The organism is Chryseosolibacter histidinae (assembly GCF_018598225.1).
Lineage (GTDB): Bacteria > Bacteroidota > Bacteroidia > Cytophagales > Cyclobacteriaceae > Chryseosolibacter > Chryseosolibacter histidini.
The window spans coordinates 1-57,671 of the sequence record NZ_JAHESF010000039.1 but is presented as its reverse complement, the minus strand read 5'-3'; the positions used below and the strand labels follow the sequence as shown (position 1 = coordinate 57,671).

Here is a 57,671-nt window from a genome sequence, read left to right as displayed (position 1 = left end):
CTTTCAAGATTGCCTTGCGGTTTTTTACAAAATCCAATGGTGTGTAGTCTAAAGAAGCGGGGGGCTCGGATACTTTTTTGCCAATAAGAAATTTAATTTTTTCAGCAAAGTTCATCGATGCAGGTATAGTTTATAGTCGCTTCATGCTTGTAAAAAATTATGCCAGCATCACGCTGATAACAGGACGTTTTGGAATAGTGTTTTAAAGACCATACTTTACAAAAAAGTCCTTGCGTGATGATGTTCCACTATTCTGATCTGCATGACAATCGAAAAAGTCGATCTTCTACCGCTGACTTTAATTGACGATGATGAATTGTCTCATGTCATTTTTAAAGCGATCATGAGAAACCATTATCGGCATATTCCCGTGAATACCTACTTAAGACCCCTGGAGGTTGTCGATATGATCACCAGCAACACGTTTCGCGCTTCCGTTATTATTCTTGACATCAATATGCCTGTTATGACTGGGTGGGATTTTTTACGCCAGCTCCAAGCCCTGAATGTTCAGCTGCCAGTCTTTATGCTCTCGAGCAGTGACGATCCGAGGGATATAAAACGCGCGTCAGAATTCAGCAATGTAGTGAGGTATTTCGTCAAGCCACTTCGAATACAGGATCTGGATGTGATCGTCAAAACGGCGCGCAATTCGCCATAGGAGCACGGTGCCTGATTCTTTCGCCAACAAATATCATTCATGAAGCGGTCACCCGTGGGGTAGAATTCAGGCGTGTGATAAATTGATCGAATAATGGAAATGTGGGTGATATTGTTGAAAAGAATGCTCCAGCTCAAACTGCATAACATTTTTAAGGTCCTGGATGAAGATCAATTTATTGGACTTTTCGTCGTTTAGCACTACGCCTTTTTCCGTGACATTGATAATGCGGAAATAGGCACTTTGCCACATCTCCCCCATCAGCCTGAACCTGATGCAGATATCAGGGCGCAGGTCTTTCAGAGAATGCAATAACTTTCTCAGCTCCAGGACAGACAATTGATTGTCAGTGATAGGTTGCACAATTCGTTTCTTTCTAAACTAATGCCACAATAAAAATTGCATGCCAACATAATAGCCAGTTTTTTTATTGAACGCGCGGCGTAAAAAAATCCTTCAGGAAATGCCTCAGCTCGGAATATTCATAATCTTTTTTGAAAAACGCTATCCCGGTAGGGTCATCGATCCTGAAAAACTCCACCTCCTCACCATAGACAATTATTTTGGCTGCATGGTATTGGAGATCGTCCTTTAAACTTTTCAGGAACATATTGATACGAATGCCCTGCATCGACAGATCCAAAAAGATCAAATCAAACCTATGGGAAGTGGTCTTTAAAAATTGCAAAGCTTTTTGACTGTCGAGTATGGTGAGTACGATGGCGTCTTCGGCAACTTCAGACGATGCTTCTGAAAACCCCTGGTGATCATCGGGGTCATCGGAAACAAGCAAACACGTTATTACAGGCATTAACGAAAATAGTTATCTGATCAAAATTCTGAGAGATCGCGTGCAAAACCCGTAATTATCCTAAATGATAATTCAGGCTAGCCGTTGGTACCAGAAAAAGTTATGCCATGATGCCAGGAAATCGGGCATATTATTTTCCCTGAGACTGGTAATACATAAATTTTGTATGAAGTCAACTAAATCACTAAAAAAAGTTTTGATCATTCTCGGCGAAAGGCTCGCGGAACTCAGGATAAAAAAGGGGTATGAAACGCAAAAGGAATTCACCTCAAAGTATGATTTACCGCAGATTCAATACTGGAGGATTGAAAAGGGAAAAGCAAACATCACGATCAAAACCCTTGTTAAAATCCTGGCCATTCATAACATGACCCTCAACGAGTTCTTTTGTCTGGTAGCGGAAGATGAGCACATACGCTAACTTAGGTAAAATCATTTTTACCAGGTGAAATTATCTTTTACGATAGTTGTGGAGAGGATTCAACAATTATCTTCTGTGATAATTTATTGTGGAATAATTCCCTCATTTGAATTGAAGAAACCACCGTGCTCCTGAGGGGGCAAACGCCATCCAGGCAGATAATTTTTCAAACCTTCCGCAAGTAAGGGCACCATCATCATACTGTGCTCTCTTACCCAAAGGCTCACAATCACGAAATTTAAGGAATTTAAGGTAAATACGGAATTCAGTCGCTATTTTGCGGCCTGGATTATTTGAACCCCCTCCATGCAGCTTTTTGCATCCCTGCGGAAAGAGTTTTCTAAGACAGTCATTGTGCTAGCCATGACCCTGCAGGTTATTAACATCAGCATCGATCCTGCCGACCAGTTCACCGGGGCGGAAGACATGGCCATCAACGAGATCGAAAGCTGCGTAGAGCTGGTTCTGGAAGTAGTGCTCGATTACCATGGCGCCATTGACGAAACCGACGAGGCTGACGATTCCACACAGCGCCATGCCAGCAACATCATTCTTTTTACCTTAAAAACCTGCAGCCTGATCAGCGAGAAACCTTACAGGATCGTTTCAGTAAAAAATGCATACGGATATTTTTCGCAGTTCACATCGCTGAGCCTGCCCATCGTATCGCCACCACCGAAGCACCCCTCATCAGCAACATTGGCTTAACACTTTGTTAAAAATTCCGGCTGATCTGAAATGACCGCAAGGCTGTTCAGAAGCCCTCGTTTCATTTTTCATTGCAATCAATTCAAATTGATATAAAATCATTACCAAACATGACCTTGTTATCACAGACCAATCGTGCCATAGAAAAGATAATCGAATATTTGGTCTTCGCTGCGCGCTGGCTCCAGGCGCCTGTCTATCTCGGCCTCATTATCGGTGCAGGCCTGTACGTTTACAAATTCGTAGAAGAGCTGGTATTCCTGGCACAGAACGTTGTTGTTCTTACGGAAGTCGAGGTGATGCTGGGGATCCTGGGGCTGATCGACATTTCAATGGTCATGAACCTGCTCGTGATCGTCGTGATCGGCGGGTATTCCATTTTCACCTCGCGCATCGACTTCGACGAGAAAGAAGACCGCCCCCAGTGGATCGACCACCTGGATGCTGACCGTTTGAAAGTTAAACTGTCTACATCGCTGGCATCCATTTCAGGTGTGCACCTGCTCAAAACTTTTATCGATATTCACTCCGAGGCAAAAACCGATGGCTTCGAGGCCATGAGATTCGAGATCGGCATTCACATGATCTTTATCATATCGGCGTTGATGCTCACGTGGATCGTGAAGATCCTGGGGAATAGTGCCGAGGTTAAGAGGGTGAAGGCTTAGCTGATGAAGGCGTGGTGGGTTGGGTTGTTGGTGAAGAACATGAACAACGGCACACCAACAACGGCGGCCAGGGCGTGTGTTGGGCGGTATCCGGGAAAATGATAAATTAATTGCCGAACAACAGGTGTCATTGCACCTAGAAGCCCCATGGATCAATCCAATGGTTACGAACAAATAGCGACAGCATTTATAACCTACCGGGGACAAAATGCCTATGGGATCGGCGCGTCGTCCGTTCGTAAGTGGGCGCAGGGGTTGCTACCGGGTGCTACTGTCTTAGACCTTGGATGCGGAACCGGTATCCCTGTTTCTAAAGTGCTGATCGACGAAGGCATGACTGTTTATGGGGTCGACGCCTCTCCCTCGCTGGTGAATGCCTTCAAACAGAATTTTACCGATGCTCCTGTGGCCTGTGAGCCAGTGGAACATTCTCTTTTCTTTAATCGCAAGTTCGATGCTATTATCGCCTGGGGATTGTTATTTCTGCTGCCGGAAAAAACGCAGGCAAGCATCATCCTGAAAGCTGCCAAAGCCTTACGCACCGGTGGAAAATTTTTGTTCACAGCCCCGGACGTAGAGGCTGCATGGAACGATGTCATGACGGGGCAACGTTCAGTGTCGCTGGGATCTGACAGGTATAAAGCGCTGCTGGCAGAAGCTGGGTTATCTTTGGTGAACGAATTTGAAGACGAGGGTGAAAATCATTACTATGATGCTGTCAGGGTTTGAGAGAGGTGCCCTCTATTCTATCTCTTCTTTTCAGTATCTCCCTTACAAAAAATTCGCGCTGTTCCCTGGGCAGTTTATATATTGCATGCTCGTCCTTATCATACACATATTCCTTATATACCTCGAGAAATTTATAGGCAAAGGTGAGCTTATCTGGTGAACCAAAGACATCCTTAATAATCTTTTGCAGGTAAATGATCCTGGCAAGCTCTACATCATCTTCCTTTAAATAAGAAGTCACAATCTCACTAATTGCGTCATAAGCGCTAGCGCCGGAAAGCGCTGCATGTTGAGAATATAATGCCTTCATAAAAGGGAGATCTTCATCAAGAAAAATTAAAATCCCCTGCATAGCATCCTTGATATTTGTCGGTATCAGGCCGGTGAAAATTGATCGGGCTGCTTCCAGATTGTTAGTCAATGCATAAATAAATCCTAAGTTGAAGAGAGCATCTGTATCATCTGGTTGTCTCTTCAACACCTCATTATAACAAGCTATGGCATCATCGTATTGCTCTAGATATTGATACATGCTCCCTAGATTCAGCCATGGATGCTTATCGCTAGAATTTATTTCAGCTGCCCTGTAAAAACACACCTTTGCATCATCATATTTTTCAAGTGACATATGAGATATCCCTAAATTAAGCACAGCCCAAAAATTTTCCGGCTCTATCTCCAACACTTTTAAATAATATTTTCTCGATTTCACATAATCGTTAAGTTCCGAATACAAGGCCCCAAGCAGTCTTAAAGCTTCCAAATTCTTGCGATCCTTTTTCAACGCGATTTGCGCATAGTCAATAGACACATTCAACTCCTTTAAATAATAGTAACTATGAGCAATATCCAGCAACACATCATTATCTTTTTTCCAATCCGACAATTTCATGTACATGGAAATTGAATTCTCATGCTGCTCATTTTCAAAATAGCTGAGTGCAAGACAATAAGTAACAAACTCATCATTAGGGTCGAGTTTATTTGCTTCTTGGAATGCCGCAACAGCATTTTCATTCTGGTCAGACAAAAGATAAGCTACACCCAACTCCGACCAAGACTTTATATTGGTTCGATCGAGTTCAATCGACCTTTGTAAGCATTGAATACTCTTTTCATACTCCTGAAGCTCGCTATATGAGATCCCTAAATGAATCCATGCCAAAGTGCTTCGGGGATTTTCAGTAACCGCTTTCTCGAGCCACTGAACCGCAAGCGAATGGTCTTTGACTTTGGCATAGCAAAACCCAATTGGAATTGACAGTGACTGATTAAAGTCTGGGGCTAATTTAAATGCTTCCGTCAGGCATGTCAAGGCAGTTTTGAAGTCATCAATCATTAGATAACTTTTCCCTAAGTTCACCAACACTTTGACATCCTTTCCCTTAACGTTCTCTAAGAGCGCAATAACGCCCATGAAGTCTTTTTTATCAAATAAAGTCTTCGCCTGCTCCAATGTCGGAGTATCAGTATCAGTAAAGTACTGCATTTTTATTCTGAGGGCTTTTTCCCTTGCCTCAATCTCAAATCTATATTTCTCCTTCAACAATGGCACTCTCTCCTGCATATATAAATTTTCGAATTTACCCCTCTGCTCATATAGCTCGTCATGCGAATAATAAAGCGCTAAAAAATCTATAAACAATGAAGTAATACCCTGCTTCTGTTCTCCCACCTCAATGGCAATGCGTAAAAGTGGCTCTGAAATATCGTAAAGTTTATCACGTTTGCTGGCTGGGTCAGGAATTCCCTCTATTAATCTTCTTCGTTGCAACTCACTCAATTGCTTGGAAATAGACTTATCAGATATAAAGCAGTTCTTTCCGATGTCGGTTCCACGCTTGGGCACTTTACATAAAGCCAGATAGTGAATAATCTTTTGTTGTTGCGGGGGCAGGTACCTTACAAAAGTTTCAAAATAGGGCTTAAGATCGTTCATTGTTTTAATGAAGATAGTCGATAGTTCGGCTAATGAATCAGCCTTCAGAAACTCGTAAAAGGTGACCAATAGCCTGTGATTGCCTTTTACTAGCTCATGAATAGCCCTTACCTGCGATCTGCCTTTGCTTTCCAAGTGCTTTAGCAAGTCTCGCCTGTCCTCCACACTGGCAAGCTGCTTCAGCAAAGCAACCGACTCTTTGTAGCTTAGTGTTTTTAATTCAATAGGCAAAAAGTAGTTGTAGAACGGTTTATCCTCAACCCGCAGATCAGGTATTAAAGATTGAGAGGTGGCTATAAAACTGATGCGGTTATGTCTGAACAGAAAGGCACGAAGCTTATCCTGTCCTGCTTTTTGAATGGCACTGAGCGTTGCATCAAAATTCTCTGTTAAAATCAACAGAGGCTTGTCTTTTATGTAATCGACAATCACAAGTTCTGCCAGGTCCTCTTGTCTGGATGCGGGTGTTTCCCTTATTTTTTCAAGCTCACCTTCCAGGAAAACTGCATCATCGTCATACCATCGCTTAAAGGCATTGATAATTCGAACAAGAAAATCCAGATAGCTGTCGATACCATACTCCTCTTCAGCAAAATAGGCAACTACTAATTCTCTATCTTGTACAAAGGGTTGAATTCTGTGAAAGAGCACTCTCAATATGTGTGTTTTTCCGGAACCTCGCTTACCAATCAAGATAATGTTTGTATTGCTCCCGCTCTCAACAATTTGATTGATATTATTGAATAGCAGGCCAACAACTTCCTTTCGCCCGATCAGCAATTGCTCGAGTATCTGAGGGTCAACGCTCTTAGCACCAAAAGTTAAAAAGGTACCAATACCGTTGTTCACGCCTTGTTCAGCTTCCACCATTTCCGGAATAATTTATATTTGAACTTATAGTGCCTCTTTTCGCCGACAAATGAGCGCATCAGGTAATGTTCCTTGGTCAATGTTGCAAGTGCCAATTTCACCGCAGGCTCTCCTCCAATGTGCTGGGTTATATCTTCTTCGGAAACCGCCTCTTCATGCTTGCACAGCATATCCAGAAGGCCTGTCATAATCCAGGCGTCTTCCTTGCAATAATAGATCTGTATCCTGGTATACAATTGATTGAACGAATCAGAATGGATGGGCTCCTGAAGAAGAGCGTCATACGCTTGCTTAATGCTGGCCCTCGAAATTTCGGAACTGCTTTGCAGAGCCATTATGGCGAAGATCTTATTGATATAGAAGGGAAGGTTTTCAGTAAGCTCACATATTTCATCAAACAATGCGTGCTTACTTTCCAAGCAATCAAAACCGGAGAGTTGAATACATTCGCAAAGGAAAACAGCATCCTCCTTGCTCATGCCCTCGATTGAATAATTAGCTGTATCATTGAAGGCTTCACCTGTATAGTGGTGGTCCTTTCGCAGTCGGTCCAGCACTACGCTCATTCCTATGGACCCACAAATCAGGAACCTGATATTATTTTTCTCTTTTAAGGAATGCCTTATGTTTCGCAAGACATCTAACAATTCCATTGCTTCATTCGATTTACCTGCCTCCAGCCAATTCCATAACATCATGGGAAATTCATCAAGAATGAGCGTCAATATTTCCCCTGAATCGCTCTTGCGGTCTGCAATATCCTCAAGGCATGCCGTAAGTGCATCTTTCCATTTCGATTTAAACTCCGGCAACTTAAACGACACATCTTTTATATTTACCGTTTCAGGTTTAATTGCGTTGTAGAGCAATCTCATTTTATCAAATGAAGATTTTACTAATGCAAAGTTCCTTTGATCACGTAGTGTATTCAACAATGTGTCGGTAATCTCCGTTGGATCTCTAACGCCCTGAAGAATAAAGTAAATAGCTTTGTTGCTGTGATCCTCTTCACGGGTGAAATGTTCCAGCTTTTGAAGCAGTAAAGTCTTTCCCATTCTCCTAAACTGTTCGATCAATACACTTTGCGATTCGAGTATCTGCAAAAGGGTCTTAATTTCGAAAGCTCTGCCTACAATACGCGATGGCGGAATGGTGCCGGCAGTTGGGTTTAAGGCGTAAGGATTCATATATCTAATATAAGATAAAAATATCTTAAGATAAAAATATCGTATAATTTAAAATACTTAACTAACTAAAAGACAACAGCTTATCACTTTTATGCCGTTTATAAATGCGTATTTTCGCGCTTCCAGCTAAAATCAGGGTCTTAAAAAATAGCTTTGTCACGGGCAAGCGGCTTGCTTTCAGTTAAAGACTATTAAGCCAAGGGGTAAAAGTCATTCGATCGTTACGGACGAGATAAAAAAAACACGTCTGATCATAAAACAGCTTAAGCGCCCTGATATGTCATTATTGAAGAAATATGCAAGCCTGCTCCTGCTCACAATCGCTATCCATAGCTATGGCCAGCAACAAACCGCCAACAAACCTGACCGTGTTGCCTGGTTCCAGGACCTGGGGTTTGGCATGTTCATCCACTGGAACGTAGATGTATCGCTTGGGGTGGTGATCAGCCATTCCCTGGCAGGGGCGTCTGACGAGTACGTTGAAAAATACATCAGGGAGCTGCCGGCACTTTTCAATCCAAAAAAATTCAACCCTGAAGAGTGGGCGAAGATGGCCAGGATCGCCGGCATGAAATACATGGTGTTCACCACCAAGCACCATTCCGGCTTCTGCATGTTCGACACCAAAACCACCCCTTTCAACGTGATGAACACACCGTTCGGGCGCGATGTTACCAAAGAGATCATCAACGCTTTCAGAAAAGAAGGCATCGCCATCGGTGTCTACTTCTCACCCGAAGACTTTTACTACCTGTACAAACAAAAGGTACCCATCGGCAGGCGCCAGCATCCGCAGCACTTCCCGGTGAACAACCCGGGGCTCATGGAGTATGACAAAAAACAATTACAGGAGCTGTTCACCAATTACGGAAAGATAGACATCCTATTCATAGACGGCCCGGGAGAAGGCCTGCGCGAGCACGCCTGGAAGCTCAACCCCGACCTGGTGATCACCCGCGATGTAATGACCACACCGGAACAAAATACCCCAGACAAACCGTTGGCCCGGCCCTGGGAAGCCTGCTACACCATGGGCACAGACTGGCAGTACAAACCTACCAACGATCCGCATAAAACAGGAACGGAGATCATCAACGAGCTCATCGACATCCGCGCCAAGGGTGGAAACTTTCTACTCAACGTAGGGCCTAAAGCCGATGGTGAAATTCAAATAGAGCAGCAGGCCCTGCTCCAGGAAGTAGGCCTCTGGAATTTTGCGAATGGCGAGTCGATCTACAAAGTGAAACCGTTGCCGGTGATCGGTGAACACAACATCCTCTATACACAGTCGAACGACAACAAATACATCTACGCGCACGTGTTGCGCCAAAGTGCCGACGACTGGAAATTCGGTGAGCGCAAGGCCTTTGTCTTCACCCACCTGCAGGGCAATGACAAAACAAAGGTAAGCGTGCTCGGCTACAAGAGCGAGCTGGTGGAGTACCAGGAAAACTTCGACGCAAAAGTATACGTGGAATCAACGTCTATCGGCCTGGTTGTAAGCGTGGTGAATGGCCAGCGCTTTTACACCAACCGCCGCTGGCCCAATGCCGTGGTGCTGAAGATAGAAAATGCCACCTTCCGCGAGCAGACCAATGCGAAAACGCTGATCGACGTGGAAAAATAGTCCACAGTCCACCGTCGACAGTCCACGGCTGGGGCGTAGAAGTTTTCGTGGAACGGTTACTGGTGGCAGATCGTCAAAAAAATCCTACTTTCACATCTTATGGATTATAAACAGATCATGTGAAGGAGCTAAAAAAGCATGTCAGAACGTTGTTTGATCTTAGTGAAAAAGAAGCAGAGATCTTTCTTTCGCAATTCACCAGGGTATCTCTCAGCAAGAACGACGTCTTTATGCCAACGGGAAAAGTTTGTCATACCATTGGGCTCATAGAGAAGGGGCTGATGAAATGCGTGTATCACAGGAATGGCGAGGAGACGGTATTCGAGTTTGCGTATGAGAACAGCTTCATTTCTGACTATTACAGTTTTGTAACGCTCACGCCCTCTGAAAAGGAGATCCGCTGCCTGGAAGACACCATCGTACACACCATCTCTAGAGAGAGCCTGGAGAAGTTGGGAAAGGAACACGTTTTTATCGAAAGCATGAGCCGCAAGATCAATGAAAGATTGTTCCTGAGAATGCACGAACGGTTAAAATCCATGCTGCTCGATCCCGCTGCCGAGCGGTATCAAAAGCTGGTAGCCGAAAGACAGGATCTCACGCAGCGCATACCGCAATACCTCATCGCCTCCTACCTTAACGTAAAACCCGAAACCATCAGCAGGATCAGAAAGAAGATCAGCAACCGGCCCTAACCCTCAAAGGGTTTAAAACCCTTTGAGGGTTATTGATCAAGATCAACGAAAAGACGCTTCGCGGTTCCCTAGCTTGGCGCCATGAATGAAGTACAAATACTGACAAAGCAAACCGCGGATGCTTATGGCTGGGCGAACAAGCTGCTCGATACAATCCCTTACACGCAATGGGACGTTACCCCGGACGTGATTCAATCGAATATCACCTGGCAGGCGGGGCATCTGATTGTCAGCTTTTATTATCACTCCATCATGGTGATTACAGGCCATCAGATGGAGGTCCTTCAAAAGATCCCCATGAAAGGATACGGCGGGCTTTTTACCAACACCTCCCCTGCTGCCGCTGTTGGCAAAACAGATCCGGAAACGCTTCACAACCACCTGCGCTACCTGCAGCAGCAGTCCATGGAGACGATCGGATCTTTATCGCCGGCCGATCTTGACAACGACCTCGTTCCCACCCCGATGACACATCCCATCGCCAAAAAGAAAGGTGAAGCGCTGACCTGGAATATATACCACACGTTGTGGCATTGCGGACAGATCGCACTATTGAAAAGGGTGATTGATAGCCGGTTTGAATTTGGATTTAAATAATGTAGAGCGGCAGCTTACCTTGAGGAAGGAATTCCATCGAACAGTATACTTTTTCAGACGAACAAACATATTTCTACACAGGAACTCTTTTTGTTCGGTGAGTTGAAAATTAAAATCAACTCTCTATGAAAAAAACTTTCTCAAAATTCCTGCTACTGCTGGTAGCCGTGATCATGTTTTGCTGCTCCGATGAACCAATCGTTCCAGGCGACCCTGAGCTTACCGAAGACCTTGCAACCTCGGCCAGCGCGTATAGCCCTGACATCTTTGTTGCCGAGATCACCACCACGCAACCGGGCCCCAACTGGCCGGTCGTACCTGTCTCATTTCACATGATGGGCAGCGGTGGAAAAGTATCGATCAATTGGGGAGACGGAACCATTGAAAAAGTGACGATCACTTCGTACCTCGAGGAATACAGTCACCAGTACGACCGCGTTAAGAACTACACCATCAAGATCGATGGCGACATCAAGAACATTGAATACTACGGCATGTCTTACCAGGATGGCGTACGCGTGCGCAATCTTCACCTCTCCGGACTGACCGGGCTTAAGACCATCAACCTGGTCATTATGACCGAAGCCCCGGAAGTGATCAACCTTTCTCATAACAAGCTGCTCGAGGAAATTGATTTTGTCGACCTCACCACATTGAAACAAGTCATCGTGCCCACCACCAACAAGCTTACCGCCATCCGCCTTACGGGATGCACGCAGCTGAGCACGGCCGCCATGGACCACATCATAGGCCGCGTATACCAGTCCGTAGTATCAACCCCACGCACAGGTTCATTCAGCGCCAGCATGAGCTGGTACGACGAAGGGACTATGAACGAAATGATCGGCCCGCCTTCTTCATACTCTATCAACAAATTACGGAAGCTGAGAGATAGTTATGGCTGGAGTGTGTATCCTGGCGCCGACCTTTAAACAACTAAGTAGGTTTTTGCGTGTCCCATGCCTTAAGCGGTGTGGGACACCTGGCGTGTCACCGACGGCGGCACGCCAAAACGTTTTTTGAAGGAGCGGCTGAAATGTGATACGTTTTCGAAACCACTCTCGAAGGTAACTTCGCTGATGGTCTTGCGATGATCATTTAAAAGACGCCAGGCGTGGTTCAGCCGCTGCTCCAATAACCATTTACCGGGAACGGTCTTGAATACCTTTTGAAAATCTCTTTTAAAGGTAGAAAGGCTTCTGTTGCATAAGGTGGCGTATTGCTCGAGCGTGAGGTTGAAACAATAATTCTCTTCCATGATCCGCCGCAACGAGACATGCTGCGGCTCATTCATCAGCGAACCGAAATAAGACAAGAGGTCTGCGTTCTTCGGATTATCGGCGATGGTCAGGATCAGCTCCCGGAACTTCAGTTCCAGCAAAGAGCGGTCGGGCTCGTGCGCCTCACTGAAGTAAGATTCGATCGAATGAAAAAACGCCGACAGCGCATTGCTTTTATCCAGGATCATCACCGGCTCAAAATTGCCTGTCGTGCCCGGAAGTGGTCTTGACCGCGTCTTCAAAGTAGTGCGGATGAACTCATCCGGGATAAAGAACAGCACCACACAAAACCCGATATCCAGGAAGTTCTCAAAGATCCACGCCCCCTTCCGCACAAACACACAGGTCTCCTTGCCGATGTCGTAAGACTTATTCGCCGTGTGCCAGATCTTCCTTCCGTCAACAACATAGAACAGGTAGTTGTACTGGCTCCAGAGGTCGGCAAACCGCGACTTCATCAGCCGGGCCTCCAACGGGCAATTGAAGACAGTGATCAGCGACTCGCTGCAGTTGAACTGGCGATAGTAGTTCGGATGCTGAAGGACGCTGTCGTAAAGATTTACCATAAAAACGTCTGTCCCGATGAGGGCGTAAAATGCTCCCAGCTTTTGAAAGCAGGGCAAAGACACCTTAAAAGTAACACAAAATATAACAAATGGACCTATAAGGCATGGATCTGGACCTATAAGTAAAGCATGCCCCCCGCTAAGTACCTAGCTTTGCTTCATCATCAAGACCTGATATGTCAAAGCAAACAACCACACCTGTCAGCATGACGGCCGAAGAATTTAAGACCGCCGGCTATCACCTGATCGACAGGATCGCCTTTCTTCTGGATACGATCCAGGAAAGGCCCGTTACAACGACCAAAACAGCCGACCAGCTCCGGTCATTTCTCGGAACAGCACCGTTACCTGAAACCGGTATTTCAGCGGACGCGATCATCAAAAGGGCCACGAACCTGCTTTTCGATCATTCGCTTTTGAATGGGCACCCGAAGTTTCTCGGATACATCACCTCATCGGCCACGCCCATCGGCGCGCTGGCTGACCTGCTGGGTGCGGCGGTCAATCCCAATGTAGGTGCCAATATTCTCAGTCCCATGGCAACGGAGATCGAGCAGCAGACCATCCGGTGGCTGGGAGAATTCATTGGCGTTGGCCCTTCGTACGGAGGCATCCTGGTGAGTGGCGGCAACATGGCCAACTTCACCGCTTTTCTCGCGGCAAGAACGGCGAAGGCACCGAAGTCGATCAAAACAGAAGGCATCGCCAGCAGCAAACCTATGACCGTCTATTGTTCAAAAGCTACCCATGCGTGGATTGAAAAAGCTTCTTTTTTCTTCGGCATCGGCACCGGCGGCATCCGCTGGATCGAACAGGACGAGCATCACAGGATCCGGATCGACCTGCTGGAACAAGCGATCACCCGCGACCTGGAGAACGGCTGCAACCCCTTCATGGTGATCGGCAATGCCGGCGACGTGAGCACCGGAGCAGTGGACGACCTGCGATCGATCAGCGCCCTTTGCAAAACGTATGACCTTTGGTTTCACATCGATGGTGCCTATGGCGCGCCGGCAGCTGCGTTGCCCGAGCTCAAAAAGGTTTTCGAAGGAATTGCCGATGCCGATTCCATCGCGATCGATCCACACAAGTGGCTATACAGTCCGCTGGAAGCAGGATGTACGCTGGTAAAAGATCCCAATACGCTGATCGAAACTTACAGCACGCATCCTGTTTACTACAATTTCAACGACACCGAATCCAGGCCACACAACTACCATGAATATGGTTTTCAAAACTCCCGCGGATTCAGAGCGCTAAAGATCTGGGCAGCATTGCAACAGGCAGGCAGGAAAGGCTACATTCAAATGATCCGGCAGAACATCGAGCTGTCGCAACTCCTGTTTCATCTCGCCGACAAACATTCGGAGCTGGAAGCCGTCACACAGCATTTAAGCATCACAACGCTGCGCTATGTTCCACTTCTCGGATTGGACACGATGGATAACAGGGAAACATATTTGAATACGCTCAACGAAGCGCTACTCAATGTGCTTCAGCGAAGCGGAGAAGTGTTTCTATCCAACGCCATCGTTAATGGCAAATATTGCCTGAGAGGATGTATCGTCAATTTCAGGACTTCGGAAAAAGACATTGTGGAGATCGTCGAGACCATTGTGCACGAGGGGCGGAAGCTCCACCGGAAGCTGATGAACCATTCGGCGCCCGTTCAATTGATGAACCATAGACAATAGATTTGAGATATCAGACCTGAGACTTCAGAAAAACAGCTGCGCATTCGATCAAACATCTCATATCTCACATCTACCAATTAAACCTTCACCATAATTTAAAAAAGATGAATCCAAACAAACAACTCTGGGAAAAAGGTGACTTCACCCGCATCGCCGAAACCATGCGTGAAAGTGGTACAGCACTGGTTGCTAAATTGGGGGTCACCAAAGGCCTCAATGTTCTTGACCTTGGCTGTGGCGACGGTACTACGGCCATACCGGCAGCAAAGCTCGGCGCCAACGTAACAGGTGTCGATATAGCCAGCAACCTGGTCAAAGCCGGCACCCAACGTGCAAAAGCGGAAGGCCTTACAAACTGTACGTTCCAGGAAGGTGACGCCACGAACCTGCAGGACCTGAAAGATCACACGTTCGACCTCACCGTCAGTATCTTCGGTGCCATGTTCGCGCCCAAACCTTTTGACGTTGCCAAAGAAATGGTTCGTGTTACACGTCCCGGCGGACGGATCGTGATGGGCAACTGGATCCCGGGAGACCCCACGCTCGTTGCACAGATCCTGAAGATCAGCTCGGCTTATACACCTCCGCCCCCGGAAGGTTTTGTGAGCCCGATGTTGTGGGGTGTGGAAGACCAGGTAGTGGAGCGTTTCGGTGGCGCCGGTGTTCCGAAGCAAAAGATCTCCTTCACCCGTGACACCTACACTTTTAACGGATCTTTTACGCCTGCACAGTTCGTTGAGCGGTTCAAAAATTACTATGGCCCTACCATGAATGCTTTCGAAGCTGCGGAAAAGAACGGCAAGGCAGCCGACCTGCAACGCGAGCTGGAAACATTGTTCAATACCCAGAATAAGAATGGTACCGGAGGTACATCGATCCCCGCTACGTTTCTGAGGGTAACGGTTGAGGTTTAAATACCTTAACCGCAGAGGGCGCGGAGAGAACGCGGAGGGCCGCAGAGCCTACATTCCTCTGCGCTCTTTGCGCCTCCTTTGCGTTCTTTGCGTTTTGCATTTCTGCATTCTACCCGTTGAGCCTAGCCGCTCAAAGTTTCTCCAGTCTTTTCTTGTCCAGCAACATGATGCCGGAATCGATGATATCGATCAGGCCTTCGTCTTTGAAATCGGCGAGGGTACGGTTGAGTGATTCCACGGCAGTGCCAATGATGCCGGAGAGGTCTTTGCGCGATTCGGTGATCACATACGCTGTTGCCTCCCCAAGTCCATATCGCTCGTAGATCCACAACAACGTGCTGGCCACCCGTTGCCGTACGGTATGATAGGCTACCTCCAGCAAACGCCGCTGCGTTTCGATCAACGCCGATGAAAGCGCCTGCATCAGTTTTTTAGCGGCGTCCATGTTGGCAAAAAGCGCCCTGAAGAACTCTTCCTTCTGCAGCACATAGACCTCGGAATCTTCGAGCGCCATGGCGGTCTCCGAATTGATGGAGTTGTAAAAGAACGGGGCTACGCCAATAAAGGTACCGGTGCTGTGCAAGCCCGTGATCAGCTCTTTGCCCTCCTTGCTCGACTTGTAAGTTTTCATTTTACCCTTGTTGATAAAGAAGACCTCCGTGGCCTGCCTGCCTTCGATGAAGGCGATCTCCTTTTTCTTATAAACCCTCAGCGATACCGATTCGCCAAAGCCCTCCCACGTTGCCGGCCTGTGCACGTTGTTGAAAAGATCGTCCAGGTCGATCAGTCCTTCTTTTACAGCCTCTTCGATGTGCTGCTTTTTTTTGATGCGCATCTCGATGGCCTGAAGCAGCTCCAGGCCGTCGAAAGGTTTGATGATGTAATCGTCAGCACCGAGGCGCATGCCCCGCCTGAAATCACTTTTATCGCCCAGGGCTGTAAGAAAGATAAAGGGAATATTACGGGTAGAGCGGTCGTTGCTGAGAATGTGCAGCACGCCATAGCCGTCGAGCACGGGCATCATCACATCGCAAAGGATCAGGTCTGGCTTCAGGCGGGTAGCAATGTCAACGCCTGCTTTTCCGTTGGGAGCGGTGAGCACTTTATAATTTGCCAGCTCCAGGATGCCGGCCAGGTTATCGAGCATTTCAGCATTATCTTCTATGACAAGAATAGTTTTCATATCCTTCATCAAAAAGTGATGTTCATTCCACAGGGATCAACACCTTGAAGGTAGTGCCGTTCTCGTCGCTGGTAAAATCTATGGAGCCGTGCATCAGCTCAACATACTTTTTTACGATATGCAGGCCTAATCCCGTTCCATCGATGCTGGTTGCATTTCTCGACCGGAAAAATCGTTCAAAGATATGCGGCTGATCTTCTTCGAGGATTCCCAGGCCGTGATCGATGACATAAACCAGGAGGCAATCATCGGCAAGATCGCTGATCACCGATACGGTGCCGTTCACCGGTGAATACTTGATGGCGTTGGAGATCAGGTTCATCAGCGTATTGTGCAGCAGGTGGGAATCAACCATCACCGTGCGGCTTTGTCCCCTGGCCGTGTACTCGATGCGCTGGTCAGGTTTCTTTAACGACCGCATTTCTTTTACCACATCTTTGATCGCCTCAACGATGTTGGTCTGCCGGGGTATTGCCTGCACCTTGCCCTCTTCGAGCTTGCCGATGGAAAGAAAGTCGTTCAAAACTTCCGTGAGGTTATTCACCGTTTTTTTGATGCGGTTAATGTGGATGGCCCGCTTCTCTTCGTAACCCGAATCGTTGTATCGCTCCAGCAGGAAGACAGACGACAGGATGGTGCCCAGGGGCGTTCTGAACTCGTGCGACGCCATGGTCACAAACCGCGACTTGAGCTCAACAAGGTTCCTTTCTTTCGCGATAACCCGGTGCAGGTCTTCTTCAAGCCGCTTCCATTGGGTGATGTTGCTGATGATGACCAGGATCTCTTTGATCTCGTCGCGCTGCATGTCAGGCAAGGCAACTGCAATTATATTATAGATCGAGCCTGAAAGCTCCACATCGAACGAAACATGCTCGCCTGAGAACGCCTTTCTGAGCTTGGTCTCATAAACGTTGGCATCGGGATAGATCTCAAAGATCCTGCGGCCGATCAGGTCATCGGCCTTTACTTTCATACGCTCCAGCTCTTTGCCGTCGAGCATGACATACCGAAGGTCCTTGTTCAGAACACCGATGATCCCATTGGGGAAGTTATAAGCCAGGGTATTGTATAACCGCTGGCTGTTCAATAATTCATTCTCTATGTACTTGCGTTCCCTGATCTGGTTATGGAGGTCATGATGCAGGTCTTTAAGCTCCTTCGTACGCTGGGTGACTTTCACTTCCAGTTCTTCATTGGCGCCGATCACCTTTGTAAGCTCTTCATCGATGGCGTTTCGTTCGTTCCGGGCGGCGGTTACATCCTCGCCTGAAAACACATAGGTATGACCGATATTCTCAAGGTCTTTCATGCCAGCCCACCGCCACCGCACACAGTACCCCTCGGTGTTGCCTGCAATGATGGGACAGGTAAAGCTCACGGTGGCCGCCCGGGGGTTCAAAAAGAATTCCATAGCCTCCGATCGTATTTCAGGGGGAATGTGATCAAGCCAATTGCCATTCAGGCCACCTTCGGTTACACCGAGCAGCTTCTTTCCATGGTTGTTGATGTACAGTATTCTGCCGTCGCTTCCTATGGCGAGCAGAAAGACAGGCGCGAGATCCATCAGCACGTTGTGAAATTCCTGGTGCCACTCCAGGCCCTGCGACAACGGAGAGGGCAAGGGAGTATCTTCCACGAACAAAACCTCGTACTCTTCCGTCTCCCACGTAAAGGGATGTTTGCTCACCTTAAGCCCTTCCTTGCTGTTTTTATTCTCTTTTAAGACCATATCCTGCCGGGGGGTATCTTCACCTGGATGATCTGCGGTATCTGCTTGAACCAATTGCTGCAGCTTGTGATGCAGCTCGTCTCCTTTGTCACAATCGAACAGAAACATTGCTTTGGCGTTGGCAGCCACCACCTCCCCCACCTTGTTCATGATCACAATACCCTGGCTGCATCCTTCCACCAATGCATCAAAAAACTTTTTATACTTTGACCCTGCCGAGACCAGCGTGTGGCTGAATCGGATGTACAGGAAGATAACAAGCCAGATAGTGATCGCGTAAAGCAGCTCCACCGCCAGGAGGGTTTTCTTATCCAGTCCCCTGACGGAGATCATCACGCCTGCAAAGGAAAGCAGTACAGCGATGGTCATTACAAACATCACCTTGCGGTCTCTTGCAGACTCCGCCCTCATCCCGAACAGCATGAGGTACAAAATGCCGGTTAAAGCAAGCAAGATGGCAATGACGTTAAGGATAGTAATAAGCATTCTGCACTTTTTGTGATCACACCAATACCAGAAGGATATGGCACACTTCCTCTTATATTCTGTATTCCTTACTTTGGTTTATTATTCTGGTACCTATAAAATATATACCGCGAACGACCCCGATAACATGCTTCTTTTACGATAAAACAATGCAGGCACGGCAATGATTTTTTATTTGCGCTTCAGTAACAATTCAAAAAATTCGTGCAGGACTTTAATTTACCCCACAGCGCTATCACCAGCATGACGAACGGGGCGGGCAGCACTGTTTATAACCAAGAATTGACCGGAAGAACAACGGTGAGAAGTTTGGAAGTCGGAATATTTATCATTGCGCAAGAATGACAAATATCATCGTTGGCACTGGATTTTGATGACTACTTTCACTCCGCAAATACTTTACCCCAGAACAAGATTGTATGCCAATGCCGGTTAAACATGAGCATTTATTTACACAATCGACACCTGAAATCTGTCCCTTCGGCAACAGAAAGGAATCCCATAAAAATTCGATTTTCACAAATGAGGCTTTTGGTCAAAAGCCCTTCTTTTGTTTATCGCCAGAATCAACCCAACCCAAACAACGACCTTATGAAAATCACCATTTTAGTCATCGAAGACAATGCGGAAATGTCAGAGAACATTTGCAGCATTCTCGGCCTGGCTCATTACAACGTGCTCAGCGCCCCCAATGGCAAGGCAGGGATCGAACTCGCCCAGCAGCACCACCCCGACCTGATCCTATGTGACATCATGATGCCTGACCTGGACGGGTATGGTGTACTCCATATCCTGAACAGCGATCCCGATATGGCCAGCATTCCCTTTATCTTTCTCACAGCCAAAGCCGATAAGGCTGATATGCGTACAGGCATGAACCTGGGCGCCGATGACTACATCACCAAACCATTCTACGGACTTGACCTGCTGAAAGTGATCGAAGTGAGACTGCGGAAGAGCAATTACATCAAGGCGAATTACACCAACGACATGACGTCAGTGACTCACCTGAAGGACCGGGTCAACGAGCTGAAGAACCACAAGTTATTCGAGCACCAGCATACCCGCCTCTTCCGAAAAAAGGAGTTCATCTTTATGGAAGGCCAGTCTGCCTCCGATCTTTTCTACATCGTAAGAGGCAGGGTGAAAACGTACAAAGTAAACTACGAAGGAAAAGAGTTAATCACCGGTTTTCACAAAGGCGGAGATTACCTGGGCTACGTTTCGCTGGTGGAAGACCTGCCCCACATCGAAAGCGCCGAGGTAAGAGAAGACTCCGAGATCGCCATCATCCCCAAGCAGGACTTCCTGAACAAGATCTACTCCAGCAGAGACATCGCCAAGATGTTCATCAAAATGCTATCGTTCAACCTGATTGAAGCCGAAAGCCGTTTACTGGACATTGCCTACCAATCGGTTCGCCAACGCGTAGCCGGCGCATTGTTGAAGATCAACGACCTGTACATCCTCAACAAAAAATCGGTCATCACCATCACACGTAAAGATATTTCAAGCATGATCGGCACCGCCACCGAATCATTGAACAGGACCCTCGCCGATTTTAAGGAAGAAGGCCTTATTGACATTCAGGGTGAAGGCATCCGCATCCTCGACAAATCACGACTTGAACGGAATAACAAGAGACCGAGTCATGCACCACTTTTACGAGTATAAATACGAGTATGAAAAAGAGTGAGGAGTAAAAGCCCAGGAGTCAGAAGCCAGGAGTCAGGAGTCAGAATGGCACACCTAATTTCAACGACATACCGTTGACCGTGGGGACACTCTTCTGACTTCTGGCTCCTGACTCCTGGCTTCTTGTTTTTCACCATCTATCATCAGTACTGAGTACCTCATGCCCGTTCGAGCGCAGAATCCTATCCCGTTTGAATAATTTAAGGTCGGCTTCTACCATTTCTTTAACAAGCTCTTTAACCGTGATTCGCGGTTCCCAGTTCAGCACCTTGCGGGCTTTGGATGAATCACCGATGAGGATGTCTACTTCTGCAAGGCGGAAATAGCGCGGGTCTACGGCAACCACCACAGTACCCAGGGGGATATAATAATTGAGGTTCACGCTGTCGACCACCACACCGATCTCTTCTGCTCCTTCACCGACAAACTCGAGCGTAATACCCACTTCGGCAAACGCCATTTTGGTGAAGTCACGTACCGTTGTACTCTCTCCGGTGGCGATCACAAAGTCCTGCGGTTTATCCTGCTGCAGCATCAGCCACATGGCTTCCACGTAATCTTTGGCATGACCCCAGTCGCGTTTTGCGTTCAGGTTGCCAAGGTACAGCTTGTCCTGCATGCCGAGGGCGATGCGGGCCACGGCGCGGGTGATCTTGCGGGTAACGAAGGTCTCACCACGGATGGGTGACTCATGATTAAACAGGATGCCATTGCAGGCAAACATTCTATACGCTTCCCTGTAATTGACAACGATCCAGTATCCGTAAAGCTTGGCTGCTGCGTAGGGCGAGCGCGGGTAAAAAGGTGTACGCTCGCTTTGTGGGATCTCGTGCACCATTCCGTAAAGCTCGGAAGTAGATGCCTGGTAAAGTCTGGTCTTGTCAGTGAGGTTCAGGATCCTGATCGCCTCCAGGATGCGCAGTGTGCCCAGGGCGTCTGTGTTGGCTGTGTACTCGGGGATGTCATAGCTCACCTTCACATGCGACATTGCCGCCAGGTTGTAGATCTCGTCGGGTTGAACTTCCTGGATGATGCGGATAATATTTCCTGCGTCGGTCAGGTCACCATAGTGCAGCTTGAAATGAATATTGCCTTCATGGAGGTCCTGGTAGAGGTGGTCGATCCGCTCGGTATTGATCAGCGAGCTGCGCCTCTTGATGCCATGCACCATATACCCTTTTTGCAGGAGGAAGGCCGACAGGTAAGCACCATCCTGTCCTGTTACGCCGGTGATCAAAGCTGTTTTTCGTCCTTGCATGATGATAGTGTTTTGATTCAGGGCAATGTTACAGACCGCTACCTTTTCTGACCATGAGGAAAATTTTTGCCTGCGATGATTGTAGTCATTCTTGACCGCCGTGTTTGCAGTTTACTTTGAAGCTTAGTAAAAAACGCGTGAGCCCCTCACCACAAGCGAAAAACCAACAGCAACCCTGACCCTGAAATTGTATGGACGACAAGTACTACTCCCGCATCATCAAAGTGCTGATCTTCATTGTTGACTTTTACATCATCCAGGTGGTCTTCACCCTCGCCAAAGGGCTTCACTTCGCCGAAGGCATTTCGGACTTCCGGTATACGGCGCTCTTTCTCGTGTTCGCCCTGATCTGGATCGTGGCGGGTTTCATCAACGAGATCTACAGGATCAACAAGTTCAGCGTGCTCAAGAGCGTCGGCAAACAGCTGATCAGCACGCTCTTTGTGCACATCACGCTGCTGCTGGCCATCCTGTATTCCGTTCAGTCATTCCAGATCGGCGTCAGGTTCTTCGTGTTCACCTACGTATCCACCACGGTGCTGATCGTCGCCGCCCGGATCACTCTCAAGCTCATCGGCAAATATTTCGAGTTTTCGGGTTTTGACCAGCGCAACGTGATCATCATCGGCGCCACACGTTCAGGAAAAGAGCTCTACAATTTTTTCATTTCGCAGGATTATCCCCGTTACTGTTTCAAAGGTTTCTTCGACGACAGCCCCGACACGTCACTGGTAAACGCCAAGCTGGTGAAGGGCTCTATCAACAAGGTGCCCGAATACTGCCTGGCGGAGAACATAGAGGAAATATATTACGCTCTTCCCCTCTATAATCAGAGGCTGATCAAGAACCTGGCAAAATTCTCCGACGATCATTACATCTACCTGAGAATAGTGCCTGACTTCGGCACGGTGGTGACAGAAAATCACCACGTGTTCATTTACAATTCCACGCCGGTGCTCACCACACGCAACGAGCCATTGGGCATCAGCATCAACGCCGGATTGAAAAGGGTCTTCGATATCGTGTTCTCTTTGTTCATCATCTCCACCGTACTGCTGGTAGCCACGCCGGTGATCGCGCTGCTGATCAGGCTCGACTCCAAAGGCCCCATCGTTTTCAAACAGCTGCGCCGGGGAAAGAAGAACAAACTGTTCGAGTGTTACAAGTTCAGGACCATGTATGTGAACAATACACCGGATCAGCAGGCCACGCGGAACGACCCCCGCGTTACAAGGGTGGGCAAATACCTGCGCAAGTATAACCTCGACGAGCTGCCGCAGTTTATCAATGTGCTGCTGGGCAATATGTCTGTGGTGGGTCCGCGGCCGCACATCAGCAAGCAGGATGAATATTCACGCCTCATCAAAAAATACAAGGTACGACACTTTGTCACCCCCGGCATTACCGGCTACGCACAGGTAAACGGTTATCGCGGCGAAACGAAGGAAATATCGCAGATGGAGAAACGTGTTGAATACGACGTTATGTACATGGAGAACTGGAGCTTTGCGCTCGACCTGAAGATCATCTGCCTGACGGTCCTCAATATCTTCCGCGGCGAAAAGGCAGCCTACTAAACGGAGCGCAACATGACCAGGGCAACGCTGTTCAAAACACAGATCTCGTCGGGCTCCTATCGCGACTTTATCGGCAACATCATGGGGCTGTCGGAGACAAGGCCGTCTTCGTATGTGTGCTTTGCCAACGTTCACATGATCACCACCTGCTACCGCGATGAAAAGTTCAATCAGGTGGTGAACGGTGCCGACATCGTTGCCCCTGACGGGAAACCGATCGCCGTATGGCTCCGCCTTTTCAATCGCCTGAAGCAGCCGAAGATCAGCGGCCCGGATATCTTTCCCGACCTGTTGAAGGAAGCCGCACTGCGCCAGAAAAAAGTTTTCTTTTACGGATCCACTGAAGCTGTGCTGCAGAAGATCACCGCCAGGGCAGCGATGGAATTCCCCGCGCTAAAGATCGCCGGATATTATGCGCCTCCGTTCCACGACCCCACACCACGTGAAGAGATGGCCATCAACATTTTGATCAATGCGTTAAGCCCCGATCTCATGTTCGTCGCGCTCGGATGCCCCAAGCAGGAAAAGTACATGGCCTCGCATGTGGGGAAGATCAACACCTGCATGCTGGGGATGGGCCAGGCTTTCCGGATCTATGCAGGAGAAATTGAAAGGGCCCCGCGATGGATGCAACACGCCGGACTGGAGTGGGCGCATCGCCTGTGGACCGAGCCCGGCCGCCTCTGGAAACGTTATGCCTACACCAACACGCTGTTCCTGTTCATCACCCTCCGGCACATGATCCTGTCGCTGGTGCGGAAGCGTTCGTTTCAAAATACGCAGACATTATAACACCCAGAACTATGCTGTTCCATACGCTCGACTTCGCTATCTTCCTGCCCATTGTATTTGTCTTGTACTGGTTTGTCACCAACAGGAACCTGCGGCTGCAGAACCTGCTCATCGTGCTGGCCAGCTACCTGTTCTACGGATGGTGGGACTTCCGGTTCCTGGTACTTTTATTCTTCAGCAGCTTCGTCGACTTCTGCGTAGGCATTTACCTTGGAAAGGAGAACCATCCGCGGAACAGAAAAATGCTGCTGTGGATCAGCCTCATCGTAAACCTCGGCATGCTGGGCTTCTTCAAATACTATAATTTCTTTCTCCAGAATTTTGTCGATGCATTTTCATTCTTCGGAAAAAAAGTAGAACCAGATTCGTTGAAGATCATCCTGCCGGTGGGCATCAGCTTCTACAGCTTTCAAACCCTTGGCTACGTCATGGATCTGTACCGGCGGAAGCTGGAGCCCGCCAGGGACTTCATAACGTTCTCAGCATTTGTGAGCTTCTTTCCACAGCTGGTAGCCGGTCCTATCGAGCGCGCCACCCATATGCTCCCGCAATTTCATGTGAAAAGATATTTCAACCATGACCAGGCCGTCAATGGCTTGCGGCAAATGCTCTGGGGATTTTTCAAAAAGATGGTGATCGCCGATAACTGCGCCATTTACGCCAACATGATCTTCGACAATTCTTCCTCGTACGCCGGGCCAACCCTGGTGCTGGGCGCGTTATTCTTCGCCTTCCAGATCTATTGTGATTTCTCCGGATATTCAGACATTGCCCTGGGCACGGCGCGGCTGTTCGGGTTCGAGCTCATGCGCAACTTCGCCTATCCGTACTTCTCAAGGGACATCGGTGAGTTCTGGCGACGGTGGCACATCTCACTGTCGACCTGGTTTCGCGACTACGTTTACATTCCGCTGGGCGGCAGCCAGGGAAGCGCCGTGATCAAGATCCGGAACATCTTCATCATCTTCCTGGTAAGCGGCTTCTGGCATGGCGCCAACTGGACGTTCATTGCCTGGGGCGCGCTCAATGCATTATACTTTCTCCCGCTAATGCTGGCACACAAAAATCGCGACAACATCGCCATCGCTGCACAGGGGCACCTGCTGCCTTCCGCCAGGGAGCTGGCCGGCATGATCATCACTTTCAGCCTGACACTCATCGCCTGGATCTTCTTCCGCGCAGAAAATATGCAGCACGCCCTCTCCTACCTCGAGCGTATGTTCGGAGGCCTCACCGATCCCGCGGCTTACCGCGAAGCATGGACCTTTATCCATGTAAACACGGGCTTCGCCATTCACTTCCTCATTGCCGCGTTCATCGTGCTCGAGTGGATCGGAAGGGACAGCCAGTATGCCATACAACACTTCAGTCTCGGGTGGCGCAAACCGGTTCGCTGGGCGTTCTATTACTCCATCGCTGTGATCATCTTCCTTTACGCAGGCAAAGAGCAGCAATTCATTTATTTCCAATTCTAAGCAGCGAGTTATGAAAACATTCCTCCAGCAACTTCTTCTCTTCATTGCGGGCTTCGTGCTGCTGATGGCCATCGGTGTGCTGATACCTGCCTCGCGTACGGCACGGGAGTCGTTCCTTTTTTCCAAGATCGATAAAGACTCGCTTTTAAAGAATACGCCATCGCCCCGTATTGTGCTGGTGGGCGGCTCGAACACCAGCTTCAGCATCAACAGCCAGATCCTGAAAGACTCCCTGCACCTCAACCCTGTGAATACGGGCATCAGTGGTGCGCTGGGCCTGCTCTACATGCTCGACCATTCACTCGATGGCATCAGGCCTGGCGATGTGGTGATTGTTTGTCCCGAATACACACAGTTCTACGGTGATGCTGCCTATGGCGAAGATTATCTGATCCGCGTTATCATGGAAACCGCGCCAGGTGAAATGCTGAAGCTGCGCGGCAAGCAGCTCTCCACCCAGCTGGCATTCCTGCCACGGTATGCCTTCAGCAAGTTCAAGCTCACGCAATACCTTCCCCGCGAAGAATCGCCCGGGCAGGAAGCCACGCTCGATGAGATCGTATACAAACGTGTTGCCTTTAATCAATACGGCGATATGTCGCGGCACTGGACCATGGAAAAAATTGATGTAGCACCCTACGCCCGCATCGACCAGCGTTTCAATGAGCAGGCCATTGACGCACTCTACGAATACAGAAAGCAGGTGGAAGCACGGGGCGCCAAATTGTTCGTAACGTTTCCCGCTTTTCAGGATGAATCATTCGCCAACCAACGCAGCCAGATCAGCCGGATCGAGCACTCGCTCAAGTCAAAAGGTTTTACTTTACTGGGGAACCCGGAGCGTTATAAAATGCCTGACGAGCTGATCTTCGACACACCCTATCACCTCACAAAAGCCGGCGCACAGATCAGAACGCAGCTGCTGATAGAAGATCTTCGTAAAGCAAATAGTAGTGAAATAGCCCTCAAAGGGTTTTAAACCCTTTGAGGGTTAGGGTTAAGCTGCAGCTGATAATATTCATCCTGCTCACGCCGCAATTGGTCTGAAAAACGGCCGCGTGGCATGGTCACGTCGAGATAGGTGAGCACTTCGTCGCGGGCGATGTCGCGGTTCAGAACACATCCTTCGGCGAGGCCCATCGGCAGCAGGTGCTGCTCATAGGTGATCTCCGCGGTTTCGCACTGGCCGTAGGTCATATAACCGCCAATGCCATCGATCTTTTCTCCTGCTTTCAGATCGATCTTGGCCGTACACACAACGTCTACCCTGGGTGCTCCGGCGGGAGCGATGGCAGCGTCATGGAACAGCACAGCCCTTGCGCAGGTGAGCGGCGCTTCGAAGTGGCAGAGGTGATACGGAATGTAGAACAGATACAACGGGCCTTCTCCCAGCTTGTACAGGTTGAGAAAATGTTTGTGCACCGGATGATCATGCATGCCCACCACAAATACACCGGGGGCTGGCTCCGCACCCACTACATAGTCTACAATGCCCTGGCCATTTTCGAGCGCCGAGAAAGGAAATAGCTTCAACGCTTCCTTCAGCGGCGTTCCCGGTTCAACGGCCGGCCCGAACATTCCTCTTCGGCCAATAGACATGCCCGTTGCGTTGGCCACCAGCGCCTGCTCGAACGAGATCTTGGAACCATCGGCAAACGATGTGACCATCGAAGGGCGTTGCCCCCACTTTTTAGCAAACCCGATCTGCGTGGTTGGATTGCGGTAAGGATCGTGAAGCCCTTTGATATTGCCGCAGAGCACAGGCCTTACACCAATCGACCTGACAAACCGGTAAAGGTTCATCTGTACACCTGGCTGGTCGCCATCCACGTTTGTAAACACAACCCCTGCCCTGTCCGCATACATTTTCAGTATCGGGCCAACGGTAGCGTCAAGCTCGGCATTCATCATCACCACATGTTTCCGGTTCCTGATGGCCTCGTATACCACCCGCGCGCTGAACTCTACGGCGCCCGTAACTTCGATGACGGCATCGATATGGTCAGCGGTGCAGAGTATGGACGGATCTTCCACAATGGTGTATTTCCCCTGCAGGATCCGTTCCTCCAGCACGCTGCGGCTGCCGGTGATCACGTAATCGTCGATGCCCGCGTCATGGTACGCGCTGATGGCTCCTTCGAGGGTACGGTTAAAGATAGCCACGAGCATCATGCCGGGCACAGACTGGATGATCTGCAAGGCAATGCCTTTTCCCATAAACCCCGCGCCTATCAGGGCCACACGTACGGGATTCTTCTCTTCATGTCTTTTGGCGAGCGCAGTATCTACTATGATCATATCGGGTTGGTTATTTTTTCTTGTATTAACACAGGATGATAAGGTTGATGGCGCAGGTCGCGCTCAGAGATAACGGAGGGTGCAACGGGCCAATGAATGTTGAGGGCCGGATCGTCATAGCGGATGCCAGTTTCTGCGCCCGATGTATAATACTGGCCCGCCATGTATTGAATGGAGGTGTGGTCTTCCAACGTGATGAAGCCATGCGCGAATCCCTCGGGCACATACAACATCCGGGCGTTCTCGCCGCTCAGCTCCACGCTGATCCACTGCAGGTATGTTTCTGATTCCGGCCGCAGGTCCACGATCACGTCATAGATCATCCCGGAAGTACAGCGCACAATTTTGGTCTCCGCATAGGGAGGCATCTGAAAGTGCAGGCCACGCAGCGTTCCTTTTTGTTTGTTGTAAGACATACTCGCCTGAACAAGCTCGGCGTTCAGTCCCATTTGCTCGTATTCCCTGCGGCACCAGACGCGTGCAAAAAAGCCGCGCTCATCTTCAAGGCGTTTCACGTCGATAATAAAAGCGCCTTTTAACTTTGTTTCGGTGAAGATCATAAGTGCGATCAAACGTAAGCCAGCACTTTTTCAACCGCGTCTTTGCTGTGGGTGCCATTGACCCTTTTATCCCACACCTTCCAGGGTGCCTTGCCGGATTTCCACAGGTCTTCGAGATAGTATTTATCACGCAGGGTATCCATGGGCTGCCAGAAGCCTGCATGCCTGAAAGCCGAAAGATTGCCCGATCGCGCAAGTTTCTCGAGGGGATCGCGCTCCCAAACGGTAGCATCGTCTTCGATCAGGTCGATGACCGACGGCTCGCATACAAAAAAACCTCCGTTGATCCAGGGTGTTTCACCGTTGAGGGGTTTCTCCTGGAATTGGTGTACAAGCACCTCGTCCTGCGCCAGCGTAAATACACCGAAGCGTCCAGGCTGCCGCACCGCTGTTAATGTGGCCAGCGTGTGCTGACGCTGGTGAAAAGTGATCAGGGCACGGATGTCAAGGTTGCTGAGGCCGTCTCCGTACGTGAGGCAAAACGTCTCATCGCCGATATAATCTTTTACCCGCTTCAGCCTGCCGCCGGTCATGGTGTCTTCACCGGTCTCTACGAGCGTCACCTTCCATGGCTCGGAAGCATTGCTGTGGATCTCCATGTTGTTGAGGCCCATGTCGAACGTAACGTCAGCGCTATGCAAAAAATAATTGGCGAAGTAATCTTTGATCACATACGATTTGTAACCGCAGCATATGATAAAATCATTGATGCCAAAGTGAGAATAGATCTTGAGGATATGCCAGAGGATCGGCTTGTTGCCGACCTCCACCATGGGCTTGGGACGGATCCCACTTTCTTCACTGATCCTTGTACCGTAACCGCCTGCGAATATCACTGCTTTCATATAGAGAATTTTAAGTTTGATTGACAGGGTTGTTTGTTTTTGCCGATGAAGCGGCCTGCACCGGTTGGCGTGACCTGAATAATTTGCTGAAGCCCGCATAACACGCGCGCCCCAGCCGGAAGAGCGATCGTTTGATGATGCCGCCGATGGTGAACGGCAGGATGGTAAAGCCGTAATTGCAGAGGATACCCGCGGCGCCGCCCAACGCTGTGAACACACGCTCGGGAAACACCACCCGCCCGAATACAGGAGAGCGGAACATCACCTCGGCAAAGGCGTCGTAAGCCATTTTTGCATGCGGGAAATAGCCGGTGAACCACGATTCGCCATAGACCTTCACGTATTTCCTGTTATCGCGTGATGTGCCCCCAAGCCACTTGTTGTACCCGACGAAATCGAAGTTCTTCACCTTTCCCGCGAAAGCGAGGCTGGCCACAAAATGATAGTCGTTGCCAAACACATTTCTGCAGGGGATCGCTTCACCAATTTCTCTGCGCATCATGCCATGGAACATTCCGCCATAAACAACCTTGGCGTAAAATCCAATGCAACGGAGGCTCGCCCGCTGTTGCTCGAAAGTGAAGCCGTTCTCAACATGCGCTCGCTGGCTGCCTTTCCAGTATTGGATGGAGCCCGACACCAGTGAATACGCGCGTTGATTTTCGAGGAACCACACATACCGGAACAGCACCCCGGGTTCGATGGCGTCATCATCGGCCACCCACATGAAATATTTTCCCGACGCATGGCGAAGCACAAATTCGAAGTTGCCCACCAGCCCGATATTGCTGCTCTGCCGGTAGTACCTGAGCTCACGGTGTTCAGCCACCAGGCTGCCCAGTAGCTCGGCCGTACGATCTTGCGAACAATTGTCGGAGATGACGATCTCTATATTGGGATAATGCTGATCCCAGACCGATCGTAAAGCTTTGAGGATCCTTCCGCCACCGTTATACGTGGGGATGCCGATGGAAACCAGGGGATAAGCGTTTGACGCTGACGGAAAGAATACACTTTTATTGGGAGAGGCCATGGGTCAGGCAGGGGTAAGTACGGACGATTGACCGACAGCCTGGCGCTCCATTACATCGTGATAAATGCGCATGAGCATCTGGTAATTTTTTTCCGGCGTATAGTGCCACAGGTAGGTCTGCCGCGCATTATACCGCAGGAGCTCGCAAACGGCCGGCTGTGTCTCGAGCATCGACACCTTGCTGAACAGGTCGTCTTTGTCTCCTGCCGTAAAATGGAGGCCGTTAACATTATCGGCGACGATCTCCGCCAGGCTTCCCAGCCGCGACGCGATCACCGGCGTACCCGTGCTGAAGGCTTCGATCACGGCCAGCGGAAATCCTTCATAACAAACCGAAGGCACGATCAGCGCGCGGCATTGCTTGAGCAGGCTGATCACACAACCCTTGGGCTGAAAACCAAACCAGCGGATGTTGCTGTGCCGCGCCACGTAACGTTGCACTTCGCCCCGCAATGGGCCGTCGCCTACAATAACCAGGCTGAACCCGAACGCTGCCGCGGACTCCAATGCCAGGCCGATGCCTTTTTCGGAGGATAACCTGCCTGCATACAGATAAAAATTCTCCCGGGTAGCGCCACCTGTTCCATGATCTTCGGCGAAATTGGGCTTCACGGCAAATTGCCAGTCGTGAATGCCGACCTTCGACTCGCTGAATGTATTTTTGGCAAAACGGCTCAGCACAATGAACCGGTCTACTTTGCTCTTCCAGGTTCCGGCCAGGTTGTGAAAAGATGCCATGAGCGCAACCGCCGCGGTGTCAATGACCGAGTTCCGGTACACGCCTTTAACGATTGCATCGAGCGGAAACACGGAATGCAAACTGCGGTCATAAATCTTATCGTGGTAAAGGAAAACTCCGCTGGGGCAGATCAGCCTGAAATTGTGAAGGGTAACAACAACAGGAATGTTGAACCGCTTGGCCGCGAATAAAACAGAAGGAGAAGCCAGCGGGAAAAAGTTATGAACATGTATAACGTCAGGCTCAACTTCCCGTATCCTCTTCTCAAGTGCCTTGGCACTCTGACGGTTATAAATGATTCCAACGCCCGCTGTCAACTTCGAGAACCAATCGCGGATGTCATGGTTATCGAAGATGACCTTTTCCACCACATGTCCGTGGTCTTGTAAAAGACCGGACTCCATTTCAAAGACCAGGTCTTCTCCTCCCGCATGCTGATATTTATTATGGATCAATAAAACTTTCATGCTCCGCAGGTCATTTTTCAAATGCCCGGGCATAACTATTCAGTTATTCCCCGGCAAGAATTTATACTGTAAAGAACTTCCGTGAGCGCATGATCCTCAATGAGGAAGATTTCCATTGAGAATGATTGAAATCATCGTGATTCAGACACAAACCTTACATGCGTGCTAAATCCTTTTTTAGCCTGTGTCACTCATCTTCAAATCAGGCCGTTCATCGACACCCGTTTTAAGTCGGTGCCTTGCACGGTAGACTTGCACCATCATTTTAAAAGGCCAATTTTTTTACTCAGTACTGATCAGTGAGTGAGTAGTGACAAGCGTTAGGGGAAATATCAAAGTACTATTTTTTAATATTTCAACTGGCCATTAAACAAGTGTAGCACCCAAACCTTCACCCGTGTAAGCGCAATTACATGGGCAGGGAAAACTATTACCTAATCTATGAAAATGAATCGAGCCGGATTTGTATTAGTATGTTTACTATTCATCATGCAGTGCTCTTATGCTGCAACCTACTACGTCTCGCTTGCGGGGAATGACGCCACCGGAGACGGAAGTTCAGGCAAACCATGGCGCACGCTGCGTTACGCCGTCACCAGGGTTCCTGCCAACCAGGGACACATCATCAAACTCGCCGGTGGAACCTATGTAGAAGCCGGCCTTGTGGAAGTGCCCCTCGGCGTCAGCATCGAAGGCGCAGGCAAGGATGTTACCATCCTCAAGGCAGCCAGCGGATTTTACTATTATCCGGCCACCCCTGCTTTTGCCGTCGATAAATTCCTGATCAGCCTCAGCGCCGGATCGCCTCAAAACGGAAATCAAAGTCTGAAGGGCTTCACCGTTGATGGCGATGGCAAAAAGCTCCACGGCGGCATCTATGTACGCAACCGTAACAATGTGCTCATCGACGGTGTGAAGGTCACCAACACAAATTTTTCCGGCATCTGGTTATGGGACGTAAAAGACACCCGCCTTACCAATTCCAACCTGTTGAACTGCGCCTGGGGAAGTGCTGCGTGGGTGAGCGGCGCCCTGGACCTCGGTAATGCCGAACGCCTGGAGATCGACAACTGTGTGATCGATGAAGGAAAAGGTTACGGCATCAAATTGCTCGGCCCCGGTGTGGGCACGTTCAACAAACTGAAGATCCATGATTGTACCGTAACGGTTAACCCCATAGGACTGTGGAACAACGGCTCTGCGCCGAACATCTCCATCGAGCTGATGAATGCCTACATGACCGACTGTGAGATCTACAACTGTTATGTAGACAACCACATTTCGCTTGCCAACAACGAGACGATCCTGTCTAACGGCGTGAAGACCATGCGCGTTCACCACAACACCATCGACATGGCCAAACGCGCAGGCGGAAGAGGCTACGGCATCGAGCTCAGCATCCACGATGTGGAGGTCGACAACAACTATTTCATTAAAGGAAGCTATGGCATCGCCCACTGGGGGAAACAGAAAAAGAACTGGAACATCCACCACAATGTGTTCTACTGGATCGAGTCAGGCGGATATCCGGGAGACGTGCTCCGTTCACAGCAGAGTGGTCTGAACAACGTGAAGTTCTATAACAATACCATCGAGATGGTAGGCACAAGAACGACCAACCTCATAGGGATCTATGGCGGTACCAGCGCAAACGTGGAGATCAAGAACAACCTGGTGATCAACAACAACACAGCGTACAGCTATTACCCGAACAAGTTCATTCACCTCGAAGCCGGGTTATCCATCGCCAACCTCCAGGTAGCGAACAATTTGCTTGACAGGCTCGCGATGAGCACCACGGCCGGACAATATTCCGGAAACCTTTCAGGTGATCCGCAGGTATCCAGGTCAGGCAACAGGCCCTTCCCCTACTATACACCCGTTTCCGGAAGCAGGCTGATCGATGGCGGTATCAACGTGGGCCTTTCGTTCACAGGCTTACGCCCCGACATCGGCGCATCGGAGTCAAGCGGCACGGGCACTACACCATCCAATAGCAATCCTACCGTGAGCATCACCAGCCCGGCCAATAACGCAACCGTCAACCAGGGCACCTCTGTTACCATCGCCGCCAATGCATCAGACAGCGACGGAACGGTAAGCAAAGTAGAGTTTTACTACGGATCGACCCTGTTGGGCACGGATACGTCAAGTCCTTACAGCTTTGTATGGTCCAACGTCGGCGCCGGAAGTTATGCACTCAAGGCTATTGCCACAGACGATAAGGGTGCAAGCACAACCTCTTCCCCTGTGAGCATCACCGTGCTGGCACCTGTTGAGCCTGTCGCGCTTCCGGGTACCATCCAGGCAGAGAATTTCAGCGCCATGTCCGGCATCCAGCTTGAGAGCACCAGCGATACCGGTGGCGGACAAAATGTTGGCTTCATCGAGACCGGCGACTGGATGGACTACAAAGTGACTGTAGCCACTGCAGGAAACTATCAGGTGCAATACCGCGTGGCGAGCCCTGCCGCGGGTGGAAGCATTCAACTGAGATCGGGTGCAACCACGCTGGCAACCACAGCGGTGGCAGCAACCGGAGGCTGGCAGACCTACCAGACCATCAATGCAACGGTGAGCTTACCTGCAGGTTCGCAAACCTTAAGGGTATACGCTGCCGCAGGAGGATTCAACCTCAACTGGATCCAGGCCAGCGCTGCCAGCACTACACCTCCTGTTTCTTCGGGGCTTCCCATTCCCGGCATCGTACAGGCTGAAGGTTACACACAGCAGAGTGGTGTTCAGAAAGAGGCCACCAAAGACACCGGAGGCGGTGAGGATGTGGGTTGGATCGAGACCGGCGACTGGATGGACTACAACGTGACCGTGGCCGCTGCAGGAAGTTACCTGGTACAGTACCGTGTGGCGAGCCCTGCCGCAGGTGGAAGCATTCAACTGAGATCGGTCGCAACCACACTGGCAACCACAGCCGTGCCGTCAACCGGAGGATGGCAGACCTGGCAAACCATCAATGCAACGGTGAGCTTACCCGCGGGCGCGCAAACCCTGAGGATATACGCTGCTGCCGGTGGTTTCAACCTGAACTGGGCACAATTCAGCGCCGTTACAGCTTCCGGTATTACTATCCCGGGTGTTGTGCAGGCAGAAAGCTACACCCAGCAGAGTGGTGTGGTGAAAGAAACCACCAAAGACACCGGAGCCGGTCAGAATGTGGGCTGGATCGACACCGGCGACTGGATGGACTACGATGTAAATGTGATCACCGCCGGAAGCTATACCGTACAATACAGGGTATCAAGTCCTTCAACGGCTGGAAAGATCCAACTGAAAAAAGGCTCCACCATCCTGGCCACTACATCGGTTCCCGCTACGGGCGGATGGCAGACCTGGCAGACCATCACAGCCACGGTGAGCCTGAGCGCAGGACCGCAGACCCTCAGGCTGCAAGCTTCTACCGGTGGATTCAACCTGAACTGGATCCAATTCACCAATGGCCTGATCACAAGCGCCAGCGCACGCGTAGCGGATGACGGCGAGCTCGCCATAGAGGAAGGTTTTGTACCGGCGAGGATCTTCTCCCCCAATGGCGACGGCCTCAACGATACCTGGCAATGGTCCGATCCTGAGACCATGACCAACTGCAGCGTGGTGATCTACGACGGCGCCGGCAGACAGGTTTACCAATCGTCAGGGGAGCAGCTTAGCTGGGATGGAATGTCACAAGGCAAATCATCGCCTTCAGGCGCTTACTACTATGTGATCACCTGCGATGGCAAAAAATTAACCGGTTCACTTCAAATCGTCAGATAAGAAAAATCATCATGAAAAAAACAGCGATATTCCTATTCGTTCTCTCAACGCTACTGACCAGCGCATGGGCACAGGCACCGCGGCAGAATTACCGCCAGTTCTTCTTCAATCCTTATCTTTATAATTCGGCTTTCGCCGGATTGAGTGGTAACAAGGAGCTGAATGTTGTATACAAAAAACAGTTGATGGGTTTCAAGGATGCGCCGGCTTCGGTCGGCGCCAACCTTCAGCTGCCCACCAGCGGCAAAGTGGTGCTCGCCTTCAATTTCACCTCCAACACAGAGGCGCTCCTGCGCAATACGTCAATGACGGGAACGTTCGGATACGTTGTTCCTATTGATAAAAACCAATCCCTGCGTTTCGGACTCACGGGAGGGATCGGCCTGAAACGGCTGAACCTCACAGCGGAAGAGCTGAACACCGGCGACCCTGCCATGATCAACGCCGCTTCGGCAAACTATTATGCCGATGGCAGGTTCGGTGTGGCCTACACCAACGCAGGTCTCAGGATCGGCGTGGCGCTCACCGAGCTGTTTCAGTCAGATCCCTTCGCGGATGAGTTCAACAAGTTCTCCATCGCCAACCTGCAGAACAGGACCTATTCGGCGAGCTACCGGTTCAGGCTCGATCAGTTTGAACGGTTCGCCGTGGAGCCTTATGTGATCTATCACCAGGCCGCCGATAAAACGTACAACGCCTGGGAAGCGGCAGCACTGGCCCATTTCCACAACAAGGTCTGGACAGGCGTGAGCTACCATCAGCAAAAAGGCGCGGCGTTGTTCTTCGGACTGGATGTAATGGAAAAGCTACGGTTCAGCTACAGCTACGAGTTCCCTCCTTTCCGTTCAGATGTATCGACGTTCAGCTCGCATGAATTACAACTGACTATTCGCTTAGGTAAAAATAATGACGCTGCGAAACCTGCTTACCCGAGCAGGTCGATGTCAAGGTTTCGGAAGTAAGAATGGGTGTACTCCTGGCTCCTTACTTCTTTTCCTTTTACCCAAAACAATCATTACAAAAACAAACCACTGTTATCGCCGTGAAGAGAAAGTTGCGCTAGCTTACTGGTATTCTATACATTAATCGCGGGATTATGAAAATACTTCTGGTTTTAGCGCTCCTGGCAGCGATCGGGCTGCTGCCCTTTATTTACGGAAGACAACACAACTTCATCTATGTTTCAACATCGGGCAACGATGCTTCAGGAGACGGAACCCGGGAAGCTCCCTGGCGAACGATCCATTACGCCACGACCCAGGCGAAGGAAGGCCAGACACTCAAACTTTCTGATGGCATTTTTGCAGAAGAACCTTTTACTGTTCCACCCGGCGTAAACATAGAAGGTCAGGGCAAAACCAGAACCATCATCAAGCCCAATCCCTCGTTCTATTACAATCCGCCCAAGCCTGGCTTTACACCCGAAAAATACCTGATCCATTTCAGCTCTCCCGAACCTACGCCCGGCAACCAGTACATCAAAAAGCTGATGATCGACGGCGAGAATAAAAGGTTGCATGGTGGCATTTACATCAACCGGAGAAATGGATTGCATGTTGAAGATATCAGGATCCAGAACACCAACTTCAACGGTCTCTGGCTCTGGGACACCGACGATACCCGTGTTACCAACGTGGAGCTGAAAGACTGCAGCTGGGGAAGTGTTGACTGGTGCAACGGCGCGCTCGATATCGGCAACGTAAAAAATATCATCATTGAAAACTGCATCATCGATGAAGGTACCGGCTATGGCATCAAAAGCCTCGGACCTGATAACGCCCAGGCCGTTCAGCTGGTGATCCACCACAGTCACATCAGCGTCAATCCCAAAGGTCTCTGGAACAATGGCATGGCGCCCAATATCTCCATCGAGCTGTTCAACCTGAAGAACTCACAAATTCACGACTGCTATATCGACAATCACATTTCGGTGGCGGGCAATGACACGCTTTCGGCTGAGAAGTCCATACGGATCCATCATAATACGATAGACCTGGATAACCGTGCGGGTGGCCAGGGTTACGGCATCGAGCTAAACATCAACAATGTGGAGGTGGACAACAACTTTTTCATCAAGGGCTTCTACGGTATTGTGAACTGGGGCGCAGCCAAACAGCAATGGGATATTCACCATAATGTCTTTTACGGACTGCAGTCCATTTACCCAACGGAGGTGTTACGGTCGCAAACCACGGGTCTTCACAACGTCAGGCTTCATAACAACACCGTCGAGCTTACCGGTACAACGCCGGTCAACCTCGTTGGCGTGTATGGCGGCAACAGCAACGGCATCAGCATTATGAACAACCTGGTGATCGATGCCGGTGGAGACAAAACATCCCGTTTTAACGAAGTACTGTACACGGCCACCGGCACCACCCTGAATGGTGTGGTGATCAGCAGCAACTTCTTTGAAAGACTGTCGCCATCGGAGGCAAAAAAATATCTCAAGGAAAATTATACCGGCAAGCACGGCATCATGCGTTCGGGTAACAAGCCACTGCCCTACTACATGCTGAAGAAGGGAAGCAGCCTGATCGATGCCGGCCAGGAAGCTGGCTACGCTTACGAGGGAAAGATGCCGGATGTGGGCGCTTATGAATACAAAAACTAGCTCAATGGATCCCGGAGATCTCCAATAGTCCGGCCAGCGCACGAATGTCGATTTTCAGGTCTTCACTGTTCTCATAACGGTCTTCACGATCGGCAGGCACCGCTCCTTCCGCCAGCAGGTAATAATAGTCAAGGTCTATCTGGCTGCACAACGTCCAGTACATGATGTTGACGGCGCGCGGAGAAAGTATTTCAATGACCCGGGTACCGGGATTACAGAACACAATATTGGTGAGGCCTGCTCCGTGCGGCGCCACCACAACGGAAGCGCTATTGAGCATGGCTACCTGCTCGGCAAACGACAACGATTCCAGCAGTATGTTCCTGAACCCAAACCGGTGCAGCAGGTCGATCACCTCCTGCTCGTTGACTACCCTTCGGTGCGCCACCTGTCCGCGGCTCAGGTATAAGCGGAGCGCGCGCGTGGTGTGGTTGATGTTGTTGATCTTACCTGGTCGCTGCCGCAGAAAACTGTTTCTTAAAAAATCGCAGGTCCAGCGGGGAATGTGGCCGGTATTTCCTACCAGGGAAGGAACGATCAGCTCTTCAGCTTTCAGGTAGGGATGCCAGTGACTCGACCTGATCTTCCGCTTGACGAGGCCCAGCTGGTGCAACGTTTCGATGTGAAACCTGGTGATGTAGTCGTTGACGAGAAAACAGTCCACGTTGCTCCAATCCACACCCGCCCGGCGAATAAGGTCGAGCCGTGGAAGCACATCGAACATCCAGTGATAGTAGCCCCTTCCCGAAGGCGCGCTGAGCACGGCCGTTCGTCCTTTAAGCTTCTCGAGGGGCAAAAGGATCTTGCCCGTGTAAAGCGCATGTCCCATAGGCAGCTCGTGATATTCGCCGCGCACGATCTCTTTGGATACCTCTGTCAGCAACTGATTGTCTGTGGTGATCACCTTGCAGTCTTCCCAGATCCTGGCATCATGAAGGCAGGCCACAAAGGTTGAAGGCAGCACCTCCGACTGCCGTTCCATGAACTTCCAATGGACGGGCCCAATTGTTTTTGGAACAGGCCGCTGAACCGTTACGGCAGGATGGATCTCTTTGCACCAGTTACCCTGGCCACCGGAGCTGGTCACCCATGCCGCCACTGACTTGCATACAGTGATCGTCATATCAGCCCCCGGCGATTTTCTGACAGCAAAGAACCGGGCGCGTGCCGCCAGCGCCGAAGCAACGCGGTACAGTGGCAACACAAATGCTTTCAGGCGGGGATTGCGCTTGATCAGGGCATAACTCCGCATCGTGATTTCATGAATGAGATTCATATTTCCCCACGGGGGCTTGTGGTCCGTTGATGCCAGCAATGGTATTGTATAACCGTGAGATCTTTTTAACTTTTTCTGTCCAGGTTTGCGTTCTGGCAAAGTGATAGCCGTGCCTGCCGAATGCCAATCGTTTTTCGGGATTATGGTACATGAACGCAACGGCCCGGGCTACTGCACCAACGGTCTCGGCAGGCGTTGTTACCGGCACCTTGATACCACATTCGTCGGGAATATGATCGCCCGCCCCCTGGTGGTCGAGTGTAATGATGGGAAGACCGTAAGCCATTGCCTCCATAAACTGCGAGCCGAAAGAATCACGCAGGCTGCACAGCAGGAACACATCATGCTCCAGGTATGCCTGGCGCGCAGCTTCCCACGACACCTGGCCGAGCCAGCTAACCTTGCGCTCCAGCTGATATTGCCTGATCCAGCGCGGAACTTTGGAGCCCGACTTCCCATTACCCAATATGGTGAGGTGAAAAGGCACCTGCACAAGCGACAAAGCTTCCAGCACCAGTGGCAATCCCTTGCGGGCAAAAATTCTTCCCACCCAAAGGATCTTCAGCATTTTTCCGGATGGCCGTGGCTGAATGCTGCCGTTGAAGAAATCTTCTGATAGTCCGCTATCCAGAAAGATCCTGATATCGCCGGCGCTGTATCTTCTGGCCATGCGCAGGGTATCACGGTTGGCTACCAGGATCAGCCTGGCCTGCCTGCACACTTTTCTGATATCGGGATTGAAACGCAACAGCAGGTCGCTGGTCCGGCGGCGCAACACTTCCATGAGCCATGACGCACCGAAATATTTTTTAAAAGCGCGGGGTGCAAAGTTTCCACCACCTACCGGTCCGAAGATCATGGGTTTGTTCAAACGCCAGAACCCCGAACCCAATTGAAAGCTCGAGAGGGTGATGTGAAGCACCAGGTCAAAGTTCACCAGCTTGTCTGCCCGGCGTGCAACCTGTGCGGCATTGTACTGCCATAAGAGATAATGAAAGTAAACAAAGGGTTGAAAGCGGTAGAGCCAGTTAGCCCAGGCTGGCGACGGAACATAAATGAAATGCAGGTTCAACGTATGATGTTTTTTTAGCTCCTGCTCAATGGCCTCTCTGCCATCAGGCGTAGTAATGCACCATACCTCGTGCCCCAGCCTGGCATGCTCGAGAGTCCAGTTCCACCCTACCCCCGGCTCGGAGCCGCGGTGAGGAATGCATGCGTACGCAGAGATCAGCAATTTCATACAGAAAAAATCAAGCAAAATATCCGAAGATGCGCTGGAGATATCCCTTCAGCAAATGCAAGGGCACCAGGTGCGGCGCGGTGTTACGCAACGTATACACCGTGAAGTTCCGCAGGTTGCCACCACCCCTGATGCTGAACAGGTGGTTGTAATAATTTTTCAATGACCGGTGCTTCCTGATCTTGTGATCACCACATTCTTCCGGGTATGTGCACAACCTCGCATCGTAGTTACAATAGATCTCAAAACCTTTGCGACCAGCCTGGTAGGTGAAGTCGTAGTCGGCCATGTAGTGCGGCAGGGCTTTCTCAGCAAACAACCCCACGGTTTTAAAAACCTTTACAGGGATCAATAGGCCTCTTCCCGGAAAAAGTGAAACACGGTGCAGGCCGTGATGCTGATCTTTGGTGAGCCGCGGCAAAAGGTGTTTGTAGGTTCCCCAGGTTGCGTCGATGATCTCACCGCCGTAATTGGACTTACCGGTTTTTATGTCGATGTCAAGCGCGCCCAGCAATGCTTCCGGTTTCTCTGCCGACCAGCACATCATAGCGTTCATAAATTCAGGCGCCGCTACGGTATCGTTGTTCAGGGTTAAAATATGGGTGGCTCCCTGCGATATCGCGTAGTTGATGCAGAGGTTGATGGCCGGCGTCCAGAACAGGTCACCGGTGCCGGGCAGCACGATCACTGTGGGGAACTCGGTGCGCAGCATGTCTGCCGTGCCGTCTGTGGAACCATCGTCGACCACAATGACGCGGAATTTTTTCCAGGTCTGATTCTCCAGTGAGCGCAGGCAATCATGCGTCAATGCCTTTCTGTTGTGTACGGGTATGATGACAAAAACCATAGTCTATGTTCATTGATCGTTATGACTGCACAACCAAATTCAGCGCGGGCCGCTCATCCTGTTTCACGACGATGCGCGCCACCAGCAGCGAAAAAACAATACTCCCGAAATTGTCCATGTACTGGAGCATATCCACATGCAGGAGCAGCATCATGAACACCAGCACATAATAAAAGGCGCCGTCGCTGGCATGCTGATCATACAGTTTCTTAAAATACCGGCAGGTTTTGAAAAAGATCACCATTAGCAACAGGATGCCCACAATTCCCTGATTCACGATGATCTCGAGCACGGCGCTGTGCAGGTGCAGGCTGTCGAGATCCTTGATCCCGAACAGTTTCGCCACATCATACTCGATGCCCAGGAAATAATGTCCCTGAAACCCGTTCCCGAAGATGAAACCGCGCTGATCGAACATCATCCAGTCGAAGACGTTTTCCCACAACAGCGACCTGCCGTTAAAGGTGATGATATCAAACATATCGACCCGCTGGAGCAGCGAAACAAATACCGGAAGGCTCAGGATCTCGTAGATCAGTTTTCCTGTATTCAGCAACAATGGCAACGTAAAGAACGAGCAGAGAAACAGGTATGAGAACCTGTTGCCCAGCTTAAAAAAGTAGACGAGCATCACCACAATGAAGATGATGATGACGAGCCGTGAGTTGATATAAAAAAGAAAAAATACATTCACGAGCAGGTAAGCGAGCAAACCTGAGAATTTGAGCGGATAGTTCCAGGTAGAGCCGAGTCGATAGAGCACCATTAGGCTGATGATCACTACAAGGCCAGCCCCGCTATACAACGCTTCCAGGAAAGGAAAATTGATCCTTCCTTCGATGGCGTGCACCTGGTTACTCAATCCCAGCCCGTAAAAGCCAACCACGTTAATGAACAACAGCAAATTGAGTCCCATCAATGTCAGCCTGAACAGGTTGTCTTTACCCCGGTTGTACAACATCACAACCAAAAAAGCGTGGAACGGCACCAGCAGCACCACAGACCGGATCATGGTGAACTGAAAGTCGAGGTTGGGCAGGTTCTTCCTGAACGATACAAAAAGAGAAATGACGGTCGACAGCAGGAACGCCAGCATGAGCCAGTAGTTCCTGTTCAGCCTGATCTGAAATTCCCGCTTGTACAAAAGATTAACGCCATAAAAAAGCAGGATGAGCAAATACGGAGCGAGGCCGACAATATATCCCAGCGAAGGACTCATCGATCCTGAAACATACCTGCCCAGGCCAACAACGGAGAAGCTTGTGACAAAGAGAAAATTCACGATGTCGCGTTTATAGATCATCCGTATTTGTTTAAGGTCGATAACGACGACAAGCTTGTTACGGGCGGGGTGTGTCTCAGGAAAGCGGGTACCAGCCTTGCGAGGTTGAACCGCAGGCGCGATCGATGCGTTGAAAAAACAGTTTTAAAATAGTAATGGTCCCGGGTGCGGTTGGCCACGATCAGGGGCGGGTGTTTCAACGGGAACGATAGCCGGCCCCAGATCAGGTCAGTGCCGGGTCCGCCTGCATCCAGCGTATGCGTTGCATGCCTGCCCAGCCCGATGTTGGTGATGAGGTTTTTTGCCGGCGTCGCAGATAATCCTGAATTGATCCTCCTGGCAAATTCCCACTGGTAATCCCACCAGGTGATCCTGCTGTTGTGGCAGTAAGTGGTTTCCAGCAGGTTCCTGAAATGGGTATACGCATAGGCCGAGCCGAAAGCCGTTCTCAGGAAATACTGAACATCGGTAGCCCGGTAGTTCCTGATGGTGAAATCGAAATGTTTCCAGGCACGGCGCCAGGTAGCCCAGCCCCAGGTGTGGCCGTGGTCGGAGAAGTAATAGTCGTACGGATCTGCCTCACACGCCCGCGCGATCAGATTGACGCCGCCGATCTCCATCACCCGGGTGTCGTTCCGGTAACGCTCCAGCAGGGCCCGGCAGAACAGGAAGAAATCAGGAGACGGGTGAATGTCATCTTCGAGGATGATGCCCTCCGGTACGTGCTCGAAGAACCATGAGATACCCGCCGCGGGACCTCTTCCACAACCCAGGTTCGTGGCATGGAACAACTGATGAACCTGACACGGCCAGTCGATCTGCCGGGTGATGTTCCGGGCAAGGTTACACTTCTCAACATCGTCACCATGATCGCGGCGCGGCCCATCCGCCGCCACGAACAATACCGTGGGCCGCACTTCCCTGATGGCGTTGAACACCACCTGCGTGGTTTCGGGCCTGTTGAAGATGAGCAGCAATATCGGTGTATCGAAGGAGGCCATCGGCATGTATGCGTTAGATCCAGTTAAGGTTGGCGTCGACCTTGCCAAGTTGCAGGAGCTTGTTCAGCACATTGAGTCGCATCCACGCCGAGTTACGGAAATCCGGATCCGTGAACCTGATGTCCGACAGTCCGTTCCTGATCTCCTGGATGGTGCCGGTGAGCGTGCATACGGGGGAATGTCCGTTGGCGTAAGACCGGAACAGGTCGAAGTTGACCCGGTAAGAACGTTTGTCGGGAGGTGCCGCATGATTTACGTGAACCTGTACGTCAGGCACAACATCCCTCACATGGTCTGCCAGCGCTTTCACTGTGAAGTTCCATTGGTTGCAGCCGGTGTTGCAGATCAAAAAACGTCCACCTTTGTCAACTGACCGGTTCATGGCCCAGTCTATTGCGCGGGCCATGTCCTTGACGCTGATCAACGGCCGCCATGGTGTACCGTCGCTAAGGATGGTAATATTTCCGGAAGTGATGGCAGAGGCAACGAAGTCATTCAGCACCAGGTCCAGGCGCAGGCGGTCGCTCATGCCACAAGCGGTAGCAAAACGCAAACACGTAACGATCATCCTGTCGTCGTTCAGTTTCTGCAGGGCTTCTTCGGTCAACACTTTGGACCGGGCATAGGCGGTAAGGGGGTTCACGTCAGAACGTTCTGTTTTTGCTTCATCGCCCGCGGCACCATAAACGCTGCAGCTCGAGGCGAACACAAAACTTTTCACACCCTGGTTTGCAGCCTTCACTGCGATGTCCACAGATGCGCGGTAGTTGACCTCCAGGGTCACCTGCTCGAACCTGTTGCCGATGGGGTCGTTCGAGATGGCGGCCAAGTGCACAACATGATCAACACCCTTCAGGATCGATTCGTCAAAGTTCCTCACGTCTCCCTGGTACTGGATGTCCAGCGCGTCTTCCGGAGGCGACGACCGCGTGGTGAGGCAATCGCGAAAATAGCCGAGGTCATACCCGACGATCATCGCCTGGGGATACTGGCTCCTGAGATACTGACATAAGTAAGCGCCAACATAGCCGAGGTTTCCTGTAATGAGTATCTTCATAGGTTGATCTTGTTTTGACTTTCAGCTGAATGTTATTTTAGAGAGTAGTATCTCTTTCATCAGAACAGAGAAGTACCGTTTCTCGCACTCGAGGTTCCGCAATACAAAGGGTGGATGCCTGAGCGGGAAACCTATTTCGTGCGCACGCAGGTTGGCGTACCGGTTGTCTCTGCCCCGGGTGTGTGTAGCCCCTCCCCCGAAACCGATATTGGCCACCAGGTTTTTATTGGGAACGATGGCGAGCCCTGAGTTGATGTAACGCGCGAAGTCCCACTGATAGTCCCAGGTATCGATCTTCTTCGATGCCACCTGGTCGAGCTTCCGGAGACGATAAAACCGCTCCAGCGGATTCAGAAAAAAATCGTCAAAGTATCCGCTGGCCTTCACCTGTGCATACGTTGACATGCTGAGATCGTAGTGCTGCCAGGCCCGTCGCCAGGTGGCCCATCCCCAGATATGTCCGTTGCGGGCGAAGTAGTACGAGTAAGTCAGGTCATAAGGTGCCCGCAGAAAATTGTTGCCACCAATATGCATCACGCGAGTATCGTCTCGGTAAAGGGTAAGCAGCTCCTGGCAGTAATAAAAAAAACTGCTCACCGGGAGGCAGTCGTCTTCGAGGATGATGCCCTCTGTTTCGTACTGGAAAAACCAGGTGATGGCCGTCGAGATCGCCACGCCACAACCCAGGTTCTTCTCCCTGAACAATGTTGTAACCCGGCAGGGCCAGTCTACCCGGCTCACGATATCACGCACACGCCTGCAATTTTCCGCATCGGATTCTACATGAGTGCGGGGGCCGTCCGCTGCAATGTAAAGCACCAATGGTTTTACACTGCGCAGGGCTTCAAAGACCCTTGCCGTAGCTTCCGGCCGGTTGAATACCAGGAATAGAACAGGTGTATGCAATTCAGCGGGCGGGAACAAAGCCATGCGATCGATCATTTTACCCGCAAGATATTTTCTCAGTCTTCCGTTTTAAATGATCATGGTCATGGATCGATGCAATAGAAATCATTCCCAGAAAATGCAAAATGCAAAAATGCAGAACGCAAAGAACGCAAAGGAGGCGCAAAGACCGCAGAGGAATGTGGGTACTACTTCTACTGGCCCCGCGCAGATCTACCTGAATCGCTTATCAGATATTTGCTAAAGAGCGTGCAGTTGCTAAGGCGGGCAAAGGAAAGGTTTCGCTAACGCTCTTTCAAGACTACGCTAAATATCTCTGCGGTCCTCTGCGTTTTCTCAGCGTTCTCTGCGGTTAAAAAGAACTTTGCGCGCTTTGCGTCTTCTTCGCGCCCTTTGCGTGAACTGCATTTTTGCCTTCAGGCGCGCAACTTCCAGAATGAGGTGATGCCCGTCATGATCAGCCCCAGGTTCATGCGCATCCTGGTAAAAAAGACATCCATGAAGAAAGAGACGGTGAATGAGATGAGCATGGCTATGAAGGCACCGATGCTTCCGTAGCGCGGGATCAGCGCCATGTTGATGGCAATGTTCAGCGCAGCGCCCACAATGGCGGTGAGCAGCGAATACTTGAACAGTCCTTCATTCAAAATAAAAATCGACTTAGCCATGCCGAGGTGCATAAAGAACAACCGGACAGAAAACAGTGACAGCAGAAAGCCCGCGGTGCTGTAGGCAGGGCCGTAAAGAATTCTCACTACATCGTCGCCGATCAGGAATATAGGGATGGCAAAGAAGAGGAACGAAGCGAACATGAGCCTGTACAGGTTGATCAGGCGCTCGTGATAAAGGTTCTGGCTGATCGCTTTTGCTTTCGCGATCGGCGGTGTAAACGTGTTTGACAACACCATGGGAATAAATCCCAACACCTCCAGGAGCCTGACCGCTACCGAATACTGCCCCACTTCAGAGGCGGTCATCAGTTTTCCGAGCATCACCTGGTCGATGCGCGTTTGTGTGTTGAGCGCCAGCCCAAAGAGTGCAAGGGGCCATGCCTCCCGCAGGAACAGATACGCATCGGCCCTGCTGAACTTCCATGCGCTGATCAGGCTCCTTCCTTTCCGGTAGATGTAAACAAAACCCGCGGCATTGGCGGCGGCACCGATGGGAACGATCAGCGCAAACCACATCAGCGGCGCCTCGAGGTACACGAGGCCGATCTTGACAATGCTGACCATAAAATTGATAAAGATCTGTGCCTTCACCACCTGCCTCGACAGCACCTGCGCCTGATAATAACAACTGATCACCTCGAAGGCCTTGAACAGTTCCGCCGCGGCCACGATGAGGATCAGGCTGTTGGTGAGCCTGCTGTTGTCCATGAAGAAGAGAATGACGGCGATGACCACAAAGATCAGCAGCGATGAGGCGAGCTTGATGGTGAAGCTTGTGCCCAGCAGCACGTTCTTCTTCTCCGGGTACCGGGCCAGCTCTCGCACGATCACCTGGTCGGTGCTCACCGTTATCACGGAAAGGATGCCGGCAAAGCTGATGGCGTAGCTCAGCAATCCGAATTGTTCGGGTTGCAGGTAACGTGCCACATACACGCTCACCACCATGGCTATGAAAAACGTGAACACCTTTTCAAAAAGAAGCCACGAAACATTCTGAAGGTACCGCTGAATGCGCGGCGGCACAAATGAAAACGAAGACCAGGTGAGACCCAGCAATTTCCGAATGAGCTCCATAGGCGATCTTGGTTGAAATGGTCAGGCCTTGGCCTTCATCTTCTTCATGTAACCGTTGATGTACCCATTGAGCTTCGTGGGCTTTACGTCGTTGAGCAAAATGCTGATGTTGTTGATCTTTTTCTCTTCGTACAGTTTGTTGATCTTCACCAGGTGGAAACGGCTTGTATAATCAGAGCGCACCACATAGATGTTGACATCCGTGTATTTCATCAGGATGACATATTCGGAAACATAACCGATGGGCGGCGCATCCATCACAATGGTGTGATACGATTGCTTGAGTGTGTGGATCAGCGTTGCCATGCGGCTGTGGCTGATCAGGTCAAGCGGGTTGGGCGGAAGTGGTCCCGAAGTGATCACATCGAGATCTTTGATCTCTGTTTTGTTGATGATGTCATTGATAACAGCGCTGCCCACCAGGTAGGTTGACAAACCTTTCTCATTTTTCAGCTTGAAGTAACCGGCCACCGTAGGGCACCGCAGGTCGGTATCGATGAGAATGGTCCTTCTGCCGGACTGCGCCATCGACGCTGCCAGGTTCACCGCACAAAAGGTCTTTCCTTCACTTTCGCCGGAAGACGTGAAGCCGATCACCTGGATGTCTTTGCCAAAGGTCAGGTACTGGAGGTTTACCCGCAATGACCGGAACGATTCGCCCATGGGTGTGCGGGAATAAGCTACGATGCCGTTCTGCTCGCGTTTCTGTCCGCGGGAGATCGTTCCGATAAAAGGGATCTTGGTGCTGCGTTCGATGTCTTCGTGGCTGATGATATTATCGTTGAAGAAATCTTTGATCACGATCAGGCAGATGGGCAATATTAGGCTCGCAAAAAGCGCGATGGCAAAAACGATCTTTTTATTCGGCGAGATCGGTCCGTACCCTACTTGCTTGGCCCGGTCGATCACCGTGGTCTCGGGCGAATTGGAGGCGATGGCGATGCCGGCCTCGGCGCGTTTCTGCAACAGGTAATTGTACACGTTATCGTTGAACTTGAACCTCCGTTCCAGGTTCACCAGCTCCCGCTCGTTCTTCGGCAGGCGGTTGAGCCGGTTCTTTACCACCAGCAGCCTGGTGTTAATATCGTTGAGCGCCATGGTGGAGGCGTCTATAATGTTGTTGACATTTTCCAGGAGGTTCTTCTTCGTATTCCTGATCTTGAGATCGCTCACCTCAGACATCGGGTTATTTTCCTTGGTGCTGTAATTAAGTCCGGTGCGCTCCTGGCTCAGGCGCGACAGCTCTATGAGCAGGCTGCTCAGCAACGGATCGTCGAGCCCGAAAGTAGACGGCGCAACAATATCCTTTACATCGCCATTGCTATTCAGCGATGAGGCTACGTAAGTGTAATACTTCAGCTTCACTTCCACTTCGGCCTTCTCCGCTTCCAGCCGATCGAGGTTCACCGTGAGGTTTTGTGCCGTGGCGTTGATGTCGAGAATGTTGTTCCTGATCCTGAAAGTTTCGAGCGAGCCTTCAACTTGCTTCAGCGAATCGTATACACCGCCGATCTGCCTGTCGATGAACTGGATCGTTTTTAAGCCCAGCTGATTTTTTTTGTCGAGCTGATTCTTCAGGTATACGTTTACCAGCGCATCCAAAAAAACGATCTCCTTGGCCGGCACTTTACCTTTGGTATGCAATTGTAAAATATTCGATTCGCGCGAAAGCGGCTCTATCTTGAGATTGGCCTGGTACGCATCCACCAGCGATTTAAGATCGTTGATCACAAAATAATACTGTTTCTCATCGCTCTTGCTGAAGTCTGTGTTGAAGGTGATCTTGAGACCCAGGTACCGGTTCCTGAAAGTATCCGTCGCCAGCGCTACCTCGTCAAAGTCCACAACGGACACTTCACGTTCTATCTGGTCGAGCATGAGGTCGTACATCGAAACCTCCTGCGCTTCTGCCCTGATCCGGAAGGTATCGGGAGAGATGCGCTCCACGAAGATCGGCACATTGATCATCTGCACCTTCGACGAGTCGAGCGTAACCGTAAAGGGGATGTCTTCATACATTTCCACGTTTTTGAAACGCTGCTTCTCAAAGTAGGATACGCCAAAATCGAGCTGGCGGATCACATCCTTCACCATGGTATGAGACCCCAGCACCCCCACCTCGTCCTCGATCTCAGTGTAGGAGGTGAGCAGCTCCATACCTTTCATGAACTTCTCTGTGTTCGGCGCGGTCTGCTCCTGGTTGGCGATCAGCAGCGACGCCTTTACGCTGTAGATCTCGTCGGCAGTCTTGATATACAAATAAGCCAAAGGCACCAGCAGCGTCACAGCCACCAGAAAGTACCACCAATGATTCGTGATCTTCCGAACCAGATGTTTTATATCGATCTTCTCATCCATAGACAACTTTTCATCATTTACTCAATTCCTATCTCCCTCTTGTGTCAAGGTATCCGAGCACCAGGATGGCGGTGGTTGCCGCAGAGAATATCACACTCCAGACCTCCAGGTTAGTTCGCCCCGTGCGGGCGCGCAGCGGCTCTATATATAAAACGTCATTGGGCATCAGAAAGAAAAACGGAGAACCCAAAAGATGGGGATCCGTAAGATCCACCACCGTGACAGCCGTGCCTGTGGCGGTCGGCCGGATCAGCTTGATGTTGGTCCTGTTTCCAAACTGGGTCAGGTCTCCGGCGAGCCCCAGTGCTTCAAGGATAGAGATCTGGTTGTTGTACACATAATGATATCCCGGGTTCTTGACCTCACCCAGCACCGTGATCTTGAAGCTGACGAGCTTTACCAGCACGGTTGCCTTGTTCAGATATTTGTTAGCTTCCGCCTGAATGAGCTCCCTTGTCTCCTCCAGCGTCAGTCCCTGCACGGTCAGCTCTCCGATCACCGGAAGGATGATCTTGCCATAGCGGTCTATGGAATATCCCTCAACGTACAAGTTTCCGGGATTGGAGATCGTTGCCATGTATTCGCTGGTAACATTGAAGATGTCGGCACTCTCATTATCGGTAGCGCTCTTCACTTTTACGGAGAGTACATCGTTGACCTGAAGCCTGTAGATCTGGCTGGTGTTGGTGATCCTGGTGAGGGAATCTTTCGAGAATCCGCCCCGCTGAAGGTAAACGAGGTTTCTGTTGTGGTAGCATGATGAAAGAAAAACCATTACCAGAATTACCTGGAAGCGGGTAAATAATACCATTATGATCGCATTTAAATCCGCCGAAAAGGTAGGTACCCCCTACCCCGCTGCTCAATGACCGAAATCATCGGCTGCTCAAACAAGAATCATCTGGTACTGCAGTCAGAAGACTGCCATTGTTATGGGCACAAGTCACACACATTCCCCACACGCCGCCTTAAGACTTTGCGCCAGCCATTCGGGGATAGGTATGAAGTACGATGAATGCGGATCGGGCCATCGTACCTCGTATTTCGTACCTCGTACCTCCATTACCGGCCAACCATCACCCTTCGGGAAACCGGTGTCATGTCGTCGCGGTGTAACACCACAAGATTGAGTCCCTCGGAAAGGTCAGACAGCGGTATCACAAGGTCGTTGTTGCCCTTGGCCAGATAGAAACATCGCTCTGCCAGTAACCGCGCGTCAGAAGCATAGATCGCAATTTTACAAAGTGTAATCTCGGCTGACGTGACCACAACATGCAGGTCTCCCTGGCGCAGCGGGTTGGGATAGCATGAGAACTCCCGGTGGAGCATCGCATCCCGTTGCCTGTTCTCGCGAAGCAGGCTATCAGCGTCATCGTCCGCAGCGAAAGACCTCGCGAAGGCCATGGACTGCGTAGTATATAATCGGCTCTGCGGAATGGCCTGCTGACTTTGTCCCGTGTAGCTCCACAGCAGCCGCGCTACTGCACCGATAGCATTCTCAAAAAATTCCATCCGAAGGTTATACTTCATGTTGGCTACCAATGACACAGGCGTGCTGTTGTCTAAGGTGGGCGCATGAATGCCCCAGTTGTTGATCAGCTGCACATCGTTTACCCACAGCCTGACTCCATCATCGGAAAAGGTGCTGAAGATCACTGGCCCTGTTACGGGCGACTCCACCTGCCCGGTCCATCGAACGGAATAGTTATCCGCATTGATGCCTGATGCCGGCGAGCCCGTGCCCCAGTCGAAATTTACCTGCGGATCAGTACGGGTTACAACCATCGGTGCTACAAGGCTGATGTTGTTGAAGTACTCAGCGCGAAGGCCTGTGCCACTGCCTCCCGGATCAACGGGACCGGCCGCAGGATACAACCGGTTCTGCGGAATGGGCTGCTGACTTTGTCCCGTATAACTCCACAGCAACCGCGCCACCGCACCAATGGTATTCTCGAAGAACTCCATTCGAACGTTGTACTTCGTGCCTGCCGTCAACGCCATGGGTGTACTGTTGTTCGCCGTGGGGGCATGCGTAGTCCAGTTGTTGATCACCTGAACATCGTTGATCCAAAGCCTTACACCATCGTCTGACACGGTGCTGAAGATCACATTGCCGGTGACGGGTGACTCCACCTGCCCAGTCCATCGCACGGAGTAGCTATCCGCATTGATGCCCGCACCCGGCGAGCCCGTGCCCCAATCGAAATTCACCTGGGCGTCGGTACGACTTAAAATCACCGGCGCTACGAGATTGATATTGTTAAAGTAATCAGCGCGAAGTCCCGTGCCGCTGCCACCCGGATCGACAGGACCGGCAGCAGGAAATAACCTGGCTTGCGGAACAGGTTGCTGGCTTTGCCCGGTATAGCTCCACAGCAACCGCGCCACGGCACCGCCAGCGTTTTCGAAGAACTCCATGCGGATGTTATACTTCAGGCCTGCCGTTAACGCTATGGGTATGCTGTTGTTGGCCGTAGGAGCATGCGTAGTCCAGTTGTCAATGACCTGCACATCGTTCACCCAAAGCCTGACACCATCATCTGAAACCGTGCTGAAGATCACGTTACCAGTGATGGGTGACTCCACCTGGCCTGTCCACCGTGCGGAATAATTGTTCTCATTGATGCCCGCACCGGGCGAGCCCGTACCCCAGTCAAAATTTATCTGCGCATCGACACGGGTTGTAACAACGGGCGCTGCAAGGGTGACATTGTTAAAATACTCGGCACGAAGTCCGGTGCCACTGCCCGGCATCAGCAATTGGGTGATCGCTTCGAACCATTTTTGCGCCATCTTCTCCTCTCCAATGGCATTCGGATGGATCCCTTCCTGGGTGTCTGTGACAGGGTTAAACCCCGTGTACTGATCTACCACAATCACCCGAGACGCGCCTGTGCTCTTTTCAGCGGCGATGCCATCCATCTGGTTATTCAGTGCAATGATGCCCGTGTTAGCGCTCCTTGTGGTGCCGATAAGCTTTGCCAGAAGAATGGTGACGTTGGGATTACGGGCACGGATCACATCAATAATACTTTTAAGCTCCTGCACGGTACTGGCGGTGGTCTGATTCTGCAATACGTCATTTGTGCCCGCATGCATCAGCACTACGTCTGGCACATATCCCGTCAACCACTGCGGCAAGCCCAGCAGCAGCGAGTCGGCACGATAAAGCCAGTGGCCCTCATGGTCGCGGTCAAAGCTGGGATCGGGATAGACGGGCGAACCCAGGTAGTTCGTATTCATGCTTCCAACGAAATCAAAGTTGACATTGGCTGCTTTCAGTTTTTGCCACAAATAGTACCGGTAGCTTAAGTGCGTATATTCAGATTGTGTTATGGAGTTTCCCAAGGGCATGATCCGCAAAGGCTGTGCGCATACATGGCAGCAGACGGTGAAGAACAGCATCATGCAAACCAGTGAAGTGGTGATCTTTTTCATGTGGGGTTATTTAATAGTGTGTTGGTACGGTAGTCAAGTCTGAAGACTTTGATCATATCCGGCACGTTATAGGTACGAAGGACGAGGTACGAGGTACACCCCGATCTGCATTCATCGTACCCGCCGCCGATGTTGGTGTTCTTCACCAACATCTTGGTGCGGTACAAAGGACGAGGTACGAGATACAATCACCCGAGCTGCATTCATCGTACCTCGTATTTCGTACCTCGTACTTAATACTTAGGTAGCGACGGATCGATCTCATTCGCGTAAGCCAGGATGCCGCCTTTCAGGTTATACAGGTTGGTGAAGCCCAGCTGGTTTTGCAACGTGCTCACTGCCTTCGCGCTTCTGCCACCCGACTTACAATGCAGCACAACTTTTTTCGAGCGGTCGATCTTGTCGGCATGTTCCAAAATATTTTGCACCGGGATAAGCTGCGCACCCAGGTTCACAATGTTGAACTCGTGGGGTTCACGCACATCGATAAGCTGAAAGTCCTCCCCTTGCAGCCGCCATGCCGCCAGCTCGTGCACCGAGATCTCCCGGATATCATTCGCTGCCGCAGCACCGTTGCAAAACACATCGTAATTCACCAGCGCATTTTGCGTTGGATGCTCGCCGTTCAGCGGATTGGCGCGGTCGCGTTTCACCTCAAACGTTCTCGTCTCAAACGTGAGGGCATCGAAAGTAAACAGGCGGCCACTGAGCGGTTTGCCGGTGCCCGTAATGATCTTGATCACTTCTAATGCCTGCAAGCTGCCAATGATGCCGGGCAGAACGCCCAGCACGCCCCCGGCAGCGCAACTCGGCACCAGGCCGGGCGGTGGTGGCTCCGCAAACAGATCGCGGTAATTGGGTCCGCGTTCTCCATTTTCGTCCAGGTGGTTAAAAACAGACACCTGCCCTTCGAATTGGAAAATGGATGCATACACGTTTGGTTTGCCCCGCAGCACACAGGCGTCATTCACCAGGTACCGGGTTGCAAAATTATCCGTGCCATCCGCGATCACATCATAATCGCCCAAAAGGGTCATGGCATTGGCAGTTGAAAGTTGTACCGGGTGGGCTACCAGCTGAATGTAGGGATTGAGCAATGAGAGCTTCCGCCGGGCAACTTCAGCTTTACTTTTGCCTACGTCTTCGGTGCTGAACAGGATCTGCCGCTGCAGGTTACTTTCATCAACGACGTCGAAATCCACGATGCCGATCGTGCCTACGCCCGCGGCTGCCAGGTAGTACAACAGCGGACTTCCCAGCCCGCCGCATCCGATCACCAGTACCCTGGAAGCTTTCAGCTTCAATTGTGCTTCCATGCCGAACTCCGGAATGATGATATGCCTGCTGTAACGCGCAAGCTCTTCCCGGTCTAGTGTGAATGTTTGCTGTACCATAATCATCCCCCGGCTATGGCTGGTACAATGCATACCACCGATCCATCGTTTACCAGCGTTTCATTCTTCTGCAGGTATCGCACATCATGGTTATCAACAAAGATGCTGATGAACGCGGGCGTCTTTCCGTCGACGCTGATCAAATGCGGCCTGATGCCGGGATAGCAGGATGCCAGCTCGGCGATCACACCGCTCACATTGTGCGCATAGATCACGAGCCTGTCGTTCTGGTTGGTATACTTGCGCAGGGCCGCGGGAATAATTACAGTAGCCATTTTATCTATAGTTTAATGTATTGCTAAGGTGCACGATAACCGCTTGCGAGCAATTCGCCGCCCCACAGGTGATCCTCCTCCTGGTGGCGTGTGACACTTTTTAAAGAATTGAACATCAGCGAGGTGATCGAATTGAAATCCGCGCGGGAGTTGCCGTTCAGGAACTCTTTCTCCAGGCCCCAGTGCAGTATGTTCAGGGTATCTTCTTCCGGCACCCTGGTAAGCGTATCCTCCACGATCTTCTGCAGTCCATTGACCAGCACTTCTCTGCAGGCATGGTCTCCGATGGCGACGCGCAGGTTGTTCATGAGGTCATTCAAGCGGCGCGGATCCGGCGACACGATGGAAGATATGATCATGTCGCGCGATGGGCTGATCGTGCTGAACCGGTGCTCATAAACATTCAGCAGCAGGTTGAGTTCATCGGGTTTGGCCCAGTTCAATTGTCCTCTGAAGAACTGCTCCGAATAACCTTTGGGATTCCCCTTGAACACGATCGGTACAGACCGTCCGCTTTGTTTCAGATGATACAGGGCTACTTCAAGCGACTCAACCGGCCAGGCAAGATTTTTAACGATCAAAAACTTGCATTGCCCCTTTTCTGAAAACGTCAGCGCATTCAGCAGCAGGTAAGCCGCTTCTGCCGCGTTCTGGGCCGTAACATATTTTGCAGGGCAATGCAATGAAATAAACGGCTCATGACGGCTCTCATAGGCCAGCTGCTGGTTCATGATGCTGTTGTCGAGAATATGGGTGAAACGAACCATGCTGTAGCGCACGGAGCTGGTCTTCGCCGTGGTATCGAAAATATATTCACAGATCTTTTTCGAAGCTGCGTAAACTTCTTCTGTAAAGTACCGGCTCGCTTTGCCGGTGGATGCCAGCACGCATTGTTTGATTCCTGTGGCCTCGCAGGCGCTGACTATATTAAATGTGCCGATGATGTTGGTGCGCAGGGTGTCTGCCACCTGAACTTCTGCCAGGCCCGGGTCGCGCTGACCGGCGGTATGGAAAACATAATCCGGTCTGTAGAACCTGAAGATCTTTTCCAGCAAAGGCAGGTTGGCTACATCACAATGAAAATGAATGAGCCTGTCAGGACAGCAAATGAGCTGCTGCGGGTCATGGATGTCGAGAATGACGATCCGGCGCACATTGAACCGGAGCAATTCATTCACGAGCCTCGAGCCCACACATCCCAAACCGCCGGTAACCACGCACGTGGAATCGCGCAGCATGTCTTCGATCGGGTCCATGGGAAGAGCCAGCGTTCTGTGCCGGACAGGCTCGAACGGATCATCCAGGATACGGCCTTGCTCGTGGTATAAGCTGATCAGCTGTGATGTACATTTTTTAAGCGCTGTGTAAGCGTCAGGTATATTGACAAACGGGGAGAGCTTCCAGATTTGATCATAAATTTCTTCTTGCATAACCGTGCCGCGTTGAGACCCAAAAATTAGAAGGTGTACAGCCGCCGGCAAATGATGAATGTCACCAATAATCAGTTATTCCATCACAAACGAGGTATTGAAAGAGAATGAACTTGCTCGCGAAGCAGCATTACTTATGAATCAAAGGAGGTGAGACCTTAGCGTGAATCCCTGAAAGGGCTTCATGTCAATATCCATGGGTGAAGCCCATAGATATTGTGTGTTTGGCATTCATGTGCCACAGGTAATCCGGATCGAGGCAGAGCTTTTCTGGCACATCCTGCACTTGCCCGATCATGATGTCGGTATGATGCGACATGAACATGCATCGCACAGATCACTATCTGGGCGCCATGGGACTAATACCATTTAGAACTCACGCATTCACAGGCTCTTCGTTCAGGATATCTTTATGCACCTGCCCGGGAAGCACCCTGTACACCGGTATTTTTATTTGGTGTTGTTTGCACAAGGTCCGGATCCTGTCATCGATCTGCTCATGTGAATACCGCGACGAAAAATGTCCGAGGATCAGCTTGCCGATGTTGAGTCCCGACACCAGCGCCATCACCTCCTCCAGGTTGCTGTGCTTGTTGCGATAAGGATCCAGGTTCTTGTTCTCTTCCTTGTCCAGGAACGTGGCTTCATGGATCAGGATCTCGGTATTGTCCCATTGCGCGAAGTCATCCACCGGTGTATCGCCTGAGTAGGTCAGCACATTGGTCTTGATCACCTCTGTCATCTTCTGCCTTCCGATCTCGTCCATCAGCGATTTTATTTTTTGCTGGGGTACATCCGCAAACTCCGGTTTCAGTTTGTTCCTGGTCTGCACTACCCGGTAGCCGAAACTTTTGAAAATGTTTTGATCGGATCGCACATGGCCATTCCTCAGCGCATGCACATAGACATTATCCCTGATCTGGATCTGCTCATTGCCTTTGATGGCGCTCCACAGGGTGCCGCTCACATGCGGGTCGAACTTTTTAGAGAATTGTTCTATGGCGGGAAAAGAGCCGCAGTTGAAAGGAAAAAATATTTTCGGAAGACCTTCCCTGGCGTTGAGCTGGTTCAGCTGCAGCAATCCCGTGAGATGATCCCGGTCTGCGTGAGAAACAAATACATGCTCGATCTTTCTGGACTTCTGAAGCAGAGACGACGTCACGCCATCGCCCGCGTCAAAAAGCAGCCCGAGCTCTTCAATGAAATACCAGGTGGAGAACAATGCCGTCGAGTATCCGGTGATGGTCAGTTTCATTCGATCCAATAGCTAAAAAGAAAAACGCTCCAAAGATAGGAGCGTTTTATCATTCACTACACATCCACCGCACGTTAAGATGCCTTTTTAAACCGGTTCAGGGCCTGAACATACTTGTTTATAACGAAAGACTCGTCGTATTCTGTTTCCATTTTTTGTCTGCCGTTGCGGCCAAACTGCTGCAGCGCCTCGTTGTCAAGACCGGCTATCTGCTTCATTTTATCGGCCAGGTCGTCGGCGTCTTTCATCTTGCACAGCAGCCCGTTGTAGTTGTGCAC

Annotated in this window: 49 protein-coding genes and 1 pseudogene (1 of these 50 running past the window's edge); 19 read left to right on the top strand and 31 right to left on the bottom strand. The window is 50.5% G+C overall.

What is annotated here, in order from left to right:
* Nucleotides 1–115 carry the 5' portion of a hypothetical protein gene (locus tag KK083_RS26045; protein ID WP_254168962.1) on the bottom strand. The gene continues 245 nt to the left of window position 1, outside the view, so the window shows 115 of its 360 coding nt (coding positions 1–115); the start codon lies at nt 113–115; the stop codon falls past the left edge of the window.
* Between the two features lie 147 nt (nt 116–262).
* Between KK083_RS26045 and KK083_RS26040 the strand changes: the two genes are divergently transcribed.
* Nucleotides 263–661, top strand: coding sequence for a response regulator (locus KK083_RS26040; protein WP_262899610.1), 399 nt, complete (start codon nt 263–265; stop codon nt 659–661).
* A 66-nt stretch (nt 662–727) separates the two neighbouring features.
* Here KK083_RS26040 and KK083_RS26035 read toward each other — a convergent pair whose 3' ends face one another.
* Nucleotides 728–1,024 carry a hypothetical protein gene (locus KK083_RS26035; protein WP_254168958.1) on the bottom strand — a complete coding sequence of 99 codons (297 nt, stop codon included), beginning with the start codon at nt 1,022–1,024 and terminating at the stop codon, nt 728–730.
* Between the two features lie 64 nt (nt 1,025–1,088).
* Nucleotides 1,089–1,472: a response regulator gene (locus KK083_RS26030; protein ID WP_254168956.1), complete on the bottom strand. Its 384-nt coding sequence runs from the start codon at nt 1,470–1,472 to the stop codon at nt 1,089–1,091.
* A 166-nt stretch (nt 1,473–1,638) separates the two neighbouring features.
* On the opposite strand from KK083_RS26030, the gene KK083_RS26025 reads away from it, so the two are divergent.
* The 4 genes from KK083_RS26025 (at nt 1,639) to KK083_RS26010 (ending at nt 3,998) form a co-directional block, all read left to right on the top strand.
* Nucleotides 1,639–1,893, top strand: coding sequence for a helix-turn-helix domain-containing protein (locus KK083_RS26025; protein WP_254168954.1), 255 nt, complete (start codon nt 1,639–1,641; stop codon nt 1,891–1,893).
* A 306-nt stretch (nt 1,894–2,199) separates the two neighbouring features.
* On the top strand, nt 2,200–2,601 hold the full coding sequence (locus KK083_RS26020; RefSeq protein ID WP_254168952.1) for a hypothetical protein: 402 nt from the start codon (nt 2,200–2,202) through the stop codon (nt 2,599–2,601).
* A gap of 110 nt (nt 2,602–2,711) precedes the next feature.
* Complete coding sequence (locus tag KK083_RS26015; RefSeq protein WP_254168950.1) at nt 2,712–3,269, top strand: TIGR00645 family protein; 558 nt, start codon at nt 2,712–2,714, stop codon at nt 3,267–3,269.
* Nucleotides 3,270–3,416: 147 nt separating this feature from the next.
* On the top strand, nt 3,417–3,998 hold the full coding sequence (locus KK083_RS26010) for a class I SAM-dependent methyltransferase (RefSeq protein WP_254168948.1): 582 nt from the start codon (nt 3,417–3,419) through the stop codon (nt 3,996–3,998).
* On the opposite strand, the gene KK083_RS26005 is transcribed toward KK083_RS26010, so the two are convergent.
* Nucleotides 3,988–6,807, bottom strand: coding sequence for an ATP-binding protein (locus tag KK083_RS26005; RefSeq protein WP_254168946.1), 2,820 nt, complete (start codon nt 6,805–6,807; stop codon nt 3,988–3,990). The two genes, KK083_RS26010 and KK083_RS26005, sit on opposite strands and share 11 nt — an antisense overlap.
* Nucleotides 6,783–7,994: an ATP-binding protein gene (locus KK083_RS26000; protein ID WP_254168944.1), complete on the bottom strand. Its 1,212-nt coding sequence runs from the start codon at nt 7,992–7,994 to the stop codon at nt 6,783–6,785. Before KK083_RS26000 ends, KK083_RS26005 begins: the two co-directional genes overlap by 25 nt.
* A 277-nt stretch (nt 7,995–8,271) precedes the next feature.
* Between KK083_RS26000 and KK083_RS25995 the strand changes: the two genes are divergently transcribed.
* From KK083_RS25995 to KK083_RS25980, 4 genes are all read left to right on the top strand, one after another.
* A complete protein-coding gene (locus KK083_RS25995; protein WP_254168942.1) occupies nt 8,272–9,621 on the top strand; it encodes an alpha-L-fucosidase in 1,350 nt (449 codons plus the stop codon).
* A 119-nt stretch (nt 9,622–9,740) separates the two neighbouring features.
* Nucleotides 9,741–10,316 (top strand): Crp/Fnr family transcriptional regulator, encoded by a 576-nt coding sequence (locus KK083_RS25990; protein WP_254168940.1) that lies wholly within the window; start codon nt 9,741–9,743, stop codon nt 10,314–10,316.
* A gap of 81 nt (nt 10,317–10,397) precedes the next feature.
* Entirely contained in the window at nt 10,398–10,913 is a 516-nt protein-coding gene (locus KK083_RS25985; RefSeq protein WP_254168938.1) for a DinB family protein, read from the top strand.
* Nucleotides 10,914–11,038: 125 nt separating this feature from the next.
* Nucleotides 11,039–11,845 carry a hypothetical protein gene (locus tag KK083_RS25980; protein ID WP_254168936.1) on the top strand — a complete coding sequence of 269 codons (807 nt, stop codon included), beginning with the start codon at nt 11,039–11,041 and terminating at the stop codon, nt 11,843–11,845.
* 32 nt (nt 11,846–11,877) lie between these two features.
* Here KK083_RS25980 and KK083_RS25975 read toward each other — a convergent pair whose 3' ends face one another.
* On the bottom strand, nt 11,878–12,759 hold the full coding sequence (locus KK083_RS25975) for a helix-turn-helix domain-containing protein (RefSeq protein WP_254168934.1): 882 nt from the start codon (nt 12,757–12,759) through the stop codon (nt 11,878–11,880).
* 176 nt (nt 12,760–12,935) lie between these two features.
* Here KK083_RS25975 and KK083_RS25970 point away from each other — a divergent pair, with 176 nt between their 5' ends.
* Together KK083_RS25970 and KK083_RS25965 are read left to right on the top strand one after the other, a co-directional pair.
* On the top strand, nt 12,936–14,453 hold the full coding sequence (locus KK083_RS25970) for a pyridoxal phosphate-dependent decarboxylase family protein (RefSeq protein ID WP_254168932.1): 1,518 nt from the start codon (nt 12,936–12,938) through the stop codon (nt 14,451–14,453).
* A 104-nt stretch (nt 14,454–14,557) separates the two neighbouring features.
* A complete protein-coding gene (locus KK083_RS25965; protein WP_254168930.1) occupies nt 14,558–15,367 on the top strand; it encodes a class I SAM-dependent methyltransferase in 810 nt (269 codons plus the stop codon).
* Nucleotides 15,368–15,497: 130 nt separating this feature from the next.
* Here KK083_RS25965 and KK083_RS25960 read toward each other — a convergent pair whose 3' ends face one another.
* Together KK083_RS25960 and KK083_RS25955 are read right to left on the bottom strand one after the other, a co-directional pair.
* Nucleotides 15,498–16,550 (bottom strand): response regulator, encoded by a 1,053-nt coding sequence (locus KK083_RS25960; protein ID WP_254168928.1) that lies wholly within the window; start codon nt 16,548–16,550, stop codon nt 15,498–15,500.
* Between the two features lie 22 nt (nt 16,551–16,572).
* A complete protein-coding gene (locus tag KK083_RS25955) occupies nt 16,573–18,765 on the bottom strand; it encodes a sensor histidine kinase (RefSeq protein WP_254168926.1) in 2,193 nt (730 codons plus the stop codon).
* A gap of 591 nt (nt 18,766–19,356) precedes the next feature.
* Here KK083_RS25955 and KK083_RS25950 point away from each other — a divergent pair.
* A complete protein-coding gene (locus tag KK083_RS25950) occupies nt 19,357–20,439 on the top strand; it encodes a response regulator (protein ID WP_254168924.1) in 1,083 nt (360 codons plus the stop codon).
* Nucleotides 20,440–20,590: 151 nt separating this feature from the next.
* Here KK083_RS25950 and gmd read toward each other — a convergent pair whose 3' ends face one another.
* A complete protein-coding gene (gmd, locus tag KK083_RS25945; RefSeq protein WP_254168922.1) occupies nt 20,591–21,718 on the bottom strand; it encodes a GDP-mannose 4,6-dehydratase in 1,128 nt (375 codons plus the stop codon).
* A 191-nt stretch (nt 21,719–21,909) separates the two neighbouring features.
* Here gmd and KK083_RS25940 point away from each other — a divergent pair, with 191 nt between their 5' ends.
* The 4 genes from KK083_RS25940 to KK083_RS25925 are packed head-to-tail and all read left to right on the top strand — an operon-like array spanning nt 21,910 to nt 26,541.
* On the top strand, nt 21,910–23,295 hold the full coding sequence (locus KK083_RS25940; RefSeq protein WP_254168919.1) for an undecaprenyl-phosphate glucose phosphotransferase: 1,386 nt from the start codon (nt 21,910–21,912) through the stop codon (nt 23,293–23,295).
* 12 nt (nt 23,296–23,307) lie between these two features.
* The gene (locus KK083_RS25935) at nt 23,308–24,087 is read left to right on the top strand and encodes a WecB/TagA/CpsF family glycosyltransferase (protein ID WP_254168917.1); all 780 of its coding nucleotides are present in this window, start codon (nt 23,308–23,310) and stop codon (nt 24,085–24,087) included.
* 11 nt (nt 24,088–24,098) lie between these two features.
* Nucleotides 24,099–25,562, top strand: a complete 1,464-nt coding sequence (locus KK083_RS25930) for an MBOAT family O-acyltransferase (RefSeq protein ID WP_254168914.1) — start codon at nt 24,099–24,101, stop codon at nt 25,560–25,562.
* 10 nt (nt 25,563–25,572) lie between these two features.
* Entirely contained in the window at nt 25,573–26,541 is a 969-nt protein-coding gene (locus tag KK083_RS25925) for a hypothetical protein (RefSeq protein WP_254168912.1), read from the top strand.
* On the opposite strand, the gene KK083_RS25920 is transcribed toward KK083_RS25925, so the two are convergent.
* Genes KK083_RS25920 through KK083_RS25900 form a run of 5 tightly spaced genes read right to left on the bottom strand, consistent with a single transcriptional unit; the run spans nt 26,538 to nt 31,504 of the window.
* Nucleotides 26,538–27,860 carry an NAD(P)H-dependent oxidoreductase gene (locus KK083_RS25920; RefSeq protein ID WP_254168909.1) on the bottom strand — a complete coding sequence of 441 codons (1,323 nt, stop codon included), beginning with the start codon at nt 27,858–27,860 and terminating at the stop codon, nt 26,538–26,540. The two genes, KK083_RS25925 and KK083_RS25920, sit on opposite strands and share 4 nt — an antisense overlap.
* Complete coding sequence (rfbC, locus tag KK083_RS25915; protein WP_254168907.1) at nt 27,857–28,420, bottom strand: dTDP-4-dehydrorhamnose 3,5-epimerase; 564 nt, start codon at nt 28,418–28,420, stop codon at nt 27,857–27,859. Before rfbC ends, KK083_RS25920 begins: the two co-directional genes overlap by 4 nt.
* An 8-nt stretch (nt 28,421–28,428) precedes the next feature.
* Nucleotides 28,429–29,265 (bottom strand): glucose-1-phosphate cytidylyltransferase, encoded by an 837-nt coding sequence (rfbF, locus tag KK083_RS25910; protein ID WP_254168904.1) that lies wholly within the window; start codon nt 29,263–29,265, stop codon nt 28,429–28,431.
* Nucleotides 29,266–29,275: 10 nt separating this feature from the next.
* Nucleotides 29,276–30,298 (bottom strand): glycosyltransferase family 2 protein, encoded by a 1,023-nt coding sequence (locus KK083_RS25905; RefSeq protein ID WP_254168902.1) that lies wholly within the window; start codon nt 30,296–30,298, stop codon nt 29,276–29,278.
* A 3-nt stretch (nt 30,299–30,301) separates the two neighbouring features.
* Nucleotides 30,302–31,504: a glycosyltransferase family 4 protein gene (locus KK083_RS25900; RefSeq protein ID WP_254168900.1), complete on the bottom strand. Its 1,203-nt coding sequence runs from the start codon at nt 31,502–31,504 to the stop codon at nt 30,302–30,304.
* A 489-nt stretch (nt 31,505–31,993) separates the two neighbouring features.
* Here KK083_RS25900 and KK083_RS25895 point away from each other — a divergent pair, with 489 nt between their 5' ends.
* The 3 genes from KK083_RS25895 to KK083_RS25885 all read left to right on the top strand — a co-directional run bounded on the left by KK083_RS25895 (nt 31,994) and on the right by KK083_RS25885 (nt 37,889).
* Nucleotides 31,994–35,275 carry a carbohydrate-binding protein gene (locus KK083_RS25895; protein ID WP_254168897.1) on the top strand — a complete coding sequence of 1,094 codons (3,282 nt, stop codon included), beginning with the start codon at nt 31,994–31,996 and terminating at the stop codon, nt 35,273–35,275.
* A gap of 11 nt (nt 35,276–35,286) precedes the next feature.
* A complete protein-coding gene (locus KK083_RS25890) occupies nt 35,287–36,237 on the top strand; it encodes a PorP/SprF family type IX secretion system membrane protein (RefSeq protein ID WP_254168895.1) in 951 nt (316 codons plus the stop codon).
* Between the two features lie 134 nt (nt 36,238–36,371).
* Entirely contained in the window at nt 36,372–37,889 is a 1,518-nt protein-coding gene (locus tag KK083_RS25885) for a right-handed parallel beta-helix repeat-containing protein (RefSeq protein ID WP_254168893.1), read from the top strand.
* A gap of 1 nt (nt 37,890) precedes the next feature.
* On the opposite strand, the gene KK083_RS25880 is transcribed toward KK083_RS25885, so the two are convergent.
* The 17 genes and pseudogenes from KK083_RS25880 to KK083_RS25800 form a co-directional block, all read right to left on the bottom strand.
* On the bottom strand, nt 37,891–39,165 hold the full coding sequence (locus KK083_RS25880) for a glycosyltransferase family 61 protein (protein ID WP_254168891.1): 1,275 nt from the start codon (nt 39,163–39,165) through the stop codon (nt 37,891–37,893).
* On the bottom strand, nt 39,149–40,405 hold the full coding sequence (locus tag KK083_RS25875) for a glycosyltransferase family 4 protein (protein WP_254168889.1): 1,257 nt from the start codon (nt 40,403–40,405) through the stop codon (nt 39,149–39,151). Before KK083_RS25875 ends, KK083_RS25880 begins: the two co-directional genes overlap by 17 nt.
* 10 nt (nt 40,406–40,415) lie before the next feature.
* On the bottom strand, nt 40,416–41,252 hold the full coding sequence (locus KK083_RS25870) for a glycosyltransferase family 2 protein (protein ID WP_254168887.1): 837 nt from the start codon (nt 41,250–41,252) through the stop codon (nt 40,416–40,418).
* A 19-nt stretch (nt 41,253–41,271) separates the two neighbouring features.
* Nucleotides 41,272–42,555 carry an O-antigen ligase family protein gene (locus tag KK083_RS25865; RefSeq protein ID WP_254168885.1) on the bottom strand — a complete coding sequence of 428 codons (1,284 nt, stop codon included), beginning with the start codon at nt 42,553–42,555 and terminating at the stop codon, nt 41,272–41,274.
* Complete coding sequence (locus KK083_RS25860) at nt 42,552–43,535, bottom strand: nucleotide-diphospho-sugar transferase (protein ID WP_254168883.1); 984 nt, start codon at nt 43,533–43,535, stop codon at nt 42,552–42,554. The genes KK083_RS25865 and KK083_RS25860 overlap by 4 nt, the downstream gene beginning before the upstream one ends.
* Nucleotides 43,536–43,548: 13 nt before the next feature.
* Nucleotides 43,549–44,592, bottom strand: coding sequence for an NAD-dependent epimerase/dehydratase family protein (locus KK083_RS25855; protein WP_254168881.1), 1,044 nt, complete (start codon nt 44,590–44,592; stop codon nt 43,549–43,551).
* 21 nt (nt 44,593–44,613) lie between these two features.
* A complete protein-coding gene (locus KK083_RS25850) occupies nt 44,614–45,522 on the bottom strand; it encodes a nucleotide-diphospho-sugar transferase (protein WP_254168879.1) in 909 nt (302 codons plus the stop codon).
* 392 nt (nt 45,523–45,914) lie between these two features.
* Nucleotides 45,915–47,243: a flippase gene (locus KK083_RS25845; protein WP_254168877.1), complete on the bottom strand. Its 1,329-nt coding sequence runs from the start codon at nt 47,241–47,243 to the stop codon at nt 45,915–45,917.
* A gap of 21 nt (nt 47,244–47,264) precedes the next feature.
* On the bottom strand, nt 47,265–49,601 hold the full coding sequence (locus KK083_RS25840; RefSeq protein WP_254168875.1) for a GumC family protein: 2,337 nt from the start codon (nt 49,599–49,601) through the stop codon (nt 47,265–47,267).
* Between the two features lie 28 nt (nt 49,602–49,629).
* Complete coding sequence (locus tag KK083_RS25835; RefSeq protein WP_254168873.1) at nt 49,630–50,412, bottom strand: polysaccharide biosynthesis/export family protein; 783 nt, start codon at nt 50,410–50,412, stop codon at nt 49,630–49,632.
* Between the two features lie 251 nt (nt 50,413–50,663).
* On the bottom strand, nt 50,664–53,039 hold the full coding sequence (locus KK083_RS25830; protein WP_254168871.1) for a PA14 domain-containing protein: 2,376 nt from the start codon (nt 53,037–53,039) through the stop codon (nt 50,664–50,666).
* A 233-nt stretch (nt 53,040–53,272) separates the two neighbouring features.
* On the bottom strand, nt 53,273–54,433 hold the full coding sequence (gene moeB, locus KK083_RS25825) for a molybdopterin-synthase adenylyltransferase MoeB (protein ID WP_254168869.1): 1,161 nt from the start codon (nt 54,431–54,433) through the stop codon (nt 53,273–53,275).
* 2 nt (nt 54,434–54,435) lie between these two features.
* Nucleotides 54,436–54,708 carry a MoaD/ThiS family protein gene (locus tag KK083_RS25820; protein ID WP_254168867.1) on the bottom strand — a complete coding sequence of 91 codons (273 nt, stop codon included), beginning with the start codon at nt 54,706–54,708 and terminating at the stop codon, nt 54,436–54,438.
* 23 nt (nt 54,709–54,731) lie between these two features.
* Nucleotides 54,732–56,138, bottom strand: coding sequence for a polysaccharide biosynthesis protein (locus KK083_RS25815; RefSeq protein ID WP_254168865.1), 1,407 nt, complete (start codon nt 56,136–56,138; stop codon nt 54,732–54,734).
* A gap of 187 nt (nt 56,139–56,325) precedes the next feature.
* Nucleotides 56,326–56,463 (bottom strand): hypothetical protein, encoded by a 138-nt coding sequence (locus KK083_RS25810; RefSeq protein ID WP_254168863.1) that lies wholly within the window; start codon nt 56,461–56,463, stop codon nt 56,326–56,328.
* A 51-nt stretch (nt 56,464–56,514) separates the two neighbouring features.
* Nucleotides 56,515–57,393, bottom strand: a complete 879-nt coding sequence (locus KK083_RS25805) for an MBL fold metallo-hydrolase (RefSeq protein ID WP_254168861.1) — start codon at nt 57,391–57,393, stop codon at nt 56,515–56,517.
* A gap of 74 nt (nt 57,394–57,467) precedes the next feature.
* Nucleotides 57,468–57,671: pseudogene (locus KK083_RS25800) on the bottom strand (glycosyltransferase family 1 protein); the annotation flags it as partial.

What these genes read in the sequence shown, in the direction of transcription:
- KK083_RS26005 (WP_254168946.1), bottom strand. Translation starts at nt 6,807, where the DNA reads ATGGTGGAAGCTGAACAAGGCGTGAACAACGGTATTGGTACCTTTTTA.
- KK083_RS25940 (WP_254168919.1), top strand. Translation starts at nt 21,910, where the DNA reads ATGGACGACAAGTACTACTCCCGCATCATCAAAGTGCTGATCTTCATT.
- KK083_RS25950 (WP_254168924.1), top strand. Translation starts at nt 19,357, where the DNA reads ATGAAAATCACCATTTTAGTCATCGAAGACAATGCGGAAATGTCAGAG.
- gmd (WP_254168922.1), bottom strand. Translation starts at nt 21,718, where the DNA reads ATGCAAGGACGAAAAACAGCTTTGATCACCGGCGTAACAGGACAGGAT.
- KK083_RS26040 (WP_262899610.1), top strand. Translation starts at nt 263, where the DNA reads ATGACAATCGAAAAAGTCGATCTTCTACCGCTGACTTTAATTGACGAT.
- KK083_RS25985 (WP_254168938.1), top strand. Translation starts at nt 10,398, where the DNA reads ATGAATGAAGTACAAATACTGACAAAGCAAACCGCGGATGCTTATGGC.
- KK083_RS25855 (WP_254168881.1), bottom strand. Translation starts at nt 44,592, where the DNA reads ATGAAGATACTCATTACAGGAAACCTCGGCTATGTTGGCGCTTACTTA.
- KK083_RS25815 (WP_254168865.1), bottom strand. Translation starts at nt 56,138, where the DNA reads ATGCAAGAAGAAATTTATGATCAAATCTGGAAGCTCTCCCCGTTTGTC.
- KK083_RS25845 (WP_254168877.1), bottom strand. Translation starts at nt 47,243, where the DNA reads ATGGAGCTCATTCGGAAATTGCTGGGTCTCACCTGGTCTTCGTTTTCA.
- KK083_RS25980 (WP_254168936.1), top strand. Translation starts at nt 11,039, where the DNA reads ATGAAAAAAACTTTCTCAAAATTCCTGCTACTGCTGGTAGCCGTGATC.
- KK083_RS25805 (WP_254168861.1), bottom strand. Translation starts at nt 57,393, where the DNA reads ATGAAACTGACCATCACCGGATACTCGACGGCATTGTTCTCCACCTGG.
- KK083_RS25925 (WP_254168912.1), top strand. Translation starts at nt 25,573, where the DNA reads ATGAAAACATTCCTCCAGCAACTTCTTCTCTTCATTGCGGGCTTCGTG.
- KK083_RS25965 (WP_254168930.1), top strand. Translation starts at nt 14,558, where the DNA reads ATGAATCCAAACAAACAACTCTGGGAAAAAGGTGACTTCACCCGCATC.
- KK083_RS26030 (WP_254168956.1), bottom strand. Translation starts at nt 1,472, where the DNA reads ATGCCTGTAATAACGTGTTTGCTTGTTTCCGATGACCCCGATGATCAC.
- KK083_RS26020 (WP_254168952.1), top strand. Translation starts at nt 2,200, where the DNA reads ATGCAGCTTTTTGCATCCCTGCGGAAAGAGTTTTCTAAGACAGTCATT.
- KK083_RS26025 (WP_254168954.1), top strand. Translation starts at nt 1,639, where the DNA reads ATGAAGTCAACTAAATCACTAAAAAAAGTTTTGATCATTCTCGGCGAA.
- KK083_RS25850 (WP_254168879.1), bottom strand. Translation starts at nt 45,522, where the DNA reads ATGGCTTTGTTCCCGCCCGCTGAATTGCATACACCTGTTCTATTCCTG.
- rfbF (WP_254168904.1), bottom strand. Translation starts at nt 29,265, where the DNA reads ATGAAAGCAGTGATATTCGCAGGCGGTTACGGTACAAGGATCAGTGAA.
- KK083_RS26000 (WP_254168944.1), bottom strand. Translation starts at nt 7,994, where the DNA reads ATGAATCCTTACGCCTTAAACCCAACTGCCGGCACCATTCCGCCATCG.
- KK083_RS25935 (WP_254168917.1), top strand. Translation starts at nt 23,308, where the DNA reads ATGACCAGGGCAACGCTGTTCAAAACACAGATCTCGTCGGGCTCCTAT.
- KK083_RS25900 (WP_254168900.1), bottom strand. Translation starts at nt 31,504, where the DNA reads ATGAAAGTTTTATTGATCCATAATAAATATCAGCATGCGGGAGGAGAA.
- KK083_RS25840 (WP_254168875.1), bottom strand. Translation starts at nt 49,601, where the DNA reads ATGGATGAGAAGATCGATATAAAACATCTGGTTCGGAAGATCACGAAT.
- KK083_RS25930 (WP_254168914.1), top strand. Translation starts at nt 24,099, where the DNA reads ATGCTGTTCCATACGCTCGACTTCGCTATCTTCCTGCCCATTGTATTT.
- KK083_RS25885 (WP_254168893.1), top strand. Translation starts at nt 36,372, where the DNA reads ATGAAAATACTTCTGGTTTTAGCGCTCCTGGCAGCGATCGGGCTGCTG.
- KK083_RS26010 (WP_254168948.1), top strand. Translation starts at nt 3,417, where the DNA reads ATGGATCAATCCAATGGTTACGAACAAATAGCGACAGCATTTATAACC.
- KK083_RS26015 (WP_254168950.1), top strand. Translation starts at nt 2,712, where the DNA reads ATGACCTTGTTATCACAGACCAATCGTGCCATAGAAAAGATAATCGAA.
- KK083_RS25995 (WP_254168942.1), top strand. Translation starts at nt 8,272, where the DNA reads ATGTCATTATTGAAGAAATATGCAAGCCTGCTCCTGCTCACAATCGCT.
- KK083_RS25865 (WP_254168885.1), bottom strand. Translation starts at nt 42,555, where the DNA reads ATGATCTATAAACGCGACATCGTGAATTTTCTCTTTGTCACAAGCTTC.
- KK083_RS25875 (WP_254168889.1), bottom strand. Translation starts at nt 40,405, where the DNA reads ATGAAATTGCTGATCTCTGCGTACGCATGCATTCCTCACCGCGGCTCC.
- KK083_RS25870 (WP_254168887.1), bottom strand. Translation starts at nt 41,252, where the DNA reads ATGGTTTTTGTCATCATACCCGTACACAACAGAAAGGCATTGACGCAT.
- KK083_RS25810 (WP_254168863.1), bottom strand. Translation starts at nt 56,463, where the DNA reads ATGTTCATGTCGCATCATACCGACATCATGATCGGGCAAGTGCAGGAT.
- rfbC (WP_254168907.1), bottom strand. Translation starts at nt 28,420, where the DNA reads ATGATCTTCACCGAAACAAAGTTAAAAGGCGCTTTTATTATCGACGTG.
- KK083_RS25905 (WP_254168902.1), bottom strand. Translation starts at nt 30,298, where the DNA reads ATGGCCTCTCCCAATAAAAGTGTATTCTTTCCGTCAGCGTCAAACGCT.
- moeB (WP_254168869.1), bottom strand. Translation starts at nt 54,433, where the DNA reads ATGGTACAGCAAACATTCACACTAGACCGGGAAGAGCTTGCGCGTTAC.
- KK083_RS25970 (WP_254168932.1), top strand. Translation starts at nt 12,936, where the DNA reads ATGTCAAAGCAAACAACCACACCTGTCAGCATGACGGCCGAAGAATTT.
- KK083_RS25880 (WP_254168891.1), bottom strand. Translation starts at nt 39,165, where the DNA reads ATGAATCTCATTCATGAAATCACGATGCGGAGTTATGCCCTGATCAAG.
- KK083_RS25860 (WP_254168883.1), bottom strand. Translation starts at nt 43,535, where the DNA reads ATGGCCTCCTTCGATACACCGATATTGCTGCTCATCTTCAACAGGCCC.
- KK083_RS25890 (WP_254168895.1), top strand. Translation starts at nt 35,287, where the DNA reads ATGAAAAAAACAGCGATATTCCTATTCGTTCTCTCAACGCTACTGACC.
- KK083_RS25960 (WP_254168928.1), bottom strand. Translation starts at nt 16,550, where the DNA reads ATGAAAACTATTCTTGTCATAGAAGATAATGCTGAAATGCTCGATAAC.
- KK083_RS25830 (WP_254168871.1), bottom strand. Translation starts at nt 53,039, where the DNA reads ATGAAAAAGATCACCACTTCACTGGTTTGCATGATGCTGTTCTTCACC.
- KK083_RS25975 (WP_254168934.1), bottom strand. Translation starts at nt 12,759, where the DNA reads ATGGTAAATCTTTACGACAGCGTCCTTCAGCATCCGAACTACTATCGC.
- KK083_RS25820 (WP_254168867.1), bottom strand. Translation starts at nt 54,708, where the DNA reads ATGGCTACTGTAATTATTCCCGCGGCCCTGCGCAAGTATACCAACCAG.
- KK083_RS25920 (WP_254168909.1), bottom strand. Translation starts at nt 27,860, where the DNA reads ATGATCATAGTAGATACTGCGCTCGCCAAAAGACATGAAGAGAAGAAT.
- KK083_RS25955 (WP_254168926.1), bottom strand. Translation starts at nt 18,765, where the DNA reads ATGCTTATTACTATCCTTAACGTCATTGCCATCTTGCTTGCTTTAACC.
- KK083_RS25835 (WP_254168873.1), bottom strand. Translation starts at nt 50,412, where the DNA reads ATGGTATTATTTACCCGCTTCCAGGTAATTCTGGTAATGGTTTTTCTT.
- KK083_RS25895 (WP_254168897.1), top strand. Translation starts at nt 31,994, where the DNA reads ATGCAGTGCTCTTATGCTGCAACCTACTACGTCTCGCTTGCGGGGAAT.